The organism is Clostridium paridis (assembly GCF_016765615.1).
Taxonomy (GTDB): Bacteria; Bacillota; Clostridia; order Clostridiales; family Clostridiaceae; genus Clostridium_T; species Clostridium_T paridis.
Genome location: NZ_JAESWA010000023.1, coordinates 383,436 through 441,106 on the forward strand (window position 1 = coordinate 383,436; position 57,671 = coordinate 441,106).

Below are 57,671 nucleotides of genomic sequence, written 5' to 3' on the forward strand. Positions count from 1 at the left end.
AATTAGAAAAGGAAAATATAGAGGTAGAGATTGTACATGTAGGAAATAAAGTAATACGTGGATGTCTAGCTTGTGGTGGATGCGCAAGAAATATGAATGAGAAATGCGTAGTTCAAAATGATCAAGTTAATGAGTGGATTCAAAAAATGAAGGAAGCTGATGGAATAATTATAGGTTCTCCTACTCATTATTCGGCAATTGCAGGAACTATGAAATCCTTCTTAGATCGTGCATTTTATGTAACATCAGTTAATAATGGTATGCTTAGACATAAAGTAGGGGCAAGTGTTGTTGCAGTAAGAAGATCTGGAGGAGTTCCAGTATTTAATCAATTAAATAATTATCTTAACTACTCAGAAATGTTAATGCCTTCATCAAACTATTGGAATGTAGTACATGGTACAGCACCAGGAGAAGCTACTCAAGATGAAGAAGGAATGCAAATCATGAGAGTATTAGGTAAGAATATGGCAATGTTATTAAAGCTCTCTAAAGCAGGAAAAGATACGTTAGAAAAGAGTGAAAGAGAAAATAAAGTATTTACAAACTTTATAAGATAATTATAGATAATCAATACGTAAACTTGATGAATACTTGTTGATTCTTGAAAGGTTCAATCAAGAATCGGCTAGTATAAATCATAGTTGAAGTTGATTATCTAATAGGACGTTTTGTATGCACATATGTGGGCAAAACGTCCTTTTGCTTATTTATGGTATAATTTAGGTAAATATTATATGAAAGAGTGAAGAAATGAAGATAGATAGATTACTTGGAATTGTCATATATTTATTAAATCATAATACTGTAAGTGCAGCTTTACTAGCAAAGAAGTTTGAAGTTTCAACTAGAACAATACAACGAGATATTGAGAGTTTATGCTTAGGTGGAATACCTATTGTTTCATTACATGGAGTAAATGGCGGATATTCAATTGAGGATAACTTTAGATTAGAAAAACAGATAGCTAGTTCAGAGGACTATCAATATATTACTACAGCATTAGAAGGAATGAATTCTGCCTATAGAAACAATAAACTTGAAGACACCTTAGAAAAATTATTAAGTATATCTAAGAGAAATGTAGATATTAAGCCCCAAATAAAGCTAGACCTTAGCACTTCTCGAGAAGGTAACTACGTAGATGAATACGTGAAAATAATTGATAATGCAATAAAAGAAGAGCACATTATAGAATTTGAATATACAAACTCCTATGGGGATAAATCATTAAAGTTAGTGGAGCCTTTGGCAATAATATTTAAGTGGTATTCCTGGTATATGTTTGGATATGCTAGAGAGAAAAAAGATTATAGATTATATAAGTTAGTGAGAATGAGAAATCTTAAAGAATTAAAAGGTTTCTTTTCTATAAAGCATGAAGATATAAATGAATTATTAGAAAAACATGAAAAACAGGATAACAGAAATTATATGGATGTAAAAATACTCTGCAAAAAAGAAATACGAGTTTCTGTAGAGGAGTATTTCCCAAATGGAAGTATTGAAGAGCTTGAAAATAAGGATTTTATATTAGGCTTTAAAATTCCAAGTAATGAAATAGGGTGGAAGGGAATACTTCTAGGCTATGGTAATAAAATTAAGATACTTGAGCCACAAGAACTAAGAGATGAGTTTATAACAAAAGCAAAAGAAATTATTGGAGTTTATGAATAATATACGTCATATTGTTGTCGTATATCCCCTTTTATAATTTAAGCATAGTAAATAAAAAGGAGGAGTTTTATGAGTTATTCAATTTATGAAAAATGTCCAGTTTACGAAAGTGAAAAGTTTATCTATAGAATGGTGGAAGAGAAGGATGCAGAAGATTTATTAGAATGTTATTCAGATCCTAAAGCTTTTAAACTATTTAATAGTGATAATTGTACAAGTGATTTCTTTTATAAAACATTAGAAGAAATGGAAGAATGCATTAAGTTTTGGCTTGACCAATATAAAGATAAGTACTACGTACGCATTTCTATTGTAGATAAGCAAATCAATAAGGCTATAGGAACTATTGAGTTCTATGATAGGAAAGTAAATTATAAAGATATTTTTAAAGTTGGAGTATTAAGACTTGATCTTGCTTCAAAATATGAAAATGAAGAATTTATTTCAGAGATAATAGATATAGTTATTAATAATTTATGTGAGGCTTATGAAGTTGAACATATTATAACTAAAGCTATTCCAGATGCTAAAGAAAGGATTTTAGCATTAATTAATAAGAAGTTTGAAAGATTAGAAGATAAGGTTATTCTGCCATATAATGACTATTATATAAGGTAAAACAAGTAAGAGGGAATTTTTTAATTTCCCTCTTTTATTTTAGTGATGAAGAATTTCTATATTCTAATGGCGTCATACCTACAATAGCTTTAAAGGTCTTTGAAAAATTTCCTTGGTCGCAAAAGCAAAGTAGTGTGGAAATTTCTAATACGCTTTTATCAGTAGTCACTAATAAAACCTTGGCACGGTCTATTTTTACCTGTTTAAAGTATTTCATAATAGTTATTCCAATATTTTTTTTGAAGGTATTAGATATATATCCAACTGATAGTTTTAAATCAGTAGCTATATTTTCTAAGGTGACCTTGTCCTCTATGTGATAATAAAGGTATCCAATTATTTTATTTATAACTAGATTATCTTTAAGTTCTAAGTAATTAATTAATATATCAAAGTAAGAATTAATCATATCTAGTTCTATCTTTTGTAGGGATGGTAGCTTTGAGGTCTCTTGTATTTGTTTATAGAATTTATTATATAAAGTATGCAAGTATTGTTTTGAGGTACCATTGGTAATAACTTCTCTAGCTAAAAGTACATTCCAAACTAAAAGATCATTTCGTTTAGTGATTGGAGAGATATTTTCTAAAATCTCATTTTTATGCTTTTCAAAAGTTAAATTAATAAGCTTCTCTCTATCTTTATTTTCAATTAAAAATACTGCATCATTATTAAAAAAATACTCATCCGATTCGTATGCATCATACATAAAAAAATATTCCCCTCTAAATTGTTATCAATTTAATTATATAGTAAAAATAAATAACATACAAAAAAGACCAAAAATATTAATTATAAACAAATTAGGTAGATTCAAATAAGTATAATAAAATCATAAAGATTGCAATCGTTATCGTTAAGTTATAGTCATAAATTTGGAGGGATATAATGAATAAAAAAGTAAAGTTTATTGCAGGCATGTTAACAGTTGTTATGGGAACTAGTTTGTTTTATGGGTGCGGACAAGCATCTACTAAAACAAGCGATGAAAAAGAAATAGTTGTCTGGTCAAATTTAATGGATAATGAAGTGGCTAAAGTAGATGAAATTGCGCAAAAGTGGGCAAAGGAAAATAATAAAAAAGTTAAGGTAGTTAAAGATGATTCAGGATATCAAGAATTCTTGACAGCTGCAAACTCTTCAAAAGGTCCAGATATGCTATTTGGACTTGCACATAACAATTTAGGTACCTTTCAAAAAGCTGGTTTATTAGAAGAAGTTCCAAGTGACTTAGTTAATAGAGACGATTATGTAGGAAAGAACATATGGGATGCAGTTTCCTATGATGGAAAAGCATATGGAGTTCCTATATCCATGGAAACCTATGCACTATTTTATAACAAGGATAAGGTAAAAACAGTACCCAAAACAATGGAGGAACTAATTACAGAGGCAAAGGCATATGGGCAAAATGGTTTTCAGTTTCCTATAAATGATTTTTATTATACAGCTGCCTTTATGCAAACAGAAGGGGGCTATGTATTTGGTGGTGGAAATGGAAAACTTGATGTAACTAACTTAGGTTTTGACAATGAGGGAGCTATTAAGGCATATCAATTCCTTCAAGACTTAGTTCAAAAAGACAAATTTATGCCAGCAGATATTACTCAAGATATCGCAAATAATACCTTTAAGTCAGGAGACGCAATTTTTTATATTGGTGGACCATGGGATGTTGCAGGGTTTAAAGATGCAGGGGTTAATTTTGGAGTAACAGCAATTCCAACACTTGATGGAAAAAATATAAAGTCCTTTTTGGGAGTTCAAGCAGCCTTTGTTAGTAGTAAATCAAATAACAAAGATGATTCTTGGTCATTAATGAAATACTTAATTAAAAATAGTGGAGAAGATTTATATACAACAGGTAATAGAATACCAGTACTAAAATCAGAATTAAATAAAGACACAGTTAAGAATAATGAATATACCCAAGGATTTATAGCACAAACAGCATATGCAGTACCAATGCCAAATGTATCTGAAACACAAGCAATATGGGATCCAGTTAAGAATATACAAAGAATCTTAGGCGGAGAAGATCCAAAAGTTGTTGCAAAAGATATTCAAAAGGCAGTTAAAGATGCAGTAGAAGTAAGTAAGTAAGTAAGTAAGCATAAATAGATATTTCCCAAGGGTATGCTGGTTAATTAAATTAGTGTACCCTAAAAAATACTTATAAGGGGGTATATATGAAGAATTTAAAAGCAAAGAAAAATAGAAAAGCATATATATATCTAACACCAGCACTTATTAGCATTACAGTATTAAGTATACTTCCAATGTTATATACAATCTTCATAGCTTTTACAAATTATTCTCTCAAAAATCAAAATTATGGATATGGAACAGCGGCAGGTTGGAAGATAGTTGGACTTTATCAATTTCAGCAGATATTAACTGGAGCACTTAAATCGCAGTTCTTCCCACTGCTATTATGGACATTAATCTTTACAGCCCTATCCACTTTTGGAAGCTATTTTATTGGTCTAATTTTTGCAATGTGTTTAAGTGATAAAAATATGAAGGAATCCTTTATATATAAGGGATTATTAGTTATTCCTTGGGCACTACCAGGAGCAATCACAATAGTCTCATTTAGAGGATTATTTAATAGTCAATATGGATCAATTAATCTCATGCTACAGCAGCTGCATTTAATTAAAGAGCCAATAATGTGGTTAACAACGCCTTTTGCAGCAAGGCTTGCAGTTATACTTATTAGTCTTTGGATTGGTTTTCCCTACATGATGAATGTTTGTATGGGGGCTATTTCTGCAATACCTGATACCCATTACGAGGCAGCAGATTTAGATGGAGCAACTGGGTTTCAAAAATTCACAAAGATTACGTTACCTTCACTAGCTAAGACTTCTTATCCTTTATTAATTTCAAATTTTGCCTTTAACTTTAATAACTTTAATTCGGCATATTTGTTAACTGATGGAGGACCATCAAAGGCAGGATCATCCTTTGCTGGATGGACGGATATTCTTGGATCTGCAACATATAAGATGTCAACATTACAAGGAAATTTTGCATTAGGTGCAGCAATGTCTATATTACTATTTTTAATTATAGGAACACTTTCAATTATCAATATGAATATTTCAGGACAGTTTAAGGAGAGTGAGGGATAGTTATGGAAGTGAAAATAGAGCAGAATGTAAAGAAAGTAAGTTCAAAAAAGATCACATATAAACATAAAATGAATAAGGGTGAAAGAGCCGCATTATGGGGAAAGAGAATTTTTTTATGGATATCAATTTTAATTATAATATTTCCTGTTTTTGCAATAGTAACAGCTTCTCTATCTCCTGGTACAAGCTTTATGCAAAAATCCTTAATTCCTAAAGAAATAAGCCTAGTAAATTATAAGGTTGTATTGTCAGCAAAAGATGGATTTTTAAAATGGATGTTAAATACAACTTTTGTAGCATTAGCTGTATCAACAATTCAACTTATTATGACAATGCCAGCTGCCTATGCATTTTCAAAGATGAGATTTACGGGAAGAAAAAATGGACTTATGACTCTATTAATTCTTCAGATGTTTCCATCAAGTATGGCAGTTCCAGCAATACTTGCAATTGCCTACAAAGTACCATTTGGTATGGATAATCTATGGTTTTTAGTCTTGGTATTATGTGCAGGTAGTGCTTATAATATATGGCTTATGAAAGGGTTTATCGATGGACTTCCACAGGCTTTAGATGAAGCTGCTATGGTGGATGGAGCTACTACATGGCAAGTGTTTACAAAGATAATATTACCTTTAAGCAAGCCTATGGCCGTGGTTATATTTTTCTTTTCATTTATTTGTGTATTCGGAGAATTTGTTTTTTCAGCAGCTTTAATTAAGGAAAAATCATTAAAGTTATTGGTTCCTGGGTTAAAGAGTCTTATGGTGGATAAAGTAACTAACTGGCCACAATATGCAGCAGCTTCTATATTAATTTCAATTCCTTTAGCAATAGTTTTTGTGTGTATTCAAAAGTTTATTACTAGAGGACTTGTAGCAGGTTCAATAAAGGAATAGATGAAATAATTATCATAGAAAAGTAGGAGGAATATACATTGAATAAACATGCGATTTATCATATAACAGATACACCATATGCTTATGGAAAGAATTTAAACACCTTAAGAGTTGTTCTAAGAACTGCAAATGGTGATATAAAAGAATGCATTTTATGCTATAAGGATAGATATGATTGGAAAGATGAATTTTTAATAGAGAGAATGCAAATAGATAGAACCACAGAATTATTTGATTTTTATAAAGCTGATATATCTGTAGAAAGAAATAGATATAGATACTTTTTCAAGCTAGTTGATAAGGGAAATAATATTTATTATCTAGATGAAAGAGGCTTAAGAAATTATAAGATACCAAAGGATGAAGCGACAGCTTTTCAATATCCTTATATAGCAGAAGGGGATTTGTATAAAGAAGTAAGCTGGCTTCAGGAATCTGTAGTTTATCAAATCTTTGTAGATAGATTTTTTAATGGAAATAAAGACAATGATCCAAAGAATACATTAAGGTGGGGAACCTCTGTAACTCCTAAATCAATGTTTGGGGGGGATATAAAGGGTATTATAAGCAAATTGGATTACTTAAATGATTTAGGGGTGGATTTAATATATTTAACTCCAATATTTAAATCTTCCTCCAATCATAAATATGATGTAAATGATTATTATAATATTGATCCTCAATTTGGAACACTTGAAGAGGGAAAAGCATTGGTTAGAGAATGTCATAAAAGAGGAATAAGAATAGTTTTTGATTGTGTTTTTAATCATTCTGGAGACGACTTTTTTGCATTTAAGGATATACTTAAAAATGGTGAAAAATCAAAATATAAGGATTGGTATTTTATAGATAGCTATCCTGTAGATCAAAAGAAGGTTAATTATTATTCCTTTTCAAACCATATTAAGTCAATGCCTAAGCTAAATACCAGTAATAAAGAAGTAAAGGAGTACTTACTTAAGGTAGGGGAATTTTGGGTAAAAGAAGTAGGAATAGATGGTTGGAGACTCGATGTGTGTGATGAAGTAGATCATAATTTTTGGAGAAGCTTTAAGGAGAGAGTTAAGGAATGTAAGAATGACAGCATAATTATTGGAGAAATAATGCATGAGGCAACATCTTTCTTAAAGGGTGATCAAATGGATGGAATAATGAATTATCCTTTTAAAGGAGCTTTGATTGATTTCTTTGCAAGAAGATCTATAACAGTAGAACAGTTTAATGAGATTCTAGGACAAAATAGCACCATATATATGGAGGGAATTACAAGACAACTGTGGAATTTGATTGGAAGTCATGATACTCAAAGATTTTTAACTGAATGTGAAGATAATATTGAGAGGATGAAGCTAGCAATTGGATTCCAATTTAGCTATATAGGTGTTCCATATATTTATTATGGTGATGAAATAGGACTTACTGGGGGAGAAGATCCAGAATCAAGAAAATGTATGATATGGGAAAAGGATAAACAGAACCTTGAACTTTTTAATTGGTATAAAAGTTTAATTAAAATAAGAAAAGATAATTTATCCTTAGTGTATGGAGATTATAAGGTATTGTATTGCAAAGAAAATGTACTGATATTTGAAAGAAACTTTAATGGGGAAAAGGTAATAGTAGCTGTTAATAATAATTATAAGAAATATTATGTAAACCTTGGGTTAGATATAATGGCTAAGGATTTATTAAAAGATGGAGTAGTGGACTTAAGTAAAACTCTAATTTTAGATTCAATGGAATTTAAGGTTTGGAAAAAAGAAGGTATGTTTGCGAATTAAGCAAACATACCTTTTCTGTATATTAAGAGAATCTCTTAATAAAATTATTTGGATCTGTACAAGTCATAGATTCGCTCATAACACATACTCCAGTTGCCCCTGCATTTTTAACAGTTCCTAACTTATCGTCAGTTATTCCACCTATTGCAAATACTGGAATGTTCGCTTCATTACAAACTTCTTCTAAAAATGAAAGGCCTTTCTCAGGAACTCCCTTTTTACAATCTGTAAGGAATATATGACCTGCAATTAAGTAAGTGGCCCCTAATTCTTGAGCTTCTGTTACTTCCTCTACAGAATGTATAGAAGCTCCTATGTTAGTAAATTTAGAAAGCTTATCTTTATATAATCTTAAGTTACTCATAGATAGTTGAATATTAGGAATATTAAGCTTTAAGGCCACATCTATATTTTGATTTATAATAAGAGAAACTTTATTAATATCACAAATCTCTTTTACTTTTATAGCCAAAGCCTCATATTCAAATAGGGTTAAGTCTTTTTCTCTTAACATTATTCCATAGGGATTTCCTTTTGCTAAGAGATTTATTCTGTTTAAGAAGTCATCTTTACAAAGTTTTTTATTAGTTATACAAATTAGCATAATCGCTACCTAAACTCTTATATAATCTGTATAAACAGGTTGAAGGCCTTTAGTAAGAATCATTTCATGCACTTCATTTACACTTCTGGGATCAGAGATTTCAAACTGCTCATCACCTTTTTCTTCTTCACTATGACCACCAACACCAACCTTAACCCCAGCTGATATTTTTGTAGCTGCAAGTCCAATAACATTATCACGGAAACCAGCTCTTTCTCGTGTAGAAATTGTAATACCTGCAAAAGGCATAAATAATCTATAAGCAAGCATAACTTGTAGAAGTTGCTTTTCGTGAACGTCATTTGGGTTATTATCTGCATTATTTATATAAGGTCTTAATCTAGGAGTTGAGAAGGAAACTTCTGCATGAGGATATTTTTGCTGTATAAAATAAGCATGTAACCCTGCTGCAAAGGCATCTTTTCTAAAATCATCAAGTCCAAGCAATGCTCCGAAGGAAACACCACGCATACCCCCAAGTATTGCACGTTCTTGAGCATTAAAGCGATATGGGAAAATTCTTTTTGGCCCTCTTAAATGAACCTGCTCATATTTATCAGTATTATAGGTTTCTTGATAAACAGAAACAAAATCCGCCCCACATTCATGTAAAAAAGCATATTCATCAGAATTTAATGGATATATCTCAATACCAACTGTAGAGAAATATTTAGAAGCTAATTTTACTGCATCACCAATGTATTGAACTCCCGACATATGTCTAGATTCACCAGTTAAAAGGAGAATCTCTTGTAAACCAGTAAGAGCTATTTCCTTAAGTTCAGCCTCTATTTCTTCTAAGGAAAGCATTCCACGGTGAATTTTATTCATGCAGTTAAAACCACAGTAAACACAATGGTTCTCACAATAGTTTGCAATATATAATGGAGTAAAAAGACAAACAGAATTACCAAAATGCTTTTTAGTTTCCTCCATTGATTTTCTTGCCATAGTTTCAAGTAATGGCATAGCAGCAGGAGAGAGTATTGCAGCATAATCTTCAATTGAAAGAGTATCCTTTGCTAGAGCTTTTTTTACGTCAATTTCTGTATAGTTTTCATGATTATATTCATTTACCAGTTTTAATACCTTGTCCATAATATCAGAATTAGTGGCTTCCATATCATCTAAATACTTCATATGATCTACTTTTATAGCTTCCATAATTAATCCTCCAAAAATCCTGTTAGAGGACTTGATGCTTCGCCTTTAAAATCTAAAACTCTTCCAATGCCAGCTAAATAAGCTTCACGACCTGCCTCAACAGCTTGTTTAAAAGCTTTCGCCATAAGAGTAACATCTTTTGCAGATGAAATTGCAGTATTACACATAACAGCTGAAGCCCCCATTTCCATAGCTTCACATGCTTGTGATGGACGACCAATACCTGCATCTACAATTATAGGTAAGTCTATTTCATTAATTAATATCTGAATAAATTCTTTAGTACAAAGGCCTTTGTTACTTCCAATTGGTGAGCCTAAAGGCATTACTGCTGCTGCACCTGCATTAACAAGGGATCTTGCAACATTTAAGTCAGGATACATATATGGCATTACAACGAATCCTTCTTTTGCAAGCATTTCAGTAGCTTTTATTGTTTCGTAGTTATCTGGTAATAAATATTTTGAATCATGTATTACCTCAACTTTAACAAAATTACCACATCCAATTTCTCTAGCAAGACGTGCTATTCTAACAGCTTCCTCAGCATTTCTAGCGCCTGAAGTGTTAGGTAGTAGCGTAATACCTTTAGGAATGTAATCTAAAATATTTTCTTCTCCACCAACATTTGCACGACGAAGTGCTAAAGTTATCATTTCAGCGCCACCACTTTCTATAGCAGCTTTTATTAATTCAAGTGAAAATTTACCTGAACCTAATATAAATCTTGATTGAAATTCATGTCCCCCAATTATTAACTTATCACTCATTTTATCTGTCCTTCCTATATTTCTTCGATTCCAACTAATAATCTAAGTATCATATTTGCTTGATGGCCAGCACATATTTGTACTCTTGGTGCCATAAGTCCACTTCCTATTCCAGAACCATTTTCTAGATCCCCACAAACATATAAATTTTTCATAGGTCTTGTGGTTTTTATTAGATTAGAACTTTCATATCCAGCCATACCAGAAGCAGCAACTATTTTTGCCTTAGGTAATTCACTAAGCCCAACATTGACAAGAATTGCTTTGGCATCTGGTTTATCAAAAGCTTCACAGATAACATCGTATCCACTAAAAAGTTCAACAACATTATCTTCAGTTACTCTAGTAGTTATTGTTTCTACTTTGATAAATGGATTAATTTCTTCTATTTGCTTTTTTAGGGCAATAGTTTTAGGTAGTCCTAAATGGCTTATGTTATAGCATTGACGATTTAGATTGCTTGGTTCAACTATATCAAAATCCACTAATAGTAGATGACCAACACCTATTCTTGCAAGCATAATTGATATATTAGAACCTAGTCCCCCGAGTCCTGCTATTGCAACCTTACCTTGCTTTAATTTTTTATGAACATGAGGAGTATGTCTTGCCATCATCATGCTTTCAAGCTCTTCTTCCTTTGGCATAGTGCCTTTACGGATTATAGTTAAAATATCATCTTCAGATATCTTATTATCCTTGTCTATTTGAAAGCCATTTAATATTACAATGTCACTTTCATCTCCAAATTTATTTCTCACTTCAAAGGCTGTTTCTAAATTTACTTCAGTTTCTTTTCCGTTTAAGGTTATCTTCACTTATCAGCCACCTCCTACAAATCTTACAACTTCTACAGTATCTTCATCGTAAAGCATAGTGTCTTTGTATGCTGCTTTAGGAACAATATCACCATTGCGTTCAACAGCAATTTTAGTAACATCATAGTTTTGTTCACTTAAAAAATCTAATAAACTTTTACTGCTTTCTAAAGAAATTGAAGTCCCATTTACTTTCATTTTTTCACTTCCTTTCCAAATTTGCCCGAAAAAAAAGCACAAAAATGAGACTTACACCCTTTCGGTGGTGTACCCCATTTTGTGCTCTTTTTGTTGATAAAATTATATTATATTAGAATAATTTGGTCAAGTAGAAAAGTAAATTTCTTATTTGCTATCATATTTTGATTTTTATATTATAAAATATGGTAAAATTTATAAAAGCATATTTATAAAGTTCAATTCATATGTAAGGAGAATGCTATGTACACAATTGGACAAGTAGCAAATATTATGGGGATTTCAAAAGATAAGTTAAGGTACTATGAGGAAAAAGGAGTTTTGAAACCTTCACAAAATAATGAAAATAATTATAGACAGTATAGCTTAGAAGAGATGCTTTCTATATTATCTATTGAGTTTTATAGATCATTGGATTTGGATTTTAAGAGCATAAAAAGAATTCATAATCAAAGTGATATTAAAGACTTAGAAGAAATTTTAGAAGATAAAAGAAAAGAGATAGTTAAGGAAGTAGATAGGCTAAATGCTATAGTTAATAGAATAAATAAGGCTAAAAAAGCATGTAATGACATAGAAAGATATCTAAATAAATTTTCAATTAGAGCAATGAAGCCTATAAAAGTATTAGGCGAAATGTCAGACTTCACGGCCTTTAATGAATTTGAGGTTATTCATGAAAATAAGGATTAGCTAGAAGATGAGGCAATTATAAAAAGCATGAAAAGATATATAACTTTTAATGATGATGGAGTAGTGTCTAGTAAAATGTTCATTACTAAGGAAGTTGAAGAAGGAAAAGAGGAAAATGAAGGAAATATATTAGAATATGAGAAATGTTTATATACAATTGTTGAGGATGGATTAGATTATAAAAATGTTATGGAAGATACTTTTAAGAAGTTTAAGGAGTGGGTTTATTTAAATGATTATAAGGTAAAGGGAGAGGGAATTATAGGTATGTTATTAATAGAACATTTTCACGAAAAGGCAAGGTCATACTTAGAAGTTTATATTCCGATTGAATAGTAGTTTATATTTAATATTGACCTTGGGACAATCCCATAGTTTAGAATAAAGCTGAAATTGAATTATGGGAGGAATAGTTTATGAATAGACAAAAGCAGATAAGAAGCGTAGGTAAGATTTTAATACTTCACTTGTTTCCAGGAATGATGTTAAGTCTTATATATGTTTTGTTGTTAAGGTTTGAGGTGTTAATAGAATATCCTAAATTAATTATATTAGCTGTAGCAGGGAGTTTTACTATTATACCGATAGAGATGGGATGTTTATTTTATGTATCAAAGAAAGAATCTGGAAGTTTTAATATATTCAACATATTAGGCCTCAAAAGCAAGCTTAAGGTTAAAGAGTATGTAATTTATACTATATTTCTACTCGGACTAGCAGGAATAATTATGACAGCCTTAAAGCCATTTTCAAATTACTTATTGGATTCTGTTTTTAGTTGGATTCCAAAGTGGTATAACTACAATCAGGAAATGGAGTTATTTAGAAAGAGCTTTATAAAAATATCAATTGTAGTTAGTTTCTTATTTTTTACAGTAATAGGGCCAATTACTGAAGAACTCTACTTTAGGGGATATCTACTTGCGCGTATGAAATGGATGGGCAAATATAGCATTTTAATAAATACTATATTATTTGCAGTTTACCACTTTTGGTCACCGTGGCTTATAATTGCGAGAATTGCAGCCTTTTTACCATTATTTTATTTCGTATATAAAAAGGATTCTTTTAAATTAGGGATATTTGTACATTGTTTAGCAAACTTCACTGATGTGCTAGCTTTAATGGTATTATTATAATAGTTAGTAATATTTAGGGGGACTTATGAAATATAAGATTAGGTTAATATGTATACTTTTATTTACTTTGTCTATAGTAGGATATGGATGTAGTAGTGTAGAAGCTGAAAAGAAACTGCCCAAAACAGATGAAAGACTAATTTATATAAGTATTGATAAATATTCACAAGATGGAAACATGACAGTTGGGGTAAATGATACTAAAATATTCGAATCTAAAAAAGAGCAAGTAGCAGTAAGTGATATTATTAGCATATTTAATAGCAAAGAACCTGTAGATGAAAAGTTTGAAAATCCTAAATATAGAATTATATTCTTATATAATTTAGATCCTAAACAATCTGAAGTTAGAGATGAGTTTATGGAAAGTGTTAGATTTCAAGTTATAGATAAAGATGGACTACTAGTTCAAAACGAAGATACAAAACAAACCTTTAGAATTAGTGGAGAAGGATATGACAAGTTATCTAAATATTTAAATCTATTAAAGTGAAATTAGGGAGGGTTTAAAATGCAAGGAAATCATATCAGAAATGCTGTAAGAGCAATTATTATAGAAGATGGTAAGATTCTTTTATGTAAATATGAAGATAAAGAGGGTATTTTTTATGCTTGTGTAGGTGGTGGACAAAATACCTTTGAAGATATTCATTCAGCTTTGCGTAGAGAGTGTAAAGAAGAAATTAATAGTGAGATAATTATAGAAAAAATGGTATGTGTAAGAGAGGCCTTTTTTGATAATTATGATAAAAGTGGTGCTATTGAAAGAATACACCAGATAGAATATTTCTTTAAGTGTTCATTAAAGGATATGAAAAATATTTGTATAGGTGATAATCCAGATTTTAATTCACTTGGATTTGAATGGATACCATTAAAAAAATTAAAAGATCTTCGTGTTTTTCCTAGTTTATTTAAAGAATATATACATCTAGATGGTACGTTTGAGGACATAGTTTATTTAGGTTTGAGTAATTGATAAAGTAAAGCTTGGGAATTTAGTTAGTGAGTAGGGGTGTTATATATGTTACATGAGCTAACTTCAAAGTTAAAAAACCTTGGTGCAAGTTTTATTAAGACAGTAGATATATCTAAGCTTACACCAAAAGAGAATATGGGATATAATAATGCTATTTTGATAGGAATTGTATTAAGTCCAAGATATATTTATAAGTTATCCAAAGAAAACACACTAGATTATTCTGAGTTTTCGGAAAAGGAACATAGAGCAGATATCCTTGCAGATTGGACTGAAGAATTTATTGTTTCTAAAGGATATAAAGCCTCTTCTCAATCTGAAAGAAATTTACTCCAGCATGATCTTTTTGAGAGTGAAATAAAAACTACTCCACTTCCACATAAAAAGGTTGCAGTTTTAGCAGGTGTAGGGTGGATAGGAAAAAATAATTTGCTAGTTACTAATGAGTACGGAAGTGCATTATGCATGTGTAGTGTTTTGACAGATGCACCACTACCAATAGAAAAATCTGAAATGGTTATGCCAAAGTGCGGAGATTGCACTATTTGTAAGGACATATGTCCAGCAAAAGTTATACACGGCACAACATGGGAAGTTGGAATAGACAGAGATTTAATTGTTGATGTATACAACTGTGTAACATGCCTAAAATGTTTATCTCATTGTGCATGGACACAGAAATATATGAATGAGAATTTATATGGTAAAATTAATGAAAATAAATAAATCTGTTTTGTGTAAGGAGTGTGAACGAATGTACTATGTTTATTTAATGAGTAATATAGAGCCAATAAATGAAGATTTAATTAAGCGGCATGTTGATCATTTAAAAGAATTAAAGAGAATAGGAAAGTTAATTCTTTGTGGACCATTTACAGATTATCCTGGGGGAATGGTAGTAATTTCTGCAGAAAATATTTCAGAAGCAACAGAAATTGCGAAATCAGATCCATTCATTAAATCTGGATGTAAGTCTTTTGAAATTAGAACTATTGAATTGGCAAATGAAGAAAATAATTATTTGCTGTAGAAAAAGGAGAATAATATGTTAGATTTATTTAAAGCATTTACAACACAAGATGACTTTGTATATGAGGGAGCTTTTATAGCCAAGGTTAAATATAAGCAGTTTAGGGCAGAGTCAGATAAAGAAATTTACAAAAATGAAGTTGTTAAAGGTAATAGTAAACTTTGTATATTAAACTGCAATGGATACATAAATGATGAAATTGCAGAGACCTTAACAGTTTACTTAATGATGAATGTTAAGGTTAAGGAAGAAACTAAAAAAGAAACTATTCAAGATGTAGGAACCTTATGGAGAACTTTTTCAAAAGAAGAAATTGCAGAGTTTAGCCATAGAACAGGGGACACAAATTCTATTCATCTAACAGATAATCCAGTAGTACAAGGATTATTCCTACTTAAAGAGCTTTGCAGCACTACTAATGCAAATGAGATAGAAGTGAAATACGTAAGTCCTGTTTATGGTTGTAATCCGGTATATTTGAAGCATGAGGAAAATGTAATTAAAGGATTTAGTGATGGAAAATTATGCTTTGAAGCAACAATAGGTTAAAATCTTGGGGGGACAATTTATGAAGGTTATATTTCTTGATATAGATGGTGTTCTTAATTCTGAAGAATTTTTTGTGAATAACAAAGATCAAGTAATTGATAAAAATAGAGTGAGTATTTTAAAAAATATTATTGATATAACAGGAGCTACTATCGTTATGTCTTCTGGTTGGAAATTATGGTTTGATGATAATATGATGCCACAGGATGATTTTTCTAATAGCTTATATGAAGTTTTATGTGAATTTGACATAAAGTTATTTGGGAAAACACCTGATTTTAGCAACGAAGAAATAAGAACTAGAAAAACATTTAGTCATGTAAAAGCCAAAGAAATTATGGCATGGTTAAATGAGCATGAAGATGTAGACAAATACGTTGTGATAGATGATTTAGATATGAAAGATGAAGAAATAAATTCCCATTTAGTTAGGATAAATGGGAAAATAGGTATTACAGAAGAGGATGCTAAAACTGTTATAGAAATGATTAAATAAATATGAGTTAAGGGAGCTTTATTTAAAGCTCCCTTATTTGATAAAAAGGTGAAATAAAAAGTAGTCATTTAGGGAACTATATTTACAAAAGTAAAAGAAAGTAATAGTAAATGGAGGTATAAAAGATGGTTGTCTTAGATGAAGCTACAAGACTAAACTATAATATATCATCAGATTTTAATAGTTCAAATGGAAATACAGGAACCTTAACCTTTAATATAAGTCTTCCTTGTGAAAGAACAATTTTTTGCAATGAAATTATTATAGCAATACCTAAAGGTTCAATAAGTGAAAATGATAGTTTTAATCCTTCTGTAGATACAGATAAATGGGGATGTTCTGTCGGTGAATTAACTAAAGGTGAAGAACTTGGATTACATAATAGTTCACAATTTATACCAATTAAATTCAAATGCCAAAAAGACTGTGACCAAGAATTCAAAACACCTTTTACTTTTAAAATTGGAGTTAATAATATAGCAAAAAAGAGTGGTAGAATAGAAGAGTTTTATATAATTGAATGCTCAAAAGATTCTGTAGCTGGAATGTATAACAAAAGTGATAGGTGCATTAGCATAAATATATAGAATTAATATTTTGTAAACAGGGGACGTTTTATTTGTCACATGGCAGATAAACGTCCCTATTATAATTGACGAATTTACAATGAAATGTTATCATGTCTATGAAAAACATAGATGAGGTGTAAAATGAATGAGTTTGTGCGTAATGCATCTATAGATGATTTTAAAAGAGGATATGTTTGGAATAGTAAAAATGGAGAGTTTATTTGTCTTATATGCGGAGAAGGCATTGGTAATAGTGATGAAAGTAAAAATAGCCATATTATTGAGCATGGAAGTCAAATTGAAAGACTTTTATCACTGGAAAAGAAATATACTGGACTAACTGATATCCAAAAAGAACTCTTGCAGATGATTTCTAATAAGTATAGTGATAAAGAAATTTCAGTTAATCTAGCCTGCACAGAATCAACTGTGAGAAATATGAGATTTGCCTTAAGAGAACGAGCAAGACAGGCAAGAGCATTTCTAGCAATTATGGACTTAGCTGAGGGAGAAAGAGTAGTTACTTATCAGCCTAAGCTTCGCAACTTTCCAGTTAAAGAAGAGAAAAGAAAAGCTTTATTACCTAGATTTGCAGATCTATTTGAACCAAATAAAGAATATACAGAACTTGAAGTTAAGAAAATTATTAAACCAATTTATGAAGATGACGCAATTATAAGGCGCTATTTAGTTGATTATGGATACTTAATTAGAAATAAAGATGGAAGTAGATATTATAAAAAGAGTGAGGAAATTAATATGAAAGATGTAAGCAGAAAAGAGTTAATTAATAAATATAAAGAGCAGGAAGTAGAGCAAGGGATAATTCAAATTTATAACAAGGAAACTGGATATTCATTTGTAGATATATCAAAGAATCTTTATAAGCCTTTTGAAGCCTCGAAGTTTCAATTAAACCTTGGAATATTTAAATGTAAGGAGCTACAAGGTGATTGGAGAGTTTATGGAGAAAATGCTTTTGAATTTAAAGTTATAGAGAAGCTTAAACCTAGAGAAGGAGCAACAGATAAAGAAAATCTATCAGATCTAAAAGAATTATTAAAGATGTGGATTGAAAGCCAAGGTGAGACTTTGAAATTATATTCTAGGTAATAAGTATATCCAGAGGATAATATGATATGATGGTGGTAAATTTACACCACTTAAAGTATAATATAAAAAATGACAAAAGTAGGGCTAGAAATTAATCGCCTTATTATAAAAGGATGGGGAAAATGAATAAGGATTGCGAAAAGAATTTAATTAATTTAATATCAGAAATTGCAACGAGCTATAGACAAAACACTGTTTTTTCAGTTTATGAGTCAGCTAATCTCCCAAATAGAAGTGAGATAATTGAAATATTGCAGGAACTAAGACAGTTAATATTTCCTGGTTTCTTTCAAAGCAAAAGACTTACTGATAGTACTATAGAATACTATATTGGCGATCTTTTAATAAGTATTCAAGAAAAACTGCATAAACAAGTTAAATTAGCTTTACAGTATAAGCATAAAAGTGATTATGGAAATGATGAGGAATTAATAGAAGAAAAAACTAATAAAGTATGTATGACATTTATAAAATCAATACCTATGATTCAAGAATATATAGTAACAGATGTTCAAGCAGCTTATGAAGGAGATCCGGCAGCAGGAGATTTAGAGCAAGTTATATTCTCTTATCCAGGGGTATTTGCTATAAGTATTTATAGAATAGCTCATGAACTAGATAAATTGGCAGTACCATACATTCCAAGAATCATGACAGAGTATGCACATGGTAAAACAGGAATTGATATTAATGCAGGAGCTGAAATAGGAAAGTATTTCTTTATAGATCATGGTACAGGAGTAGTTATAGGTCAAACTTGTGTTATTGGAGAGTATGTAAAGATATATCAAGGTGTAACCTTAGGAGCTTTATCAACTAGAGGAGGTCAAGCGCTAGAAGGAGTAAGAAGACATCCTACCATTGAAGATAATGTAACTATTTACTCAGGAGCTACTATTTTAGGAGGAGAAACTATAATAGGCAAGAACTCAGTAATTGGGGGTAATGCCTTTATTACACAATCTGTTCCAGCAGACACTAGAGTAAGTGTAAAAAATCCTGAACTAAAATTCAGAAACAGTAAACCAGAAGAACTAAAACAAGAATTTATATTTGACTGGGTTATCTAGAACTTTACTGAAACTTAACTTAGGCATGTTAGAAAATAGCGGGTTCAAGCGATTTTCTGGCATGCCTAAGTTTTTAGTTTCAGTTAAGTTCTAGAAGAGTTTTTAAGGTAACCTAGTCCTTTGAAAGGAAGCGATTTAATAACGTGTCTAATTTTTTAGTTGAAGTTGAAGCCCTTGAAGGGCTTTTTTATAGATCTAATACCATAGTTTCAGGTAAATCATTCTCACGTTTTTCAGCACAAGCTTGTTTTCTTTGTTCATTAACAATTTCTATGGCGTTAGGAGCTTCATACATTTCAATTTTAAAGTCAACCACCTTAAGCATTTCAGTGAGAGAAGCTATTTGATTAACAATTTCTTTTCGATGTTCAACAAGTAAATTTTTTCGCGATTCTATATTATTGGCACTTTCCATACATAATTCAATGTATTTCTTAATTTCTTTAATGTGCATTCCTGAATTTTTTAAACAACAAATTACCTGAAATAAACCTAAGTCTGATTCAGTAAATTCTCTATGGCCTGATTTATTTTTTGAGACAAATGGTAGAAGTCCTTCCTTGTCATAAAAACGAATTGTATATATAGAAAGTCCCAATATTTCTGAAACATCTTTTATAGAATAAGTCATTTTATAATCTCCTTTAAAAATTATTAAAAAAACCTTGACCTAGATATAGCTCTAGGTATTAACATGAGTATAAATCATAAAAAATTAATATTCAAGTGATTAATAATTATCTAAAGGAGAGATTTTTAATGAACAAAAACAGTAAAATTGCATTAGTTACAGGTGGAAGCCGTGGAATTGGTAGAGATTCTGCAATATCCTTATCGAAAAAAGGAATAGATGTAATTATCACTTATAATACTCAAAAGGAAAAGGCAGATGAAGTTGTAAGAGAAATTGAAGCAAACGGAGGTAAAGCCGCAGCTATTCAGTTTGATGTTAGCGATGTATATTCATTTGATTCCTTTATAACTAATTTATCAAAGGTTTTAAAAGTAAAATGGAATCAGGAGCAATTTGATTTTTTAATTAATAATGCTGGCATTTCAAACCATACTCCTTTTTTAAAAGTTACAGAAGAAGAGTTTGACAAAATATTTAATACTCACTTTAAAGGAGTTTTCTTTTTGACACAGAAACTAATCCCGCTTATTGCAGACAAAGGAGTAATATTGAACACTTCAACAATGTTAACTCATGTTTCATCTCCAGGTTCAGGACTTTATGCTTCGGCAAAAGGTGCAGTAGAAGTTTTCACTAGATATCTAGCTAAAGAATTTGGACCAAGAGGTATAAGAGCGAATACTATAGCACCAGGAGCTGTTAATACAGAATTTAGTGGGGATACTTATGCTAAAAATCCAGGTTTGAAAGATATGATTGCGTCTCAGACTGCACTCGGAAGAATGGGAGAAGCTTCTGATATTGGAGGTGTTGTTGCGAGTCTATGTACAGATGAAATGGGGTGGGTTACGGGTCAACGTATTGAAGCATCTGGTACAGTAATATAAATAAAAAATTATACTTTACCATTTAAATACTTAATACCAGAAGTTAGTTCTTTTGAACACACTTCTGGTATTTTTATTAGGTAGTTTCCTAAAAGTGCGTACTTGTTATAAGATACCTTAATTTATATAATTAAAATGAATCTTAAAAATTATAGAAGAGGAGTGGTATTATGGCAGTTAAAATGCTACACACATGCATAAGAGTAAAGGATTTAGAAAAATCACTAAAATTTTATAGAGATGCACTTGGATTAGTTGAAACAGTAAGAAAAGACTTTCCTAATAATAAATTTACTTTAGTATATCTTTCAAATGAAGAAGGAGGATATGAAATAGAGTTAACTTATAACTATGATCAAGAGAAGCCTTATGAAATTGGTAATGGTTTTAGTCATACAGCAATTGGAGTAGATGACTTAGAAGGTGAAAGAGAAAAACACAAAGCATTAGGCTATGAAGTTACAGATTTAAAAGGACTTCCAGGAAACCGCCCAAATTATTATTTTGTAACGGATCCAGATGGATATAAGGTTGAAGTTATAAGAAATAAATAATATTTCTCATAGATGAGGTGAGTTTATGAATAAATTAGTACTTCATGGAGAAGAGGACGTTAATTGCTATTTTATAGAATATAACAATAAGTGTTATATAGTGGACCCAGGTTATGAAAAAGAAAGAATAATTAAATACGTAGAAGATAATAACTTAGAGGTACTTGGAATATTATTAACCCATGGGCATGCAGATCATATCAGTGCAATGGATTGTTTTAATGTCCCAGTATATGTTTATAAGGATGAATATCAGAACTTATTAAATAACTACAATAAGGTATTTGAAATCTATGGAAGGAAAATGAGTTATTCTTTAGAGAAAATTAATTTAATTCGAATTGATGAATCCAAGATTTTTAAAATTGATGATAAGGAAATTCATGTGATCCATACACCAGGACACACAGTTGGAGGTGTATGCTATAAATTTGGGGAAGATTTATATACTGGAGATACTCTTTTTAAAGGAAGAGTGGGTAAGTGGATATTTCCAACAGGTAATCTTGCTTCAATGAAAAAATCTATAATTAAATTAATAGAAACTCAAGATGAAAATGTTAGGGTACATCCTGGACATTTTGATAGTAGTACTATTGGAGAAGAAAAGAATTCTAATCCATTTTATTTAGAGTGGAAAAAGAATTAAGAAACATTTCCTTTTTAGGTGAGAAAGGGAAGGTTACAAAGGGGAAAATGGAGGAGTAATTATGAAGAAATTAGGTTTTGGAGGTATGAGATTACCTCGTTTAGTTGAAAATGATCCCAAGTCTATTGATCAAGCTCAAGTAAATGAAATGGCAGATCATTTTATTAATCAAGGGTTTACTTATTTTGACACAGCTTATCCATATCATCAGGGATTAAGTGAAGGAGCATTTAAAAAGGCTGTAGTAGATAGATATCCTAGAGAAGCTTTCTTACTAGCAGATAAAATGCCTACTTTCAGTGTATTTAAGACTGAAGATTATGAAAGATTTTTTAATGAGCAATTAGAAAGGTGTGGAGTAGAATATTTTGATTATTATTTGCTTCATAATCTTGGAGAAAAGAATTACGCAAGTTCAGTAAAGCTTGGTGGCTTTGAGTTTATGAAAAAGTTAAAGGAAGAAGGAAAAGCTAAACACATAGGTTTCTCTTTTCACGATAAAGCAGAGTTACTAGATGAAATCCTTACGAAACATCCTGAAATGGAGTTTGTCCAATTACAATTAAACTATATTGATTGGGAAAGTGAAAGTATTCAATCAAGAAAGTGCTATGAAGTTGCAAGAAAGCATAACAAGCCAGTTATAGTTATGGAGCCAATAAAAGGAGGAGGACTTGCAAATCCCCCAGAAAAAGCTCAAGAATTATTTAAAGCATATAATAAGGAAATGTCTTATGCATCTTGGGCAATTAGATATGTTGCTTCTTTAGAAGGAGTAATGATGGTATTAAGCGGAATGAATAGTTTTAATCAATTAAAAGACAATACTGCTTATATGTCAGACTTTAAGCCTCTTAATGAAGAAGAAAAAGAAATTATCTTAAAAGTTGTTGATATAATTAATGAATCAATAGCAATTCCATGTACTAACTGTCAATATTGCGTAGATGATTGTCCTAAGAAAATAAATATACCTGCATATTTTTCAGTATATAATTCCTATCACTTATATGGAGATAGAAATTTCCCAGCAATGCATTATGATCGTCAATCTCATGGAAGAGGAAAGGCTTCAGAATGTATTGAATGTAAGGCGTGTGAAAGACATTGTCCACAACATATCTTAATTACAGAAAAACTAAAATTAGTTGCTGGAGCATTTGAAAAATAACTATTTCGTAATAACCTCATGATATATTTTATCGTGAGGTTTTTTTATACTAAAAAATTGAATAGTTACACTTAAAAGTAATATAATGGAATAAAGATATGTAAATTAAATAAATATGTATTATGGAGGGATAGCTTGAAAAGAAAAGTAATTCCAATTATAAGCTTGGTGTTGATAGCAGCTATTGTTTTTACCATATACAATGGGAAAAATAAATTAAAGGTACCAACAATTGAAAATATAAGTAGTATGAAAATTATTGAATCGAGTGTAGGAGCGAGCCCAAAGAAAGAATTGGCCTTTGATTTTGGTAAAAAAGAACACGTAGATATGGCAAATAACATTTTGGATTGGATGAAATCTGGTAAAATAATAGACGATACTAATGATAAAGTTACTAATAAAGGCGGAAACCCAACATCTTTAATAATAGAATCAAAAGACGGAACAAAAATTCAGATTGAAGCAGCTACCTATGATATAGAAACTAAAGTAGAAAATGGAGTTCAAATTGAAAAACAGAATGCCAATGGACAAGTAAAATTATTTATAAGTAATACTAAAGAGCCTATGAGAGAGCTATCACCTAGTTTAAGCTCTTTTTTGAATAATGGATGGAAGAATTTTTTTAAATATAATTAAATTTTTATGGACTCTAAAGTTATAAGTACGTTTTGTTTGGAATTACAAATGAACGTACTATTTTTCTACAAGAAATTAGATATTAAAAGTTTTTGGTGTAAAAGTTAAAGTAAATAAAAAATAGAAAAAAATGGAACATTGTGATAATATATCATTGTATGTTTTAAAACATATCATAATAGTTGTTAGTCTTGGGGGTACATTTATGCATGCTAATAATTCCTTTAATAGTTTAAAAGAAGTTCCTTATATATTAGTAAAAAACCAAATAGTAACAAAGGTAAGTAATGAATTTACCAATATAACTGAATATACCTTTGAGGAGTTATTAAATAAAAACATATCAGATGTATTAATAACTCTTAAGGTTGGACCAGACATAAATATTAATAATATAAATGATAAGGTAGAGTATTTTTTGTTCTCAAAATCACTTGAAGTAAGATTTGTTAATATTAAAGTAATAGATGTAAAAGATGAGAGGATATATATCTTTTTAAAAAGAACTAATTTTGATGCAAAACGTAAATTCCCTTTCATTAATACGTTATGCTCAGATAATTTTTATGGGGTTGGAATATTCAGCGTGCCGGATGGAACACTTATAAAAGCTAATTCAAGGTATATTAGCATCTTTGACGCGCCATATAATATTAAAGAAAATTGTGTAGGAAAAAATGTATATGAATTTTTAACTGGATTTAAGGGAAGTTCTTTAGAAGAAGTATGGAGGAATGTACTTGAAACTGGAAAATCAAATAACTATGAAGAGATTATGTATGATGGCCTAAATAGGGGAACTACCTACTGGAAGCTATACTTAATACCAATTATTGAAAATAGTGAAATTAAATATTGTGTGGTAATGTCATTAGATATAACAGAACAGGTTCTTTCTAGAAAAAAAATTCAGGAGCAAGGGAAAATAATTAAAAAGCAAAAAGAGCAATTAGAAGAGATTATTCAGGGAATAGATGATGCTATTTTTATTTATGACTCTGATAAAATGCCTTACTTGGTTAATAATTCAGCTAAGAGTTACTTTCCAGGTTATGAGGTTAATGACTTTGGTATAGCATATATGAAATATAAGTATTACGACATAAATGGCAAGGAAATATCCATTAAAGAAAATATACTTTCTGAAATTTTAAATAAAAAAGTAATTCTTAATGAAATGATAACGATGAAGAATAATGAAATTACAAGACATCTTAGTATTAACGGAAGACCAATTTATAATATAAATGGAGACATAATATTAGTTATAATTTGTAGTAGAGATATCACTAAGGATGTAGAAGCAAAAAGAATAATAGAGCAGCAAAATAAAAGACTTGAGGCAATTATAGAAAGTGTAGGAGATATTTTAACTTTAATTGATGTAGATGGAAACTTAATAAAACAAAGTAAGCTTATTACAAATCGCTTTACGGATTTGAAGAAAGCCAGGGAAGCATATGAGCAAGCAGATTATTTTGATTTTGAAGGAAATAAATTAAGATCAGAAGATATATGCGTGAGCAGAGTGCTTAAAGGAGAGAAGGTTAAAAATCAAAAAGTTAAGGTAATAAAAGATAGTAGTGAGTTATACACAATTACAAATGGTATTCCAGTATTCAATTCAAAAGGACATGTAGAATTGGGTGTATTTACAACCATTGATATAACTGAACTTATGGAACAAGAAAAGAAGATTAAGTTGCAGAAGGAACTTCTTGAAGATGTTATGGAAAATATGCATGAAATGATGATAGTTTTCAATAAAGAAGGAAATGTGTTGTTTTCAGATAAAAAAACAAGAAGTGAAAAATTAAATATATTTGAAAAAATAAGGAACTTTTTTAATTTGACAACACTTTATAGCATGGATGGAAAGGTAATCACCTATGAGGAATCACCATTAGTTAGAGTAATGCGAGGTGAAAAAGTTAAAGATGAAATAGCGTATTTTAATTGCTGTGGAAAGACTTATTATACTACCTATTGTGCAAAAGGTGTTTATGATGAAAATGGAGATTTTCTTTATGGAATTTTTTATAGACGAGACATGACTGAGTTTGTTGAAAACCAAAATAAATTAAGAGTTATGCAGGAAAGATTACTTGTAGCAGAGATGGAGAAAAATGAAAGCTTAACAAAAGCATTAGAGATGAAGGATGAATTTCTATCCTTGGTATCTCATGAATTTAGAACTCCACTTAATGTTATCAGTACAGCTATACAAGCTATGAATTTAATTTGTGGAGAGGAACTATCACAAAAAAGCAAAGAATATTTAGGAATGATTAGACAAAATACATTTAGGCAGCTTAGACTTGTTAATAATCTTTTAGATATAACTAGAGTAAATGCAGGTCATATTAAAATTAATAAAAAGAATATAGATATAGTTTTTCTTACTAAAGCAATTACAGAATCAGTATGTGAATATGCTTTTCAAAAAGGAGTTAAAGTAACATTTATCACTTCATTTAATAAGAAAATTGTAGCAATTGATGATGAAAAATATGAAAGAATAGTTTTAAATCTATTATCTAATTCCATAAAATTTACATGTAAGGGTCAGTCAATTATTGTTAGTATAGGCTATCATAAAGGAAGTGTTTGTATAGAGGTTAAGGATAATGGCATAGGGATTCCAGAAGATAAGGTGGAAACTATATTTGAAAGGTTTGGACAAGTTGATAGCTCATTATCAAGACAAGCAGAGGGGACAGGTATAGGATTATCATTAGTTAAGAAGTTTGTAGAAGCCTTAGGAGGAAGTATATCAGTAAAAAGTAAAGTAGGTGAAGGAAGCACATTTACTGTATTAATACCTGATGAAATAGTTAGTGAAGAGGATAAAGAGAAACAATTAGAAGATCTACTAGATAATAGGCTCGTTCAATCAACTCATGTTGAATTTTCTGATATTTATATATAAGTAAGAGGAAAGTGAGATAATTTAATAGGATATTTTATAATGTTTCTTATTTATTGATAGCTAGATCAAATAAAAACTATGGCAATCAATGCGCTATATCACACAAAAAATTAGGTGCTAAAAGCTACTATATATGCTATAATTTTTACATGGTATAAAACTTTAAAAAAGGAAAATGCAAGTTCTTTTAATAGTAAATTGCTAGTTAATTTACTAAAGATGAAAAGGTTTTATGAAGGTTACTATTGGGAAAAGGGGAGAGTTACTATGAATGAAAAAATACTAGTTGTAGACGATTCACATTTTAATGTGAGGATTTTATCAGATATTTTAGAAGCTGAAAATTTCACAGTATTTTCTGCAAATAATGGTTTTCCCGTACTTGAAATGGCACATACACTTCAACCTGATGTTATCTTGCTTGATATAATGATGCCGGGTATAGATGGTTTTGAAGTTTGTAAAATATTAAAGAGTGAATATGAGGTTAGAGATATTCCTGTAATTATGGTTACAGCAAGAACAGATGGTAAGGATATTAAGATGGCGTTGGAGATTGGAGCTTTTGACTATATAAAGAAACCTTTTGATGAGATAGAAGTAATAGCTAGAATTCAATCTGCCCTTAGGTTAAAGGAATTACAAGATAGATTAAAATCACTTGCAATGAAGGATGGATTAACAGGACTATATAATCATGCTGTGCTAGTAGAATTACTTGAAAAGGAAGTATCAAAGCAGAGAAGGAGTAAAGGCAATCTATCATTTGTTATGTTAGATATAGATTATTTTAAAAAAATCAATGATACATATGGGCATATGGCAGGAGATAGAATTTTAAAAGATCTCTCCAATATATTAACGGCATCGGTACGTAAAGGTGACATAGTTGGTAGATATGGTGGGGAAGAATTTAGTATAGTGCTGCCAGGTGCAATCAGAGATGATGCGTATAATTTATGTGAGAGAATTAGAAGAAGTGTTGATGAACATGAGTTTAGTATTGGAGATCAAAATGTAAAGATAACCATTAGTATGGGGGTTTTCGCTCATGATTTTGATGATAATAGCTATGAAACTGAAATAATACAAAAAGCCGATGAACTACTTTATAGGGCTAAAAAGAATGGACGAAATAGAGTAGAAGTTATGTAAAGAACATATTTAAAAAAGTGTCAATCTAATAAGATTGACACTTTTTTATTAAGTATTTATGGAGAAATGCTGCCGCCAGTAGCTTTTATAGCTTCTATAAATACATTCATGGAAGGAGTTAACCATTTGTTTTTATGATATAAAATTTGTGTCATCATATTAAAATGACACCCAACTAAATCCAATTTTACTAATTTACCTTGCTTTAATTCATTTTCTACCGCCATTACAGGGAGTAAAGTAATTCCTAGATTGTTTGCAACAAAAGTTTTAATGGTTTCAATACTTCCAACTTCTAAGGATATATGAGGTTTCAAATTTTGGATATAAAACATTGATTCGAAAACACCTCTATAACTACACCCTTTTTCAGTTAGAATTAATGGCTCATTAGCAATATCTTTTAAAGTAAGTTTTTTTCTAGCAGCAAACTTATTCGCTGGAGAAGCCAAAATAGCCATAGGTTCATTATAAGACATACAAGTAATTAAATCAGAATCTATAATTGGCTCGCCTAATGTAAAGATGAAATCAACAACATTGTTTTTAAGCATATCATGCAGGTCTGAACAAGTACCAAGTTTTATTATTACCTCTACCTCAGGATATTTTATATTATAATCTTGAAGTAATTTTGGAAGTTTAACAGTGCAAAGAGATTCAACAACCCCGATTTTTAAAGTTCCCATAGGAACATTAACATCACTTATTGCTTCTTTAGCTTCATTTGCCAGCGTAATTATTTTTTCAGCATAATTTAGAAAAACTAATCCTCTAGAGGTTAATTTCATATTTCGTCCTATTCTTTCAAATAGCTTTATACCGAGTTCTTTCTCTAAAAGTTGTATTTGAGATGTTATAGTTGATTGAGCATATCCAAGATCTTCTGCAGCTTTTAAAAAGCTATCTGAATGTGCAATCTTCACAAATGTTTTTAATTGTCTAAGTTCCATACTATGATACCTCACATTTTAAAACTTCAATAAATTTGAAGTGTAAGTTCAAATAATTCAATTTTACTAAACTATACTCTTATGCTAATATAAGAACTACAAAAGTTCAAGAAGTTTTTTGTAAAATAGATTTAAGGAGGATTATATAATGGAAAAGATAAATGTCAACTATCCAAAGATGTATTATGGATTTCCTGTAATTCTTATAAGTTTTTATGATAAAAATGGAGGTCCAAACGTAACAACACTTTCATCATCATACACACTTAAAGACATGGTAGTCCTTGGATTTAGCAGCAAAGGATATGCAATAAATCAAATTAAAGAAGTTAAAGATTTTGTAATTAACATACCAGATGCATCGCTTGTTAAGGATGTTAATTTCTGTGGAAGAAATTCAGGTTTTGAAGTTAATAAATTTGAATCAAGTAATTTAACACCAGTAAAATCTAAGGTAGTAAATGCTCCAATCATTGATGAATGTCCTATTGCAATAGAATGCACTTTAACAGATGTAATAGAAAGAGATTACTATGATGGAGTGACTAATATATTAGCAAATATAAAGGGCAGAGCTATAGCAAAGGACTACTTGGATGAAGAAGGACAATTAAAGCTTATGAAAATCGATAATCTTATTTATATAGCAGATGGTGTAAACCGCGGATATAGATATATGAAAAGTGAATAATGAACATTTAAGTAAATAGATAGGGGGCTATCAATGTCGTACAATACAACTTGGTCTAATGATTCGAAGATAAATGAAGTAGAAGAAATAAAGCTTGAAAAGGATGGCTTAGATGTAATAGAAACAATTATTGAGAAGTATTCTAAAGAAGGGTATAATGCTATAACCCCTGAAGATATGAATAGATTTAAGTGGGCTGGAGTTTACGAACAGAAACCTAGAAATGGATACTTTATGATAAGAGTACGTATTAATTCTGGAATTATGACTGCAAATCAAGCAACTGTTTTAGCAGAAATTGCAAGAGATTATGGACGTGGAATCGCAAATGTAACAACAAGAGGGGCTATACAATTTCACTGGATTAAGGTAGAAGATTTGCCAGATATTTTTGCTAAGCTTAAGGCTTGTGGACTTAGTTCTTATGAAGCCTGTGGAGATTGTCCAAGGACTATAGTAGGAAATCCTCTAGCAGGTATAGATAAATATGAACTTATGGATACAACGGGAATAGTAGAAGAAGTTAATAACTTGTTTTTACTTAATAAAGATTTTTCCAATCTGCCTAGAAAATTTAAAGTATCTATCTCTTCAAGCACAAATAATGCTGCACATGCTCAAATAAATGATATTTCATTTACACCAGCAACAAAGAATATTGATGAAGCAGAAGTAGTAGGCTTTCATGTCTGGGTTGGAGGAGGGCTTTCAGCTATGCCTCATCTTGCACAGAAACTTAATATTTTTGTTAAGCCAGAGGAAGTCAAGAGAATTACTGAAGGAGTATGTACTATATTTAGAGATTATGGCTACAGAGAAAAACGTACACGAGCTCGTTTGAAATTCTTAGTGGCTGATTGGGGCATAGAAAAGTTCCAGGCAAAACTAGAAGAAATTGTTGGCAAGCTGGAATCAAAAGGAGAGGATAAGCTAGAAACTTGGAATTCTTCATATTATTTTGGAGTACATCCGCAAAAGCAGGAAGGAAAAAGTTATATAGGAATTAATTTGCCTCTAGGTGAAATTTACTTCCATGAACTTTTACAACTTGTAGAGATTTCAGAGAAAAATGGAGATCAAAAGCTTAGAACCACTTTGTCTCAAAATATTATCATTTCAGGTATTTGCAATGAAGATATTGAAGATGTACTTAAAAAAGATATATTTAAAAATCTATCTCCTGAACCAAATACATTTATCGGACATACTGTAGCATGTACAGGTAAAGAATACTGTAATTTAGCACTAGTTGAAACCAAAGAATTAGCGAAAAAAGTTACAACTTATCTTGATTTAAAGATAAAATTAGATAATCCAATCCGTATTCACTTTACTGGATGTCCCAACTCATGTGGACAAAAGCATATAGCAGATATCAGTCTACAAGGAGCAATAATAAAAACAGAGAAAGGTAATGAAGATGCTTTCACAGTTTGGTTAGGTGGAACACTTAATGGAGAAGGGAAATTTGCACAAAATCTTAATCGTCGTGTAAAAGCAACTGAAGTACATGAGGTTTTAGAAAAAATAATATTATTTTTTAAGGAAAATAAATTTAAGCATGAAAGCTTTAATGACTTTGTAGATAGAGTAGGAATAAGTGCATTTTAAGTTATAGTGAGCATTTGTTTGCAGTAGCGAACAAATGCTCTTTTTCATGATATAATCTACATAATAATATGTATAGTAAGGAGTGATTTTAATGGAACAAAAAGTAGTTTCAATTCCTGATATAACATCAAGACCATATAATCTTTCGGTAGAAAGGGAAATGCCTTTTGAAGCTAGTATGTTGTATAAAGCTTGGACCGAGGAATTTGACCTTTGGTTTGCAGCACCAGGGTCGGTTATTATGGAAGGAAAAGTAAATTCAGTATTTTTCTTTGAGACAGAATTTCAAGGAATTCGTCATCCTCATTATGGAAGGTTTATAGCACTTGAAATCAATAGATTAGTAGAACTTACATGGGTTACTGGGGATGGTGGAACTAGGGGAGCAGAAACTATAGTAACTGTAGAATTATGTGAAACTAATAAGGGAACTTTATTAAAATTAACTCACAAAGGATTCCCTGATGAGGAATCAAGGAATGGACATGAAGCAGCTTGGCCAATGATTCTAGAACAGTTAGAAAATAGATTAATTGAACGTGCAAATAAGAAATAACAGGTGTTATTTCAAATTACATTCAAATATACATTTTTGTCTTTCACCTTTTTGGTACATCTCATTATATGAAGGTAGGTCTACGATTTCTTTAAGACTAAGGCCTGCCTTTTCACAAGTTCTTCTAGAAGGATAATTATTTGGATTACAAGTTATTATTAATTTATTCATTCCATGTGAAGTAGCAACTTGCTTAATAATCGCGCATGCTTTTGAGGGATAACCATTACCTCTATAGTCTTCATATATTTCATACCCTATGTTTCCACCATAATATGAATTTTCATTATTACCAATACGAATGTCTATTTTCCCAATACAATCTTTTGAATTGTGGAGAGTAATTATATATTTATAAGTAGGAACATAACCTTTCTCATCATCAGCTGGGGCTCTATTTTCTATAATTAAATCAATCTCTTCATCAGTTAAGTAATCGAAATTTTTAAATTCAAACATGATATTCACTTCCATTTCAAGTATTTAACAATATTATAAAGGACTCACCTTCATAAAGTAAGTCCTTTGTAATATTATTTAAATTGAAAATATTCAAAATGAAAATCTTTTACTTTAAACATGCCTTTCTCTAAGTCCTTTGAAGCTTTTAACCTCATCCCCTTTGGACCGCAGAAAAACACATCGTATTCTTTATCTTTAGATAGAAATTCTTCAAAGTCTTTAGTCTCTAAAAAACCAGTTTTTGAACTATCAAATAAATGTATATGAAGATTATCTAAAGGTCTCATACTTTTAAGCTCATGTACATATGGAGCATCTTGTTCGTTATTATAGGCAAAGAAAAAATCAATTTCGTAATTTTCAGGTATATCAGATTGCCAGAAACTCCTAAAAGGAGTTACACCTATTCCACCTGCAATCCATATTTGATTTTTTAAGCCCAAAGTATAATTAAACAATCCATGTGGACCAGCTAATGCTATAATATCACCAGTCTTCAAGGTATTCTTCAGTCTATCAGTATGATCGCCTAAAACCTTAATAGCAAATTTAACTTCTCCAGCTTTTTCATAGGAGCTCATGGAAAATGGGTGAGATGGGAATCCTTTTCCATTTCCTTGCACTTTTAAGAAGGCAAACTGACCTGGTTTATAATGCATGTATTTTCCGCTTGAGGAGCCTGTAATCTCAATGGTGTTTTTTGCTATTTCTTTAATACTGATTACGTTATATTTATATTTGAAGGCAGTAAATTCATATAAAAATATACTGTAAAGGGCAGATAGAATTCCTATTACATTAATTAGATTCATCCATATACTGTAAGCACTTAGTGAGAAAGTTGGATATTCAGAATCCAAATAATAATGTATAGTTCCAAAAACATAAGGGATGAGCATTAATGCATGTAGAACTTTCCATTTTTGATATTCAAGCTTATAAGTTATTAGAAAAAATATAACAAAAGCTGTGAAAATATATAAACTTAAGCTGCCAAGTTCCTTTCCTGAAAGATGAAAACCTAAAAAACTAGATCCACCCTCCTTTGAAAACCCTTCTGGAGGTTTAATCCCCTTCATTCCTTTAAACTCAGAAGGACCTTCTCCACCAGGAAAATTACGAACCTTTAAGGTAAGGTCATGTGCCCATATTAAAATAATTGTTAAAATACTCAGATACTTATGATAAATATAGGATTTATCTAACCCATTAAAAAGCTTATCAATAAGGCTGTGTCTAGTGCTAATATAGTTAATCCAAGCCAAAGTTACCATGGCTATAGAAGCTAAAAGCTGAGAATATCCTCTAAAAGAAATGCTAGAATTACCTGACTCTTCAAGATACCAAAATATATAAGTTAAAATAAAAGTAATTAAAATAATTATTATTCCAAAATATTTTTTCATTATAAATCCCCTTTTCATTAGCAGTATTAATCTTAGTTATTATCAAAGGTATTATGTTTTATGTATTAATGAAGATAATGGCAATTTGTGATATAATAATATACTGTATGGAAACAGTAAAATAATAAAATATTGAAGACTAGAAATTCATATATTATAATAAGTTTGTTAAATGTATTTAATTATGGGAGGGTTAATTATGTTTTTTTCATCTTCAGCAAAGAGCAAACCAAAATTTGAAGTAAACAAAAATAGTGATGGTCAATATTACTTTCAGTTAATAGCGGCTAATGGAAAAATTATTGCGACTAGTGAAAAGTTTGCTACGAAGGAAAATTGTATGCAGGGTATTGAATTAGTAAAAAGTAGCGCAACTACTGCAGATATTGTGGATTGGACATAATATTGAGAATGTAAATATATATGCATAATGGAATAATTATTTATTATTAAACATAAGGGCTTTGCAGCATATGCAAAGTCTTTATGTTTAAGGGTGCATTAGACTCAAATATTGAAGAAATAATATATAGTAGTATATAATAAAAAGATATAGAGAATTATTTATTAAATAAAATAGGGGATGAGAATTAATGATAGAAGAAAGAAAAGATGAGCTAGGCGGTTCATTTTTATTAAAGAATGAAATATCTTTAGATGGGTTAAACAAGCTAGAAATACAAGAAATTATATTTCTAGTTCATTCAGCAAAACATCTAAAAGCAAATAAGGTTTATGAAGATATAAATTTTGATGAGAAAATTAAAGTATTCTTAGATGTATTAGAGGAAAAAATAAAATCAGCTGAGGAATTTTATGTAGCTTATGATAAAAGTACTAACTATCCATACATAGATAATGAAGAAAGAGTGTGGATGTTTTCAAAAGAGGAGTATGCTAAGAATGCTCAAGATTACTTCATGCAGCAATTATTAATGTTAGATATTAGAAAGCTAACTGGAGAAGATGTATTATTAGCATTTGCAAGACTACATACTCTAGGGATTGACAGGATTTTAATTGATAATGGAGAATATAATATTGAAATTAATAGAGATGGAATAGTGCCACCACCAGATTGGACAGATGTTCCAGAAATAAATATTCCTGTGACAAATCCTATGTTACAACGTTCAATGGTTAAATTCTTTCAATTATTATACTCAAAACAGAATTTTGAAGGCAGAAATCAAGTTGTTAGTGCCTTAGAAAGTGAAATGATAAACCAAGTGGTTAATGCAAAATATCTACTTCCAATAAAGGTAATTGAAAATACACCATCAATTGCAGAGTCTAATAATGTTAAGGTCTTAAAGGAAGGCACTACTATTCAAATTGCAAATATAGTGGATGAAAATAATATTGCATGGTTACCTGTCTTTACAGATTGGATAGAATTTAATAAAGTATATGATGAAAATGAATGGCAAAGCAATATTACAACCTATGATGATTTGCTTGCATTGTCTGAGAAGATGCAAGGAATAGTTATAAATTGCAAAGGAGTTAGTTTAAGTATTAATGATATAAATAAAAAGAAGATAGAAGAAGTTAGAAAAGTGAAAAGATAAATTATTTAAGAAAGTCAGGTTTGACTTTCTTTTTCGTTTTAAAACAGAACATATTATAGATTTCCATAATATTATAAAGTGAGCATAATTATAATTAATTAACTCAAGGTATCAGTATGTATAAGGGGGAGAATACAATGGCAGATGAGCATAAATATTTGTATATTACAGTAGTAGCAGAAACGCCTAGATTAGGTAGAGTAGCACGTGTTGATGAGCTAATAAGATATATAATTACACTAACTAATATGTCAAGTGCTAGGGTAAGAAATGTAAATCTAATTTGCACCTTTGATAGAATGGTAGTTTGGAATCAAGAAAATTCAACACCAGGTTGGGAACCACAAGTCGGTTTATTAGGAGCACCTTATGATATACTAGGAATGTATTATCCAGCAGGAGATATCTTCCCATGGTCATCACAAACATTTATAATAGCAGCTCAACCAGTTGATGTTGGTAGACTTTCAAATACAGTAGCAGCTAGAGGAGAAGTAGAGGTAGCTGAAAGTCCAGATCCAATAGAGGTAACTAGCGTGCCAGAAATAGCAGATGTTGATTTAGTAGAAGCTTCAACTCCAGATGCTGTAATGAGAGTCTACGATGAAAACCCAGGAACTATATCGGTAAATTATCGCCTTTGGAAAAGTAAGCTTATTAAGCAAAGGGGTTAGCCGTTAATTTATAGTGAAATTAGAAAACTAAAATGAATCTTTATGAAATAATTAAGAGGACATTTTATTTACCGTAAAGGCAAATGAAACGTCCCCTTTTTCTTATAGATTTTCTTCCATAGTATATAAATAGTGTTCAATTGAGTATCTCTTCCAGTCCCAAGAATGAGTACTTATGCTTGTTATAATTTCTTGGCAACCAGGGCAGTTTTGATGATGCTTATAAGTATATCTAAGCCAATAAAGTGATTTAGTTACAGATGGCTTAATATGCTTAATAAACTCATCGTAATTAGGAAATCTACCTCTATAGCCTAAAAAACTATTTATGTGCCAAGAATAAAATATAAAGCCTGCGCTTGGTATCCTACTTCCACCTCTTGATATAGTAGAAGCTTTTCGAATTCCAACATAATCGCCAAAAGCATCAAATCCTAATTGTGCATAATCATATAATAATGAATTGTTAGCTTCAGTAATTACATATCCATCAAGCATTTTATTAAATATGATATTGGGATTAATTGCAGATCTTATTATTACAGAGGTAAAGCCTATTGCTTCTTTTAATTTATTTATTTGAGCTATGGGAGTTTTTAATTTGTGGGAATTATGCATATCATTTTTAATATCTAGGATTAAGATATCGTTTGGTTTTATAACTTTTTTTATATCCAAGAGAATGTTTTGTAGATCATTTGAATTAAATATGCGAAAGCAAATCGTCTTAAAGCTTTTTCTAAGCTCCGTGCTATCATTAATAAAGGTATGCTCTACATAAGTGACTTTGGGATCATAAGAAAGAGTAGGAATAATATTATTATTTATAGCAAGAGTTTTATAATAATGAATTTTTAATGATGGATTTAGCTTGAATTTACTTAAAAACAACTTTACATTTTCTCTTGTTCCTTTGTTTACATTCATATAAATAGGTATATCAACAAGTATAGGATGGTTAAGTCTTGAAAGGTCATTTAAATAAGTATCTTGAAAGGTTCCAGTTCTTTTTTGCGCAGCTCTCTCATTTACCAGCTCTAAAAGAGGTAGTGTCTTATTTGAAAGCTTTACATTCATGAGTGCCTTTCTTTCTTCTCTTATGTATCGCAATACGGGTACATACTTCAATCTCATATTCATTCCCAAGTATATTATTATATTAAAATGAATATGAGATTGAAGTTCAATTTATAATACATTTCTCTGTACATATTATTTGAAATTTGAATAAAGAAATATATAAACAAAAATAAAAAGTAATAAATTGATTCATAATAATATAAAGTTTCAGTAAAAACCTTTTATAAAAAGGAGTATTATTTATGACTAAATTTCATTTTACTTCAAGAGCTATTTGCAGTGAATTTAATATCTCAAAAATAAGCAATTATTATAATATAATCAAAAAAATTAAATGGGAAGAACCTTTGGTTTTGAAAGAGCAACATTTATCTAGTTTTAATAATTCAGAAAATAAAATGGTTTATATTTATTATTTTGGATCTATTGTATTTGTGAATTTTACAGAAAGAGAAATAGATGAATTTATAGAAAATATAAGAAACATACCACAAAGTATAAAGAGCATGAATAAGGACATGAAATACGACTGTATAGAAGAATATGATATTGTTTCAGATAAGAGTGAAGAAGCTGAAATGGGTTTTGAGGTTTATAATACTAAAGATATAGAAAATTATCATTTGGATATGACGGCGCTTGTTTTAGCCAAATCAGTTGCTCTAGAAACAATAGAAAACAGAGTATCTGTGGTCTTAGATGAGGTTGAAAAAATAATCCTGTCTCTTAAAAAAGGTAAAGTAAATATAACAGGAAAAAAATCAGCATCTATAATAGGGAGGGTTTTATCCTTTAAGCATACAACTATATCTTACATAATGTTACTTGATAAACCTGATATTACATGGAAAAATCAAAATGCTGAGATTTTCTTTAATGATATTGCAGATCTTTTTGAATTAGATGAGAGATATAAGGTTTTAAATGCAAAGATACAATCTCTGTTAGATACAACAGAAATCTTTGCAGATTTAAGCCATACAAGGACTTCTACAATCTTAGAAATAATAGTAATACTATTAATTTTAATTGAGGTAATATTTGCATTTGAAGGTCCCATTAAGGAATTATTTTCAAAATGATTAAATAATAGCTATTGTTAAAAATTAGGAAATGGGTGTATATTATATATAATGCATTAATATAGGATTATAAGGTTTTATGAAGATAATTATTTATAGATACCATGAATCAGGGGGGAATATATGCCTACATTGAAAGATATAGCTAAAGAAGCAAATGTTAGTGTCACTACTGTGTCCAATGTTATACATGGGAATTATAAGCGTGTTGCACAAGAAACTGTTGATAAGATAAAAATGATTATTGAAAAAAATAATTATGTACCTAACATGACAGCCAGATCTTTAGTAAATAAATTATCAAAAATCATTGGAGTAATTAATCATGTAGTGCCAGGAAAAGGCGGAAACTTTATTTCAGATCCATTTCATAGTGTTGTAATCGATGGAATTGAAGAAAAGCTTAGAGAAAAAGGTTATTATTTAATGGTACGCATAGTATACAGCCATGAAGACTTATTTTCCTTGCTTCGCAACTGGAATATAGATGGTCTAATCTTGATTGGTTTGTTCCAAGACGAATTTTTTGAAAAGCTAGAGAATGCAAATGTACCTTTTGTTCTTATAGATAGTTATGTAGATAATCCTAAGGTGCTAAATATTGGAATAGATGACTGCAAAGGTGGATACTTAGCTACAAAATATTTAATAGATAAGGGGCATAGTTCTATAGTTTTTGCATCGCCTATAATTAAGCGAAATGGAGTTGTAGAGGAACGTTTTTTGGGATATAAGATGGCGCTTAAAGAAGGTGGTATTCCTTTTAACTCTAAAAATATTTACCAACAGGAGATTGTTGCTTCAGAAGGTATAGAACTAGGACATAAATTAAGTAAACGTAATGATGTAACTGCAATTTTTGCTACAGCGGATATACTAGCAGCAGGAATTATATCTGGACTCAATGAACAAGGGAAACGTGTACCAGATGACTTTTCTGTAATTGGCTTTGATGATTTATATATTAGTTCAATTACAGCACCTAGACTTACGACAATTCATCAAGATCCACAAGAAAAAGGAAAGGTTGCTGCAGAATCTCTTATAAAAGTTATTGAAGGAGATGAAATTGAAAATAATAATTTGATTTTACCTGTGTCTTTAGTAGAAAGATATAGCGTAAAGGCCATAAATAATACAAAATGAGCATAATTTATAAAGAAATCGACAAATAAAGCTAAGTACAGATTTTAAGTACTTAGCTTTATTTGTAGCATTTTACATTAAATGGTCTTAGAGTAATATATTGACAATGGGTATGTAAACCTTTATACTGAGATTAAGTTGAACGTTAAACCTAATTAATTATAAATTATCAAGGGGGAGAATAAATGAGAAAGAACCTTCAAAAAATTATTGCTATTGGACTTATGTTATCAGTAGTTGGAATTACCGGATGTGCTAAGAGCAAGCCAACATCTACAGATTCTAAAGGCCAAGTTACAGTTAAGCTTGGTATATGGCCACAGGATGGATTAACTGATCAAATTGAACAGCATAAAAAATGGGCAGCACAAATCTTAGAAAGTGATAATGTAAAAATTGAACCAGCATATTATAAATATGCGGTAGATAGCTTTGTCTCCATGGCAACAGCAGGGAATGCTCCAACTATATTTGATACATGGTATACTGAGCCACAAAAACTTATTGACAATGGATTTGTTAGAGACATAACCCCACAACTAAAGGAACTTGGCTGGGATACAAAAATGAACCCAGATGTAAAGAAATTGCTTTCTAAAGACGGTAAGATATATGGCTTACCACGTGATGGTTATGCTGAAGGATTAATGATTAATGCAAAGCTATTTAAAGATGCGGGCTTAGTAGATGCAAATGGAAAACCTATATATCCAAAAACTTGGGATGAACTTGCACAGGATGCAAAAATCATAAAAGAAAAGACTGGACATGCAGGTATAGATATTTTAGCTAAAGATGCTGCTGGCGGCTGGCTTTTCACAAATATAGCTTGGGATTTTGGAGCTCAATTTGAAGTTCAAAAAGATGGTAAATGGACTGCACAGCTTAATTCAAAAGAAGCTATAGCAGCTATGCAATATGTAAAAGACTTAAAGTGGAAATATAATGTTTTAACTGCAGATCCAACTAATGAAGATTGGGCATCAGGTTATAAAGCTATCGCTACTGAAGATGCTGCAATGTATATAGCATCACCTGACTCTGCAGATCAATTAGCACTAAATAAAATGGACATTAAAAACCTTTCAATGGCACCATTACCAGCAGGACCAGATGGAAAACAATATGCATTAAGTGGAGGAACTCCATATATGTTTGCTGCAAATGCTACTGATGACCAAGTAAAAGCAGCACTTAAGTATCTTGTACTTATGGGAAAAGCACCTGTAACTACAGATGATTCTATAAAAGGTTTAGAAGCAGATGCACAGGCTAGAGTTGCAAAAGGAGTGCCTATACTACCATCATTCCCAGCATGGACTGATCCTGATTATCTAAAAGCTCAAGCAGATGCTCAAAAGAAATACTTAAATGTTGATATGTCTTTATACAATGATTATTATGATTGGATAAAGAAACCAGGTGTATTACACCTTGAAGAACCTATAGCTACTCAAGATCTATACAAAGAATTAACCAACGTACTTCAAGCTGTTCTTACTGATAAAAATGCTGATGTTTCTCAATTATTAAATAAAGCAAATACCAACTTCCAAACTGTTTTAGATAACACTAAATAGAGAATAACAATGATTATTTAAATGAGATTATAGCATGTTCTTTGCAATTGCAGAATCCTTTGTTTAGTTGCAGGGGACATGCATAATTTTATGAAAAAATAAAGTGCAGAAGGGGGACTCCGATGCTTCAAGTAAAAGGAAAGCCAAAAGTAAATAAAATAAATAAAAAAAATAAAACTAATATTTTTATAAAAAAGAATATATCTGGATGGCTAATAATGATTCCTGCAATTATTTTATTTATATTCTTTGTGTGGGAGCCTTTAATAGAGAACATAAGACTTTCGTTCTATAGTGCTAGAGGAATTACTACTGTAGATTTCGTTGGTTTGCAAAATTATAGGGATGTTTTCAAAGATCCAGCATTTATTCCGGCTATAAAGAACACGATTGCCTATACCATTTGGTCATTAGTTTTAGGATTTTTAGTACCAATCGTTATGGCTATTTTAATAAATGAGATGGTTTATGCTAAGGGGCTTTTTAGAATAGGAACATATTTCCCAAATGTAGTTCCAGGCCTTGCAACAGTTATGATGTGGGGGTTTATTTTTAGACCAGGTGAAACTGGAATTCTAAATATAATGTTGCATCAGTTTGGAGTGGAACCTCAAGTTTGGTTAAATGATCCGAAGCTCACTATTCCACTAATAGTAATAACTATGACTTGGAGGAGTGCTGGGGCCACAGCCTTAATATACTTAGCATGCCTTCAAGGTATTAATCATGAATTATATGAGGCTGCAATTATTGATGGTGCAAGCATATGGAATAGAATAGTTCACGTAACTATTCCAAATATGAAAAATTTAGGACGAACACTTTTAATACTTCAGGTTGTAGCAGTTTTCCAAGTTCTATACGAACCAATGGTAATGAAGAATGGTGGACCTAATAATGCATCTATATCAATTATGGAATTAGTTTATAACTTAGCATTTGGTAAATTTGATTTTCCAAAGGCAGCAGCTATTAGTGTAATGATGAGTATATTCTTGATAACAGTAACTGTAATTTATAATAAATTTGTTAAAGCAGAGGATATGTAGAAAGGAGTGAGCTATTTTGTCTAAAATTTCACTTAAAGAAAATGGCATTATTACTAAATCAGATTTGAAAAGGCCAAAAGTAAAAGTTCTTTATTTTATAATGTTTATTATTTGTTTAATTATCGTTATATTATCTGCAGCTCCTCCAATTTGGCTTTTCCTTCAAAGTTTTAAAGATATTCAGGAATTTACTTTAACCACATCTATATTGCCTAAATCCTTTGATTTTAGCAAGTTTACACAGACATGGAAAGAACTTAAGTTCTATAAGTATTATATTAATTCTTTTATTTCAATCGGAGGTTCTATCATATGTGCAATAGTATTCAATGGACTCTTGGCATATGCAATTTCAATTCTTAAACCTAAAGGAAGTAAGATCATTTATACACTTGTAGTATCAAGCTTGATGATTCCTGCAACCACAAGTATAGTTCCGCTATTTGTAAATATTACAAAAATACATCTTAATGGATCTTTCATTCCACTTTGGCTTTCTGCTGGAGCAAGTGCTTTTTATGTGGTTTTATTCAAGGAGTTTTTTGACGCACTTCCTAAATCTGTTATTGAAGCTGCAAGGATAGATGGCTGCAGCGACCTAGGTATTTTCTTTAGAATAATAATGCCATTAAGTAAGCCAATTACAACAGTAATAGCTATGTATGCACTTAATGCTGCTTGGTCAGACTTTTTGCTACCAAGTCTTCTACTAAATAATACTGGACTTGAAACTGTTATGGTTAGATTATTCCAATTTAAAGATGCCACAGGATCACAAGTTGATGTTCTTAGAGCTATTGTGTTTGCAATAATTCCTCCAGTTATATTGTTTACTATTTTCCAAAAACGAATTATAGAAGCAAGTAATTTTTCTGGAACTAAGGGATAGTATAGGTTTTTATAGAAAACTTAATTTATTCTTGTTTGATATCTGGCATGAATAAGTTATTAGTTGAACTTAAAACCTATAAAAAATTTAAATTAAGTGGGGGTATGTAGCAATGGCTAAATTTGCAGATATATATTATAAAATTGATCCTTGGAAGATTATTGAGGAAGGCTTTGACGAAGAACGAAATATGGTATCAGAATCAATTTTTTCCATAGGAAATGAATACATGGGAGTTAGAGGATATTTTGAAGAAGGCTCTACCTGTGAGAAGCTTCTTGGCAGTTATTTTAATGGAGTATATGAATATTCTACAGATGTAAATAGGTCAGGATACAAGGGGATTATTGATCACACACATTTTATGGTGAACTCGGTAGATTGGCTTTATACTAGGATATTAATAGATGGAGAAAGATTAGATTTAAAAGTATCACAGTATGAAAAATTTTCAAGAATATTAGATCTTAAAGCTGGAACCTTAAGCAGAGAATTTATATGGGATACTAAAAGCGGTAAAAGAGTAAAGGTTAAGTTTTTAAGATTCTTAAATATGAATAAATCACAGGAAGGGTTTCAAAGGATTACTTTTGAACCAATAAATTTCTCAGGAAATATTGAAGTAATAATGGCATTAGATTTTAGCATTATTCATGAAAGCAAGGGCAAGTGTTTCTGGAATGTTATTAAAAAAGAGGCTTCAGATAAAAGGGCAGCAATTATTGGACAAACACTTACTTCAAATCAAAAGGTATTTTCAGGTTTTACCTTTAAATCAGACAGTATAATAGGTAAGAGTGTTTATGAAGATGAAAAGACTATCGGATATAATCTTAATATTAGTCTAAAGCAGGGTGAAATAAGTAGTGTAGATAAATTGGTATCTAATATTGTGCTTAAAGATTCATCCATGGATAATGAAGAACTTTGGAATACAGGAATTAATTCAGTTAGGGAGCAAGAGGGTAAAAATATAGATTATGCCCTTGAAGAAAGTAAAGCTTATTGGAATAACATATGGAATAGATTTGATATTCAAATAGAAGGTGATGAGAAGAATCAACAAGGTATACGTTTTTGTATTTTCCAAATGACTCAAACCTATAGTGGCCAAAATCCTACAAATAATATAGGCGCTAAAGGCTTAACTGGTGAGGCATATAACGGACATGCTTTCTGGGATACAGAAACTTGCTGCTTCCCTTTTTATCTTTTTAATAATTTAAAGGCAGCTAAAAATTTATTAGAGTTTAGATACTCTAAACTAGGAGAAGCAAAAAAACGTGCTAAGATGTTAGACTGTGCGGGAGCTTGTTATCCTATTGCAACCTTAAATGGAGAAGAAGCATGTGATTTATGGCAGCATGCAAGCTTGCAATTCCAACCAAGCACAGGAGTTGCATATGCAATTTGGCATTACGTACATTTAAGTGATGATAAAGAATTTTTATTTAATCACGGGGCTGAAATGCTAGTTGAAATAAGCAGATTTTTAAAGACTAGAGGAGCCTGGGGAGGATTAAATAATAAATTTGGAATATATGCAGTTATGGGACCAGATGAATTTCATATGATGGTTAATAATAATAGTTATACAAATTATATGGCTAAAAAAACTTTTGATTATACCTTAGAAGTTTTAGCTGAAATGGAAGAAAAAAGCTTAGATCTATATAATAAATTAAGAAAGAAAATAGGTTTCACTGAGGAAGAGCTTAAGGATATTAAGAACTGCTCAGATAATATGAATATACTTTATAATGAAAAAACTAAAATATTTGAGCAGCATGAAGGATATTTTGAATTACCTCATATTGATGTAAATTCTATACCTGTTGAGGAGTTTCCGCTTTATAATAATTGGTCTTATGACAGAATATATCGCAGCGATATGATAAAGCAGGCAGATGTTTTAATGTTCTTATTCTTATATAATCAAGAATTTAGTTTGGAAAGTAAAAGAGCTAATTACGAATATTATGAACCTAGAACAATACATGAGTCTTCACTTTCTCCATCCATTCACTCGATATTAGCATCTGAACTTCAAAAACATGAAGAGGCATTTAAATTCTTTGGGTTTGCAACAAGAATGGATCTTGATAACTATAATAGAAATACTAAGGAAGGTATACACACAACTAGTCTTGCAGGGGCTTGGCTCAACATTGTTTACGGCTTTGGTGGTATGAGAAGCGATGGAAAAGTTCTTAAATTCAATCCATCTATTCCAAAGGCATGGAACAGCTATTCATTTAGAGTAGTCTATAAGTCAGCTGTGCTTTCTGTTAAAGCATGTAAGGAAGAGTTAACTATTAAAGTTTTAAATGATAAGTCTGTAGAAATAGAAGTATATGATGAAAAATATTCTATTGATTCAGAAGGTATTACACTAAGAATTCCAGAAGGTTGGAGGGCGTAATATGGCTTGGAGAGTAAAAGAAGAGAGGTTTAATAAAGAGAATATAGTTAATAACGGAAATAAATTTATTACTGGAAATGGGTATATGGGATTCCGTGGAACCTTGGAGGAGTATACAAAAAATGAACTTGTTGCCTGTAATATCTCAGGTTTATATGATAGGCAAGGGGATAAGTGGCGTGAACCTATTAATGCTCCAATTGGTACATTTACTACACTAATTGTAGATGGAGAGGAATATTCAGTACTTAGTAAGGAACCCACTCAGCATACACAAGTTCTTGATATTAAAGAAGGAATCCATAGAAGAAATACAGAGTGGGACAGGGAAAAAGGAAAAGTTATTATAAAGGCTGAGCGTTTCTTAAGTCTTTCTAATGTTCATTTAATATGCCTTAAATACACTGTTTTATCAGAAGAGACTTGTGAAATAGAGATTAATACAGGTATTGATGGAGATGTATGGGATATAAATGGTCCTCATTTAGAAAATTATAAACTAGAAAATGATGATGAATATATAAAAGTATCTACCTTAACTCAAGAATTAAAAGTCCCTGTTGTAGTAGCAGAAATCTGTAAAAGAGATTTTGAAGCAGAGGAAACAATATTAAAAACAGAAAAAAGTGTTCTTAGAAATATAAAGTTTAAAGCAGATGCAGGAGTAGAATATACAATTTATAAATATGTATCTGTTTATACTGGAAATGATGAAACAAAAAATATAGAAGCTGAATGTTTAGATGTAGCAGTTAAGGCAGCTGAGAATGGATATGATAAAAATTATAGTGAGCATGTAACAAAGTGGAATGAAAGATGGGAAGTATCTGATGTAATAATTGAAGGTAATGATGATGATCAATTAGCACTTCGTTATAGCATATATCAACTTCATATTATAGCGCCTGTACATTCAAATAAATTATCAATCCCAGCAAGAGGGCTTTCAGGACAAACCTATAAAGGAGCTATCTTCTGGGATACAGAAATGTTCATGCTTCCATTTTTTCTTCACACATCACCAGAAGTGGCTATTAATTTAGTGAATTATAGAATTAGAACCCTACAAGGAGCTAGAGAAAAAGCTAATTATTACGGGTTTAAAGGTGCTTTTTATGCATGGGAAAGCCAAGAAGATGGACAAGATGCATGTAGTGATTTTAATGTAACAGATGTATTTACTGGACGTCCAGTTAAGACATATTTTAAGGACAAACAGGTTCATATAAGTGCTGCAGTGTCCCATGCAATATGGGAAACTTACAAGTTTACTGGAGATGACGACTTACTTTTAAATGGAGGAGCAGAAGTAATTCTTGAATGTGCAAGATTTTATTATTCCTATGCGTACTTTAAAGAAGATAAGGATAGGTATGAAATCTTAGATGTTATTGGTCCAGATGAATACCATGAAAGAGTAAATAATAATGCATACACAAGTAAGATGGTTTATAATACTTTAGATATTGCACTTAAAACCTTAGAAATATTACAGGATAAATATCCTGAGGAATGTTTAAAACTCCTATCTAAAATTAAATTTAGTAAAGAAGAAATTTTAAGTCTTATAAAGTTTAAAGAAAAGCTTTATGTGCCTATGCCAGATAAAAAAACTCTAGTGATAGAACAGTTTAGTGGTTATAATCAACTAGAAGATTGCACTCTAGAGGAAGTAAAAAGTAGACTTCTAGATCCAAAAGAATACTGGGGTGGAGGTCATGGAGTAGCATCTACTACTAAGATTATTAAACAAGCAGATGTTGTACTTATGCTAAATCTATTCAAGAATGAATATTCCAAAGAAGTTAAAAGGGCAAATTGGGAGTACTATGAGCCAAGGACAGAACATGGCTCCAGCTTAAGTCCTTGTATATATGCATTACTTTCTTGTGATATAGGAAATGCAGAATGGGCATATCCATTTTTCGTAAAAACTTCAAATGTAGACTTAACAGGAGAGTCTAAGCAGTTTGCAGGTTCAATATATATAGGGGGTACTCATCCTGCTGCAAATGGAGGAGCTTGGATGTCAGCAATTCTAGGTTTTGGAGGGCTTAAGATTCAAGAGGGTAAAATAACCATTGATTCAAAGCTACCTAACAGCTGGAATAGACTTGCATTTAAAGTAATCCTAAGAGGAGAGAAGTATTTTATAGATATAAATAGGGATAGTAATACTGGCGATTCAAAAGTAAGCATACTAAAAACCTCTTAATATAAGAAAAGTGTTTCATTAAAATATGGAACACTTTTTTTCTTTTAACATAAACTTCTTTTTTACATAACATATGGTTAACGGACTAGAACTAAAATTAGAATATGAAGGGTATTGCTAATATAAAGTCTTATTCACCTCTACCATAAAAAAACTCTGCAACACTTAATGTGTTGTGGAGTTTTTTTAGTTTCAGTTATTAGTAATACAAAAGCAGTGAAAATAATGTTAAAAACATAACAAAGTGTTTTTAATGACCATAATATGTTTTAAAAGTTTAAAATATTTTAAGTTATATCCCTTGATGTTAATATCTACTTATAGCAAACGGTTACAAAGAAAATATTAAGATTGAGGGGAAGGTATTATAGATGAATTATTTTGAAGAAAGTTTAAAATTACATGAAGAGAATATAGGAAAAATAGAAGTAGTATCAAAAATGAAAGTTGAAACAAGAGAAGACTTATGTTTAGCATATACTCCTGGTGTAGCTGAACCTTGTAGAAAAATTCATGAGAATGAAGAAAACGTGTACAAGTATACAGCTAAGGGAAATTTAGTTGCAGTAGTAACAGATGGAACAGCAGTATTAGGTTTAGGAGATATAGGGCCTAAAGCAGGACTACCTGTTATGGAAGGAAAGGCAATTTTATTTAAAGAATTTGCAGGGGTTGATGCATTTCCAATATGTTTAGATACAAAGAATGTTGATGAAATAGTGAAAACTGTAAAGCTAATAGCACCAGGCTTTGGAGGAATTAATCTTGAGGATATTGGAGCTCCAAGATGTTTTGAAGTTGAAGAAAGATTAAAGAAAGAACTTGATATACCAGTATTTCACGATGATCAACATGGAACTGCAATAGTTGTTCTAGCTGGTATAATAAATGCCTTAAAAGTAGTTGATAAAAAGATTGAGGATGTAAAAGTAGTTGTAAATGGTGCAGGTGCAGCAGGAACTTCAATAGCTAAACTATTACTTTCTACAGGGGTAAAGAACTTAATTGCATGCGATAAGGTTGGTATTCTTTATAGAGGAATAGAGAATGTTGATGATGCAAAAAAGGAACTAGCAAATATAACAAATCCAGATAATATTCAAGGAAGCTTAAAAGATGCTTTAGTAGGTGCAGATGTATTTATAGGAGTTTCTGCTCCAGGAATTGTAACTGAAGAAATGGTACAAGCGATGAATAAGGATGCTATTTTATTTGCAATGGCTAACCCAACACCAGAGATAATGCCAGATTTAGCAAAAGCAGCTGGAGCAAAAGTTATTGGAACTGGAAGATCAGATTTCCCAAACCAAGTTAATAACGTTCTTGCTTTCCCAGGAATATTTAGAGGGGCATTAGATGTTAGGGCAAAGGAAATAAACGAAGAAATGAAAATAGCTGCTGCATATGCAATAGCTAACTATATAAAAGATGAAGACTTAAATGAAAACAACGTAATTCCAAGTGCTTTAGATAAAAATGTAGCTATAAAAGTTGCGGAAGCAATTGCGAAAGCTGCAAAAGAAAGCGGAGTAGCAAGAATTTAGTGTATTCAAAAAAGATGAAATTTTAGGAGGTAATGTTATGCAAATTCCAATTAAGAAAACCCTTGATAAAATTCCTGGCGGTATGATGGTTGTTCCACTTTTCCTAGGAGTATTAGTTAATACATTTTTCCCACAGTTTTTAAAGATAGGTGGTTTTACAACTGCATTATTTAGTTCAAGCGCATCTTCACCAATATTGGCATGCTTTATGTTTTTAATTGGTTCACAAATTCACTTTAAATTAGCACCAAAGGCATTAAAAAAAGGTGCACTTTTAATAACTGGAAAGTTTATAGTAGGTGCAGGTATTGGTATATTTGTAGGTAAAGTATTTGGTCCTGCTGGAGTATTAGGCTTATCACCACTTGCTATCCTTGCAGCATTAACAAATTGTAATGGAGGACTATATGCATCTCTTGCTTCACAATATGGTGATGAAACAGATGTAGGAGCTTACGCTTTATTATCATTAAAAGATGGCCCATTCTTTACATTAGTTGCACTAGGAGCATCAGGACTTGCTCAAATTCCATTCCAAGCACTTATAGCTGTATTAATTCCAATAGTAATTGGTATGATTTTAGGAAATATTGATGGTGATATGAGAGCTTTCCTTGGAAGTAGTAAATTATTATTAATTCCATTTTTCTCTTTCCCATTAGGGGCAGGAATGAATCTTGAAACAATTGTAAAAGCAGGAGGCCCTGGAATAATACTTGGAGTTATAGCTGCATTTACTGGAATAGGAGCTTATGTTTTACTTAAATTATTTAAAGAAGAACCGATAATAGGATTAGCAACTGGATCAACTGCAGGAAATGCAGTAGCTACACCAGCAGCAGTTGCAGCAGCAGATCCAACTTTAGCAGCTATAGCAACAATAGCTACAGCACAAGTTGCTGCAGCCTGTGTAGTATCAGCTATCGTATGTCCATTCATTGTTTCATTTGTCTTTAAACGTTTAAGAGATAGTAAAGCAAAAAAGTTGCAAAATGAAGTTGTAGCATAAATAAGTTAATAGTTAAAGGATAATATGTAGATATTAATTATACACGGAAAAGTGGAAGACAATAATGAAAGAAGTACATTATAATAGGTGGAGAAAACAATCCATTGTAATACTTCTGTCAAAATTCATGAACTTCTATTCTTCCGTGTATTTTGGCTGTGAATTTGATGTCTCAACATTAAGGTTAAGGTGATGAATATGAAAAAAACGATGAAGCTGCAAACTAAGCTTACATTATTAATTATTTCAGTGGTTTTTATTCCTATAGCTATAATAATTTTCTTTGTAGCTTCATGGATGACTGGAAATATTGAAAGCAAGGCTAGAACTAATATTATGAATGTAGCTAAGATGGTAGCAAATTCAAATGAAATAATAGATGAAGTTAAAGTTAAGGATCCAAATAGAAAAATTGGACCCTATATAGATATGCAGCTTAAGAATTTAGATCAGATTGAATATATAATAGTAGCTGATAAAGACGAGATTAGATATTCTCACCCAAACCCTGATATGATAGGTAAAAAGTTTGTGGGAGGAGATGAATATGGAGTAGTTTATAAGGGTGAAACATATATTTCTGAGGCTACCGGAACCTTGGGAAAAGCTTTGAGAGCTTTTACTCCTATATACGATTCTGAAAGTAAAAAAGAAATAGGTTTTGTTTCAGTAGGTACTCTTACTCAAAGTATTGAAACTGCAAAACGTAAAGCAATTATATATATAATATTAATTGGTTTCGGTGCACTTGCTGTAGGAATAATAGGCGCATTCTTATTAGCCAATAATATTAAGAATATTTTAATGGGGTTAGAGCCAGAGGAAATTACAAGGCTTTATAATGAGAAGATGGGAATTTTATATGCTATTCACGAAGGGTTAATAGCTGTTGATAACTTAGGTAGAATTACACTTATAAATGATTCAGCCTTAAAGATATTAAACTTTGAGGGCAAGATTAATAAGAACGAGATTATAGGTATGAATGTAGAAGATGCTATTCCAAATACCCGTATGATTAATGTATTAGAAACCGGTGAATCAGAATTTGAGAAAGAGCAGACGATAAATAATACAATAATAATGACCAATAGAATTCCTATAATGAAAAAAGGAAAGATAATAGGAGCAATTGCAAGCTTTAGGGATAAAACAGAAGTAACAAGAATAGCAGAAGAACTTACAGGTGTAAAAAAATTGGCTTGGTCATTAAGAGCTCAAAATCATGAATTCATGAATAAGCTTCATACCATTTCAGGACTAGTTCAGCTTGAAGAGTATGAGGAAGTATTAGAGTTTATATCGGATATATCAAAGGTAAGAACCAACATAAGTAACATTTTAACTGAGAATATTAAGGAACCAGCGTTGTCAGCTCTACTTTTAGCCAAGTATAATAAAGCTGAAGAGAGTAGAGTTAAATTAAAGATAGACGAAAATTCAAAACTAACTAAGCTACCAGAGAAAATGACTTCTGAGGAGATAGTATCTCTTTTAGGAAACTTAATAGAAAATTCCTTAGATGAAGTAAAGAATGATGGGACTGGATTAATATATATCAAAGTAGTTGAAGATGAACACTTTTTAAATATAAATGTAAAAGATAATGGCGGTGGAATTCCATTAGAGGTTAGAGGAAAAATATACGAGCAAGGGTATTCTACAAAAGAAGGACAGCGTGGAAATGGAATGTATATAGTAAAGGAAATAATTTATAGGTATGACGGCACCATAAGCCTAGAAGGTGATGAAGGTGTAAGCTGGGAGATTAAAATACCTATGCAAAAGGAGGGGAAAGCTTGATTCAAGTAATGATAGTTGAAGATGATCCTATGGTTAGAGAAATAAATTCTAAATTTTTAAAAAGAGTAGAGGGATTTATCTTATATAAAGCTGTTTCTAATCTAGAAGATGCTAAAAAATTTATATCCGTTAAAAAACCTGATTTAATATTACTTGACGTATATCTTCCTAAAGAAAATGGCATAGATTTCTTGAAGTGGATAAGAGCACAAGAGCTTGAGATAGATATAATCTTGATAACTGCAGATAAAACCATTGAAAGAGTGCAGGAAGCGTTTAGATACGGAGTTGTAGACTATCTTATAAAGCCTTTTAGCTTTGAAAGATTTAAAGAATCACTTACTCAATTTAAGGGAAGATACTATGAATTTAAGAAAAATGATGAAATCGAACAGGAAGAATTAGATAAACTAATCGCTAGTTCTAATACATCTCATAATGAAGATGATTATGCAAAAGGACTTAATAAATACACCTATAGAAGCATTTGGGAAGAAATTGAGAAAAGTAGTTATGAGGATTTTACAGCAGAGGGCTTGGCAGAAAAGTTAGGAATAGCAAGAGTTACTGTAAGAAGATATCTAGATTATATGGAAAAAGAAAATAAAGTAGAGAAGCTTGTGGAATACGGAAAGGTTGGTAGACCTCAACATAAATATCATAGAATTTAATTAAAACTTATAGTATAAGCAACATAGAATTAACACATTGAATGTAAAATGAGAGTATTCGATTGTATTCAATATGCGCTGCTTATACATTATAAAAGCCTCGAAGATACGTAAATGTATTTTCGAGGTTTTTATGTTTATTATACAGCTCTATTTTTTAGAATTATATAGACAATATAAATTTTGAAAAATATGTTATAATTAGAAGAAGTAAGAAATTTATTAACATTAGCCCAAAATTAATTTATGTAGGTGAATATATAAATGGAGTATGATTGTGGATTTACTAAAGAAAATGGATGGTTCAGGTATAGGGCTGCAGCAATAATAATTGAAAATGAATGTGTATTATTTGCTAAAAACGATAGGGATGATTATTACTACTCAATTGGCGGTGGAGTACACATTGGTGAAAAAGCAGAAGATGCAGTTTTGAGAGAAGTATATGAAGAAACAGGAATACATTATGAAATTGATAGACTAGCATTTATTCATGAGAATTTTTTCGTTGGTAGTGGTAGCCTAGAAGGGTATAATTGTCATGAAATTACCTTTTATTTTTTGATGAAGTCAAGAGGAACACAAAAACTAAACAGCAATAGTTTTTCAGATGGATTTAAAGAATATATGTATTGGTTGCCAAAGAATGAATTATCAAAGTTTAAAGCATTTCCAACTTTTTTTATTGATAAGATAAATAATATGCAGAATTATGTTGAACATATTATTACTAATAAGAGATAAATAAATCATAACTTGAAAGGATGGTTCATATGGGAGAATTATCAAAGCTACCTAACATTGGAGTTGTGATTGTGATATTAATTTTACTTCTGGTATTAATGGCTATTTATCATCATGTTATGATAGCAATTGAAGCAAAGAAATTAAATAATATAGGTACATTAGTAAAAGTTAATGATAAAAATATGAATGTATATATAGAAGGAAATAAACAAACAAATACTGTAGTTTTGCTTTCGGGATCTGGCGTACAAGCTCCCATATATGATTATAAAGTTCTATACTCAAAGTTATCTGATATTTGTAGAGTAGCTGTAGTTGAAAAGTTTGGATACGGTTATTCTGATATAGCAAAAGCAAAAAGAGATGTAAAAACCATGGTAGAAGAGAATAGGATTGCCCTTAGAAAAGTAGGGATAAATGGACCATATATTTTAATGCCTCACTCTATGTCAGCATTAGAAGCTATATATTGGGCAATGACCTATCCTGAAGAAGTTAAAGGAATTATTGGATTAGATATGGCTGTACCACTAACATATGATGAAAATGATAATAATCTACTAAGTTTAAAATTTAATAAAATAATGACCTTTTTTGGGTTCCATAGAATTTCTAAGTTTTGTCCTGTAAGTGAAAGAGAGCTTACAGATAAAGAGATAAAGCAGAATAAATATTTAGTATATAGAAATTCATTAAACAAGAATGTTTTTGAAGAATGCAAATTAGTTTATTCTAATGCAAAAGTTGTAGAGAAGATAGGAATCCCTAGCATTCCTATTTTAATGTTTGCTAGTAAACTAACGGGCTCTGAAACTAGTAAGAGATGGAGAATTGCTCAAGAAAAATTTGCATCAGAGTCAAATAAGTGTGAGTTAATTATATTAGAGTGTGGACATAATCTTCATTATTATGAATCGGACTATATGACTGTAAAAATAAGAGAATTTATAGTTACATTTAATTAAATTTCATAGGTAAAATTTAAAATGATAAGTGATTATGAATAAAGCTGTGGAATGATATTAATTTATATGTTTGTTATAGGAGGTAATATGGTATTAGAAACTCAAAGATTAATTTTAAGAGAAATGATACAAGCAGATTTCCCGGTTCTTTGTAAAATCTTACAGGATGATGATGTAATGTATGCTTATGAAGGAGTATTTACTAACGACGAGGTTCAAGGATGGCTTGACAGACAATTTGAACGTTATAAAGAACATGGCTTTGGATTATGGGCTGTTGTTTTGAAAGAAACTGGTATAATGATAGGACAATGCGGGTTGACAATGCAAGATTATAAAAGCAAAAAAGTTATGGAAGTTGGATATCTTTTCCAAAAAGAATACTGGCATCGTGGATATGCAAGTGAGGCAGCAATTGCCTGTAAAGAATATGCCTTTGATAAGCTTAATGTTAAAGAGGTATATTCTATTATTCGAGATACAAATATACCATCACAAAAAGTAGCAATACGAAATGGGATGACTTGTATTGATAAGTTTATCAAGCATTACAGAGGTGTCGATATGCCTCATTTTTTATTCTCAGTAAATAAGATATTGTGAATATAATATGGAGTGTGACAAATTCCAATCTATATATTAGATAAAATATTTATGTTATAAAATATTAAGCAAAAAAAGTGCTAATCTTATCAGGATGAAGCGCTTTTTTCTTTGCTTTTAACATCAATATAAAAACCATAAATAATACCATGATTACAAAATATGGTACAATGAATTTGGGAACAAACCTGAGTAATAGACAAGTAGTAATATAATGTACATGTTATTTAATGATCTTTCAGACAAGACAAAACATAGCATTAAAAGTCGGGAACGATCGCCTGAAAAGAGATAAGATAAATGTACAGACAGGGGTGATGATTATGGAGTGGATAGAAGGAATTGGTGAAGCTATAAACTATATTGAGGAGAATATTATTGAAGAAATCACAATAAAAGATATTGCAGAAAGAATATTTATGTCTCCTTTCTACTTCCAAAAAGGATTTACAATGCTTTGTGGTTTTACGGTGGGAGAGTACATCAGACAACGCAAGCTTACACTTGCCGGCAGTGAGCTTGTTTCTACTGATAAAAAAATCATTGATATTGCGCTTAAATATGGCTACTCTTCGCCAGATAGCTTTACAAAAGCTTTTACTAGATTTCATGGTGTAACACCTACTGCTGTTCGAAAAGATGGAGCTATGATTAAATCATTTGCTCCTCTGAAAATCAAATTTTTATTGGAAGGCGGTTATATTATGGATTACAAAATTGTTAAGAAAGATTCGTTTACTATCATAGGATTGTCTAAAAAATTTAAATATGATAATGCAATTAAAGAAATACCTCAGTTTTGGGCAGAGAATTTTCAAAAAGGAGAAGGGAATTTTCTATGCGGAATGTATGGAGTAAACATTGATGAAAGTATGGGTTCAGATGAATTCGAATATTTGATTGCAGACAATTATAATCCGTCTGTAGAAATACCTAAAGATTTTGTTACAAAGGTTATACCTAAATACACATGGGCTGTTTTTGCATGCAAGGGTCCAATCCAGAAATCTATGCAAGATGTGAACAGGAGAATATTCACAGAATGGTTGCCTAACTGCAAGGATTATGAAATTGCAGCAGGTTATAATATTGAAATGTATACCGATTCGGATGATTATCCACAAGGTATTCAAGACGAAAACTACTATAGTGAAATTTGGATTCCTGTTAAGGAAAAATAGTTATAAAGAATTATATTATTGAGATTAAAACTTTAAATAGAGATTTAATTAAGAGAGAAGCACTATTCTTCATGGGATGGGTGCTTTTTTCTTTGCTTTTAACATCTATATCAAACTATGAAATTAATAGTATATGAAGTTGAAAGTGAATATATTTGAAGATATTATAGGTGCATAATTAATGCAGAAATATATAAGAACTAACTATATTATTTCTAATTATGATACTATTTCTTATAATTGAAACTTTATTAGGAGGATTTAAAATGAGTAAAATAAATGTATTAGATATATCTTTTGATTTTTCAGGACAAAGTAGCACTATATATCCAGTTATATTAGAAGATGAGAATGAAATGATATTAATTGATTGCGGATACCCTAACTTTTTAAGCTTAATAGAAGAAACTGCATTAGCGAAAAATATTAATATAAAAAAATTATCTAAAATAATTATTACACATCACGATTATGACCACATGGGGGCTTTAGCAGAATTCAAAAGAAAATATCCTAAACTAAAAGTATTAGCATCTGAAGAAGATGCTCAATATATTGATGGAAGTAAAAAATCATTAAGATTACAACAAGCGGAAAACATATATGATTTCTTATCAGATCATGAGAAGGTAGAAGCTGATTATTTTCATAAAATGCTTCAATCGATAGAAAGCTGTAATGTGGATATAAAGTTGAAAGATAAATATTATTTCGATTGGTGTGCAGGAATTGAAATAATAGCTACACCAGGCCATATGCCTGGACATATATCTATTTATCATAAAGAAAGTAAATCTTTAATAACTGGAGATGCTTTAGTTATAGAAACTGGAGAGCTTGCAATTGCATTGCCTCAATATACCTTAGATCTAAAAGAAGCTAAAAAATCTGTTGAGAAATTTTTGAACTACGATATTGAACGAATTATATGTTATCATGGCGGAATATATGAAAATGGAATCAATGATGCTCTTAGAAAAGTTTTAGAGTTAGAAAATAAAGAAGCATTTTAATTATTATAATAAAAAAGTTAGCATTACACTTTATATTTATACAGTGTACCGAACTATAAGCAATATTGTATTTACAAAATATGTTATAATTAGAAGATATGTATTTAGTGAGGTGTGAATATGGAACTTTGGGATGTATACGATATTAATCGAAATAAAACCGATAAAACTATGGTCCGTGGAGAACCTTTTGAAAAAGATGATTATCATTTAGTAGTTCATATATGTATTTTTAATTCTAAGGGTGAAATGCTAATTCAACAAAGACAACCCTTCAAAGAAGGTTGGTCAAATATGTGGGACATAACAGTAGGTGGAAGTGCTGTAAAAGGCGACACAAGTCAATCTGCAGCTGAAAGAGAATTGTTTGAGGAAATTGGACTTAAAGTAGATTTGAAAAATATTAGACCACATATTACCATTAACTTTGAAGATGGATTTGATGACTTTTATCTAATAGAACAAGAGGTTGATTTAAGGAAACTATCATTGCAGTATGAAGAAGTTCAGAAGGTTAAGTGGGCTTCTAAAGAAGAGATATTTTCAATGATAGAAAGTGGTGAATTTATACCATATTATCAAAGTGTGATACAGCTGCTTTTTGATATTAGAAAACAATATGGTAGCCACCAAACAAGGTGAGTGTTTAATGCAGTTTAACTAATAAAGGAGAATATAAAAATGAAAATTGAAACTGTGGATTTAATCATACGCAATTTTGAGCTAAGTGACGAAACTGATTTATGTGAATATATGCTACAACGGGTTAAGGCTGAATTTGAGGGATATCCAGATTTCACGTCTGAGAAAGCAAGAAAAGAAA

Annotated in this window: 61 protein-coding genes (2 of these 61 cut by a window edge); 50 read left to right on the forward strand and 11 right to left on the reverse strand. The window is 30.7% G+C overall.

Features of this window, described 5'->3' with window-relative positions; translation table 11 throughout:
* The 3 genes from JK634_RS14965 to JK634_RS14975 form a co-directional block, all read left to right on the forward strand.
* On the forward strand, nucleotides 1–560 hold the 3' portion of the coding sequence (locus tag JK634_RS14965) for a flavodoxin family protein (RefSeq protein WP_202768474.1). The gene continues 76 nt to the left of window position 1, outside the view; only the last 560 of its 636 coding nucleotides appear in the window; its start codon lies beyond the left edge, outside the window; its stop codon occupies nucleotides 558–560.
* 193 nt (nucleotides 561–753) lie between these two features.
* Nucleotides 754–1,677, forward strand: coding sequence for a helix-turn-helix transcriptional regulator (locus JK634_RS14970; protein WP_202768475.1), 924 nt, complete (start codon nucleotides 754–756; stop codon nucleotides 1,675–1,677).
* A 69-nt stretch (nucleotides 1,678–1,746) separates the two neighbouring features.
* Complete coding sequence (locus JK634_RS14975) at nucleotides 1,747–2,295, forward strand: GNAT family N-acetyltransferase (protein WP_202768476.1); 549 nt, start codon at nucleotides 1,747–1,749, stop codon at nucleotides 2,293–2,295.
* Nucleotides 2,296–2,329: 34 nt separating this feature from the next.
* Here JK634_RS14975 and JK634_RS14980 read toward each other — a convergent pair whose 3' ends face one another.
* Nucleotides 2,330–3,004 (reverse strand): helix-turn-helix domain-containing protein, encoded by a 675-nt coding sequence (locus tag JK634_RS14980; protein WP_202768477.1) that lies wholly within the window; start codon nucleotides 3,002–3,004, stop codon nucleotides 2,330–2,332.
* A 179-nt stretch (nucleotides 3,005–3,183) separates the two neighbouring features.
* Here JK634_RS14980 and JK634_RS14985 point away from each other — a divergent pair, with 179 nt between their 5' ends.
* From JK634_RS14985 to JK634_RS15000, 4 genes are all read left to right on the forward strand, one after another.
* On the forward strand, nucleotides 3,184–4,398 hold the full coding sequence (locus tag JK634_RS14985) for a sugar ABC transporter substrate-binding protein (RefSeq protein ID WP_202768478.1): 1,215 nt from the start codon (nucleotides 3,184–3,186) through the stop codon (nucleotides 4,396–4,398).
* 86 nt (nucleotides 4,399–4,484) lie between these two features.
* The gene (locus JK634_RS14990) at nucleotides 4,485–5,432 is read left to right on the forward strand and encodes a carbohydrate ABC transporter permease (RefSeq protein WP_202768479.1); all 948 of its coding nucleotides are present in this window, start codon (nucleotides 4,485–4,487) and stop codon (nucleotides 5,430–5,432) included.
* Nucleotides 5,433–5,434: 2 nt separating this feature from the next.
* Nucleotides 5,435–6,331 (forward strand): sugar ABC transporter permease, encoded by an 897-nt coding sequence (locus JK634_RS14995; RefSeq protein WP_202768480.1) that lies wholly within the window; start codon nucleotides 5,435–5,437, stop codon nucleotides 6,329–6,331.
* A gap of 38 nt (nucleotides 6,332–6,369) precedes the next feature.
* The gene (locus JK634_RS15000; protein WP_202768481.1) at nucleotides 6,370–8,112 is read left to right on the forward strand and encodes a glycoside hydrolase family 13 protein; all 1,743 of its coding nucleotides are present in this window, start codon (nucleotides 6,370–6,372) and stop codon (nucleotides 8,110–8,112) included.
* A gap of 22 nt (nucleotides 8,113–8,134) precedes the next feature.
* Here the strand turns inward: JK634_RS15000 and JK634_RS15005 are convergent, their stop codons facing one another.
* From JK634_RS15005 to thiS, 5 genes are read right to left on the reverse strand one after another with little or no spacing between them, the layout of a single operon-like run.
* Entirely contained in the window at nucleotides 8,135–8,716 is a 582-nt protein-coding gene (locus JK634_RS15005; RefSeq protein ID WP_202768482.1) for a thiamine phosphate synthase, read from the reverse strand.
* Nucleotides 8,717–8,725: 9 nt separating this feature from the next.
* Entirely contained in the window at nucleotides 8,726–9,880 is a 1,155-nt protein-coding gene (thiH, locus tag JK634_RS15010; protein ID WP_202768483.1) for a 2-iminoacetate synthase ThiH, read from the reverse strand.
* A gap of 2 nt (nucleotides 9,881–9,882) precedes the next feature.
* Nucleotides 9,883–10,650 (reverse strand): thiazole synthase, encoded by a 768-nt coding sequence (locus JK634_RS15015; RefSeq protein ID WP_202768484.1) that lies wholly within the window; start codon nucleotides 10,648–10,650, stop codon nucleotides 9,883–9,885.
* Between the two features lie 14 nt (nucleotides 10,651–10,664).
* On the reverse strand, nucleotides 10,665–11,468 hold the full coding sequence (gene thiF, locus JK634_RS15020; protein WP_202768485.1) for a sulfur carrier protein ThiS adenylyltransferase ThiF: 804 nt from the start codon (nucleotides 11,466–11,468) through the stop codon (nucleotides 10,665–10,667).
* 3 nt (nucleotides 11,469–11,471) lie between these two features.
* Nucleotides 11,472–11,666 carry a sulfur carrier protein ThiS gene (thiS, locus tag JK634_RS15025; protein ID WP_202768486.1) on the reverse strand — a complete coding sequence of 65 codons (195 nt, stop codon included), beginning with the start codon at nucleotides 11,664–11,666 and terminating at the stop codon, nucleotides 11,472–11,474.
* A gap of 243 nt (nucleotides 11,667–11,909) precedes the next feature.
* On the opposite strand from thiS, the gene JK634_RS15030 reads away from it, so the two are divergent.
* The 12 genes from JK634_RS15030 to JK634_RS15085 all read left to right on the forward strand — a co-directional run bounded on the left by JK634_RS15030 (nucleotide 11,910) and on the right by JK634_RS15085 (nucleotide 19,304).
* Nucleotides 11,910–12,359: a MerR family transcriptional regulator gene (locus JK634_RS15030; RefSeq protein ID WP_202768487.1), complete on the forward strand. Its 450-nt coding sequence runs from the start codon at nucleotides 11,910–11,912 to the stop codon at nucleotides 12,357–12,359.
* A gap of 27 nt (nucleotides 12,360–12,386) precedes the next feature.
* Complete coding sequence (locus JK634_RS15035) at nucleotides 12,387–12,695, forward strand: hypothetical protein (protein WP_202768488.1); 309 nt, start codon at nucleotides 12,387–12,389, stop codon at nucleotides 12,693–12,695.
* 80 nt (nucleotides 12,696–12,775) lie between these two features.
* The gene (locus JK634_RS15040; protein WP_202768489.1) at nucleotides 12,776–13,498 is read left to right on the forward strand and encodes a CPBP family intramembrane glutamic endopeptidase; all 723 of its coding nucleotides are present in this window, start codon (nucleotides 12,776–12,778) and stop codon (nucleotides 13,496–13,498) included.
* A gap of 25 nt (nucleotides 13,499–13,523) precedes the next feature.
* Complete coding sequence (locus tag JK634_RS15045) at nucleotides 13,524–13,991, forward strand: hypothetical protein (RefSeq protein ID WP_202768490.1); 468 nt, start codon at nucleotides 13,524–13,526, stop codon at nucleotides 13,989–13,991.
* A gap of 18 nt (nucleotides 13,992–14,009) precedes the next feature.
* The gene (locus tag JK634_RS15050; RefSeq protein ID WP_202768491.1) at nucleotides 14,010–14,477 is read left to right on the forward strand and encodes an NUDIX domain-containing protein; all 468 of its coding nucleotides are present in this window, start codon (nucleotides 14,010–14,012) and stop codon (nucleotides 14,475–14,477) included.
* A gap of 45 nt (nucleotides 14,478–14,522) precedes the next feature.
* The gene (locus JK634_RS15055; RefSeq protein WP_202768492.1) at nucleotides 14,523–15,203 is read left to right on the forward strand and encodes an epoxyqueuosine reductase; all 681 of its coding nucleotides are present in this window, start codon (nucleotides 14,523–14,525) and stop codon (nucleotides 15,201–15,203) included.
* Nucleotides 15,204–15,231: 28 nt separating this feature from the next.
* Complete coding sequence (locus tag JK634_RS15060) at nucleotides 15,232–15,507, forward strand: YciI family protein (protein WP_202768493.1); 276 nt, start codon at nucleotides 15,232–15,234, stop codon at nucleotides 15,505–15,507.
* Between the two features lie 15 nt (nucleotides 15,508–15,522).
* A complete protein-coding gene (locus tag JK634_RS15065; protein ID WP_202768494.1) occupies nucleotides 15,523–16,056 on the forward strand; it encodes a MaoC family dehydratase in 534 nt (177 codons plus the stop codon).
* Between the two features lie 19 nt (nucleotides 16,057–16,075).
* Entirely contained in the window at nucleotides 16,076–16,552 is a 477-nt protein-coding gene (locus tag JK634_RS15070; RefSeq protein ID WP_202768495.1) for an HAD domain-containing protein, read from the forward strand.
* 125 nt (nucleotides 16,553–16,677) lie between these two features.
* Nucleotides 16,678–17,139: a hypothetical protein gene (locus JK634_RS15075; protein WP_202768496.1), complete on the forward strand. Its 462-nt coding sequence runs from the start codon at nucleotides 16,678–16,680 to the stop codon at nucleotides 17,137–17,139.
* Nucleotides 17,140–17,262: 123 nt separating this feature from the next.
* Nucleotides 17,263–18,234: a DUF2087 domain-containing protein gene (locus JK634_RS15080; RefSeq protein ID WP_202768497.1), complete on the forward strand. Its 972-nt coding sequence runs from the start codon at nucleotides 17,263–17,265 to the stop codon at nucleotides 18,232–18,234.
* Nucleotides 18,235–18,356: 122 nt separating this feature from the next.
* Complete coding sequence (locus tag JK634_RS15085) at nucleotides 18,357–19,304, forward strand: serine O-acetyltransferase (RefSeq protein ID WP_202768498.1); 948 nt, start codon at nucleotides 18,357–18,359, stop codon at nucleotides 19,302–19,304.
* A 187-nt stretch (nucleotides 19,305–19,491) separates the two neighbouring features.
* On the opposite strand, the gene JK634_RS15090 is transcribed toward JK634_RS15085, so the two are convergent.
* The gene (locus tag JK634_RS15090) at nucleotides 19,492–19,935 is read right to left on the reverse strand and encodes a MerR family transcriptional regulator (RefSeq protein WP_202768499.1); all 444 of its coding nucleotides are present in this window, start codon (nucleotides 19,933–19,935) and stop codon (nucleotides 19,492–19,494) included.
* A 128-nt stretch (nucleotides 19,936–20,063) separates the two neighbouring features.
* Here JK634_RS15090 and JK634_RS15095 point away from each other — a divergent pair, with 128 nt between their 5' ends.
* The 7 genes from JK634_RS15095 (at nucleotide 20,064) to JK634_RS15125 (ending at nucleotide 27,925) form a co-directional block, all read left to right on the forward strand.
* Nucleotides 20,064–20,825: an SDR family NAD(P)-dependent oxidoreductase gene (locus tag JK634_RS15095; protein ID WP_202768500.1), complete on the forward strand. Its 762-nt coding sequence runs from the start codon at nucleotides 20,064–20,066 to the stop codon at nucleotides 20,823–20,825.
* Between the two features lie 170 nt (nucleotides 20,826–20,995).
* A complete protein-coding gene (gene gloA / locus JK634_RS15100) occupies nucleotides 20,996–21,379 on the forward strand; it encodes a lactoylglutathione lyase (RefSeq protein WP_202768501.1) in 384 nt (127 codons plus the stop codon).
* A 25-nt stretch (nucleotides 21,380–21,404) separates the two neighbouring features.
* The gene (locus JK634_RS15105) at nucleotides 21,405–22,028 is read left to right on the forward strand and encodes an MBL fold metallo-hydrolase (RefSeq protein WP_202768502.1); all 624 of its coding nucleotides are present in this window, start codon (nucleotides 21,405–21,407) and stop codon (nucleotides 22,026–22,028) included.
* Between the two features lie 61 nt (nucleotides 22,029–22,089).
* Nucleotides 22,090–23,199 carry an aldo/keto reductase gene (locus JK634_RS15110; RefSeq protein ID WP_202768503.1) on the forward strand — a complete coding sequence of 370 codons (1,110 nt, stop codon included), beginning with the start codon at nucleotides 22,090–22,092 and terminating at the stop codon, nucleotides 23,197–23,199.
* 135 nt (nucleotides 23,200–23,334) lie between these two features.
* Nucleotides 23,335–23,841, forward strand: a complete 507-nt coding sequence (locus JK634_RS15115; protein ID WP_202768504.1) for a hypothetical protein — start codon at nucleotides 23,335–23,337, stop codon at nucleotides 23,839–23,841.
* Between the two features lie 205 nt (nucleotides 23,842–24,046).
* A complete protein-coding gene (locus JK634_RS15120) occupies nucleotides 24,047–26,770 on the forward strand; it encodes a PAS domain-containing sensor histidine kinase (protein WP_202768505.1) in 2,724 nt (907 codons plus the stop codon).
* Nucleotides 26,771–27,037: 267 nt separating this feature from the next.
* Nucleotides 27,038–27,925 (forward strand): diguanylate cyclase, encoded by an 888-nt coding sequence (locus tag JK634_RS15125; protein ID WP_202768506.1) that lies wholly within the window; start codon nucleotides 27,038–27,040, stop codon nucleotides 27,923–27,925.
* A gap of 56 nt (nucleotides 27,926–27,981) precedes the next feature.
* Here the strand turns inward: JK634_RS15125 and JK634_RS15130 are convergent, their stop codons facing one another.
* Nucleotides 27,982–28,878 carry a LysR family transcriptional regulator gene (locus tag JK634_RS15130; RefSeq protein ID WP_202768507.1) on the reverse strand — a complete coding sequence of 299 codons (897 nt, stop codon included), beginning with the start codon at nucleotides 28,876–28,878 and terminating at the stop codon, nucleotides 27,982–27,984.
* A 148-nt stretch (nucleotides 28,879–29,026) separates the two neighbouring features.
* Between JK634_RS15130 and JK634_RS15135 the strand changes: the two genes are divergently transcribed.
* The 3 genes from JK634_RS15135 (at nucleotide 29,027) to JK634_RS15145 (ending at nucleotide 31,736) form a co-directional block, all read left to right on the forward strand.
* Nucleotides 29,027–29,569 (forward strand): flavin reductase family protein, encoded by a 543-nt coding sequence (locus JK634_RS15135; RefSeq protein ID WP_202768508.1) that lies wholly within the window; start codon nucleotides 29,027–29,029, stop codon nucleotides 29,567–29,569.
* 33 nt (nucleotides 29,570–29,602) lie between these two features.
* A complete protein-coding gene (locus JK634_RS15140) occupies nucleotides 29,603–31,180 on the forward strand; it encodes a nitrite/sulfite reductase (protein WP_202768509.1) in 1,578 nt (525 codons plus the stop codon).
* Between the two features lie 91 nt (nucleotides 31,181–31,271).
* On the forward strand, nucleotides 31,272–31,736 hold the full coding sequence (locus tag JK634_RS15145) for an SRPBCC family protein (RefSeq protein WP_202768510.1): 465 nt from the start codon (nucleotides 31,272–31,274) through the stop codon (nucleotides 31,734–31,736).
* A 6-nt stretch (nucleotides 31,737–31,742) separates the two neighbouring features.
* Here JK634_RS15145 and JK634_RS15150 read toward each other — a convergent pair whose 3' ends face one another.
* Complete coding sequence (locus JK634_RS15150) at nucleotides 31,743–32,195, reverse strand: GNAT family N-acetyltransferase (protein ID WP_202768511.1); 453 nt, start codon at nucleotides 32,193–32,195, stop codon at nucleotides 31,743–31,745.
* A 74-nt stretch (nucleotides 32,196–32,269) separates the two neighbouring features.
* Nucleotides 32,270–33,604 (reverse strand): ferredoxin reductase family protein, encoded by a 1,335-nt coding sequence (locus JK634_RS15155; protein WP_202768512.1) that lies wholly within the window; start codon nucleotides 33,602–33,604, stop codon nucleotides 32,270–32,272.
* Nucleotides 33,605–33,803: 199 nt separating this feature from the next.
* Between JK634_RS15155 and JK634_RS15160 the strand changes: the two genes are divergently transcribed.
* The 3 genes from JK634_RS15160 to JK634_RS15170 all read left to right on the forward strand — a co-directional run bounded on the left by JK634_RS15160 (nucleotide 33,804) and on the right by JK634_RS15170 (nucleotide 35,849).
* Nucleotides 33,804–34,007, forward strand: coding sequence for a YegP family protein (locus JK634_RS15160; protein WP_202768513.1), 204 nt, complete (start codon nucleotides 33,804–33,806; stop codon nucleotides 34,005–34,007).
* 190 nt (nucleotides 34,008–34,197) lie between these two features.
* Complete coding sequence (locus tag JK634_RS15165) at nucleotides 34,198–35,175, forward strand: SseB family protein (protein WP_202768514.1); 978 nt, start codon at nucleotides 34,198–34,200, stop codon at nucleotides 35,173–35,175.
* Nucleotides 35,176–35,312: 137 nt separating this feature from the next.
* On the forward strand, nucleotides 35,313–35,849 hold the full coding sequence (locus JK634_RS15170; protein ID WP_202768515.1) for a hypothetical protein: 537 nt from the start codon (nucleotides 35,313–35,315) through the stop codon (nucleotides 35,847–35,849).
* A gap of 102 nt (nucleotides 35,850–35,951) precedes the next feature.
* Here JK634_RS15170 and JK634_RS15175 read toward each other — a convergent pair whose 3' ends face one another.
* Nucleotides 35,952–36,983 carry a beta family protein gene (locus JK634_RS15175; protein WP_202768516.1) on the reverse strand — a complete coding sequence of 344 codons (1,032 nt, stop codon included), beginning with the start codon at nucleotides 36,981–36,983 and terminating at the stop codon, nucleotides 35,952–35,954.
* A gap of 188 nt (nucleotides 36,984–37,171) precedes the next feature.
* On the opposite strand from JK634_RS15175, the gene JK634_RS15180 reads away from it, so the two are divergent.
* The 18 genes from JK634_RS15180 to JK634_RS15265 all read left to right on the forward strand — a co-directional run.
* Entirely contained in the window at nucleotides 37,172–38,011 is an 840-nt protein-coding gene (locus JK634_RS15180; protein WP_202768517.1) for an RMD1 family protein, read from the forward strand.
* Nucleotides 38,012–38,134: 123 nt separating this feature from the next.
* A complete protein-coding gene (locus tag JK634_RS15185) occupies nucleotides 38,135–39,157 on the forward strand; it encodes a LacI family DNA-binding transcriptional regulator (protein WP_202768518.1) in 1,023 nt (340 codons plus the stop codon).
* A gap of 185 nt (nucleotides 39,158–39,342) precedes the next feature.
* Nucleotides 39,343–40,737 carry an ABC transporter substrate-binding protein gene (locus tag JK634_RS15190; protein WP_202768519.1) on the forward strand — a complete coding sequence of 465 codons (1,395 nt, stop codon included), beginning with the start codon at nucleotides 39,343–39,345 and terminating at the stop codon, nucleotides 40,735–40,737.
* Between the two features lie 122 nt (nucleotides 40,738–40,859).
* Entirely contained in the window at nucleotides 40,860–41,786 is a 927-nt protein-coding gene (locus JK634_RS15195) for a carbohydrate ABC transporter permease (RefSeq protein ID WP_202768520.1), read from the forward strand.
* A 16-nt stretch (nucleotides 41,787–41,802) separates the two neighbouring features.
* A complete protein-coding gene (locus JK634_RS15200) occupies nucleotides 41,803–42,675 on the forward strand; it encodes a carbohydrate ABC transporter permease (RefSeq protein ID WP_238885524.1) in 873 nt (290 codons plus the stop codon).
* Nucleotides 42,676–42,787: 112 nt separating this feature from the next.
* Nucleotides 42,788–45,097 carry a glycoside hydrolase family 65 protein gene (locus JK634_RS15205; protein WP_202768521.1) on the forward strand — a complete coding sequence of 770 codons (2,310 nt, stop codon included), beginning with the start codon at nucleotides 42,788–42,790 and terminating at the stop codon, nucleotides 45,095–45,097.
* Between the two features lies 1 nt (nucleotide 45,098).
* Nucleotides 45,099–47,312 (forward strand): glycoside hydrolase family 65 protein, encoded by a 2,214-nt coding sequence (locus JK634_RS15210; RefSeq protein WP_202768522.1) that lies wholly within the window; start codon nucleotides 45,099–45,101, stop codon nucleotides 47,310–47,312.
* 371 nt (nucleotides 47,313–47,683) lie between these two features.
* Nucleotides 47,684–48,856, forward strand: coding sequence for an NAD(P)-dependent malic enzyme (locus JK634_RS15215; protein ID WP_202768523.1), 1,173 nt, complete (start codon nucleotides 47,684–47,686; stop codon nucleotides 48,854–48,856).
* 37 nt (nucleotides 48,857–48,893) lie between these two features.
* Nucleotides 48,894–49,865 (forward strand): 2-keto-3-deoxygluconate permease, encoded by a 972-nt coding sequence (locus tag JK634_RS15220; RefSeq protein ID WP_207753652.1) that lies wholly within the window; start codon nucleotides 48,894–48,896, stop codon nucleotides 49,863–49,865.
* A 198-nt stretch (nucleotides 49,866–50,063) separates the two neighbouring features.
* Entirely contained in the window at nucleotides 50,064–51,668 is a 1,605-nt protein-coding gene (locus tag JK634_RS15225; RefSeq protein ID WP_243425622.1) for an ATP-binding protein, read from the forward strand.
* Entirely contained in the window at nucleotides 51,665–52,339 is a 675-nt protein-coding gene (locus tag JK634_RS15230; RefSeq protein WP_202768524.1) for a response regulator, read from the forward strand. Before JK634_RS15225 ends, JK634_RS15230 begins: the two co-directional genes overlap by 4 nt.
* Nucleotides 52,340–52,603: 264 nt before the next feature.
* Nucleotides 52,604–53,083 (forward strand): NUDIX hydrolase, encoded by a 480-nt coding sequence (locus tag JK634_RS15235; RefSeq protein WP_202768525.1) that lies wholly within the window; start codon nucleotides 52,604–52,606, stop codon nucleotides 53,081–53,083.
* A gap of 29 nt (nucleotides 53,084–53,112) precedes the next feature.
* The gene (locus JK634_RS15240) at nucleotides 53,113–54,051 is read left to right on the forward strand and encodes an alpha/beta hydrolase (protein ID WP_202768526.1); all 939 of its coding nucleotides are present in this window, start codon (nucleotides 53,113–53,115) and stop codon (nucleotides 54,049–54,051) included.
* An 87-nt stretch (nucleotides 54,052–54,138) separates the two neighbouring features.
* Entirely contained in the window at nucleotides 54,139–54,654 is a 516-nt protein-coding gene (locus JK634_RS15245) for a GNAT family N-acetyltransferase (RefSeq protein ID WP_202768527.1), read from the forward strand.
* A 323-nt stretch (nucleotides 54,655–54,977) separates the two neighbouring features.
* Nucleotides 54,978–55,835: an AraC family transcriptional regulator gene (locus tag JK634_RS15250; RefSeq protein ID WP_202768528.1), complete on the forward strand. Its 858-nt coding sequence runs from the start codon at nucleotides 54,978–54,980 to the stop codon at nucleotides 55,833–55,835.
* A gap of 266 nt (nucleotides 55,836–56,101) precedes the next feature.
* Nucleotides 56,102–56,848: an MBL fold metallo-hydrolase gene (locus tag JK634_RS15255; protein WP_202768529.1), complete on the forward strand. Its 747-nt coding sequence runs from the start codon at nucleotides 56,102–56,104 to the stop codon at nucleotides 56,846–56,848.
* Nucleotides 56,849–56,968: 120 nt separating this feature from the next.
* Complete coding sequence (locus JK634_RS15260) at nucleotides 56,969–57,490, forward strand: NUDIX hydrolase (RefSeq protein ID WP_202768530.1); 522 nt, start codon at nucleotides 56,969–56,971, stop codon at nucleotides 57,488–57,490.
* 39 nt (nucleotides 57,491–57,529) lie between these two features.
* Nucleotides 57,530–57,671, forward strand: partial view of a GNAT family N-acetyltransferase gene (locus JK634_RS15265; RefSeq protein ID WP_202768531.1) — the beginning only. It continues 383 nt past the right edge of the window; only the first 142 of its 525 coding nucleotides appear in the window; the start codon lies at nucleotides 57,530–57,532; its stop codon lies beyond the right edge, outside the window.

Excerpts from the sequence above, each read along its gene's own strand:
- JK634_RS15255 (WP_202768529.1), top strand. The coding sequence starts at position 56,102 with ATGAGTAAAATAAATGTATTAGATATATCTTTTGATTTTTCAGGACAA.
- JK634_RS15040 (WP_202768489.1), top strand. The coding sequence starts at position 12,776 with ATGAATAGACAAAAGCAGATAAGAAGCGTAGGTAAGATTTTAATACTT.
- JK634_RS15250 (WP_202768528.1), top strand. The coding sequence starts at position 54,978 with ATGGAGTGGATAGAAGGAATTGGTGAAGCTATAAACTATATTGAGGAG.
- JK634_RS15170 (WP_202768515.1), top strand. The coding sequence starts at position 35,313 with ATGGCAGATGAGCATAAATATTTGTATATTACAGTAGTAGCAGAAACG.
- JK634_RS15160 (WP_202768513.1), top strand. The coding sequence starts at position 33,804 with ATGTTTTTTTCATCTTCAGCAAAGAGCAAACCAAAATTTGAAGTAAAC.
- JK634_RS15090 (WP_202768499.1), bottom strand. The coding sequence starts at position 19,935 with ATGACTTATTCTATAAAAGATGTTTCAGAAATATTGGGACTTTCTATA.
- JK634_RS15225 (WP_243425622.1), top strand. The coding sequence starts at position 50,064 with ATGAAAAAAACGATGAAGCTGCAAACTAAGCTTACATTATTAATTATT.
- JK634_RS15055 (WP_202768492.1), top strand. The coding sequence starts at position 14,523 with ATGTTACATGAGCTAACTTCAAAGTTAAAAAACCTTGGTGCAAGTTTT.
- JK634_RS15260 (WP_202768530.1), top strand. The coding sequence starts at position 56,969 with ATGGAACTTTGGGATGTATACGATATTAATCGAAATAAAACCGATAAA.
- JK634_RS15220 (WP_207753652.1), top strand. The coding sequence starts at position 48,894 with ATGCAAATTCCAATTAAGAAAACCCTTGATAAAATTCCTGGCGGTATG.
- JK634_RS15195 (WP_202768520.1), top strand. The coding sequence starts at position 40,860 with ATGCTTCAAGTAAAAGGAAAGCCAAAAGTAAATAAAATAAATAAAAAA.
- JK634_RS15145 (WP_202768510.1), top strand. The coding sequence starts at position 31,272 with ATGGAACAAAAAGTAGTTTCAATTCCTGATATAACATCAAGACCATAT.
- JK634_RS14985 (WP_202768478.1), top strand. The coding sequence starts at position 3,184 with ATGAATAAAAAAGTAAAGTTTATTGCAGGCATGTTAACAGTTGTTATG.
- JK634_RS15245 (WP_202768527.1), top strand. The coding sequence starts at position 54,139 with ATGGTATTAGAAACTCAAAGATTAATTTTAAGAGAAATGATACAAGCA.
- gloA (WP_202768501.1), top strand. The coding sequence starts at position 20,996 with ATGGCAGTTAAAATGCTACACACATGCATAAGAGTAAAGGATTTAGAA.
- JK634_RS15085 (WP_202768498.1), top strand. The coding sequence starts at position 18,357 with ATGAATAAGGATTGCGAAAAGAATTTAATTAATTTAATATCAGAAATT.
- JK634_RS15210 (WP_202768522.1), top strand. The coding sequence starts at position 45,099 with ATGGCTTGGAGAGTAAAAGAAGAGAGGTTTAATAAAGAGAATATAGTT.
- JK634_RS14995 (WP_202768480.1), top strand. The coding sequence starts at position 5,435 with ATGGAAGTGAAAATAGAGCAGAATGTAAAGAAAGTAAGTTCAAAAAAG.
- JK634_RS15075 (WP_202768496.1), top strand. The coding sequence starts at position 16,678 with ATGGTTGTCTTAGATGAAGCTACAAGACTAAACTATAATATATCATCA.
- JK634_RS15080 (WP_202768497.1), top strand. The coding sequence starts at position 17,263 with ATGAATGAGTTTGTGCGTAATGCATCTATAGATGATTTTAAAAGAGGA.
- JK634_RS15185 (WP_202768518.1), top strand. The coding sequence starts at position 38,135 with ATGCCTACATTGAAAGATATAGCTAAAGAAGCAAATGTTAGTGTCACT.
- JK634_RS15030 (WP_202768487.1), top strand. The coding sequence starts at position 11,910 with ATGTACACAATTGGACAAGTAGCAAATATTATGGGGATTTCAAAAGAT.
- JK634_RS15190 (WP_202768519.1), top strand. The coding sequence starts at position 39,343 with ATGAGAAAGAACCTTCAAAAAATTATTGCTATTGGACTTATGTTATCA.
- thiH (WP_202768483.1), bottom strand. The coding sequence starts at position 9,880 with ATGGAAGCTATAAAAGTAGATCATATGAAGTATTTAGATGATATGGAA.
- JK634_RS15215 (WP_202768523.1), top strand. The coding sequence starts at position 47,684 with ATGAATTATTTTGAAGAAAGTTTAAAATTACATGAAGAGAATATAGGA.
- JK634_RS14990 (WP_202768479.1), top strand. The coding sequence starts at position 4,485 with ATGAAGAATTTAAAAGCAAAGAAAAATAGAAAAGCATATATATATCTA.
- JK634_RS15060 (WP_202768493.1), top strand. The coding sequence starts at position 15,232 with ATGTACTATGTTTATTTAATGAGTAATATAGAGCCAATAAATGAAGAT.
- JK634_RS15240 (WP_202768526.1), top strand. The coding sequence starts at position 53,113 with ATGGGAGAATTATCAAAGCTACCTAACATTGGAGTTGTGATTGTGATA.
- JK634_RS15050 (WP_202768491.1), top strand. The coding sequence starts at position 14,010 with ATGCAAGGAAATCATATCAGAAATGCTGTAAGAGCAATTATTATAGAA.
- JK634_RS15070 (WP_202768495.1), top strand. The coding sequence starts at position 16,076 with ATGAAGGTTATATTTCTTGATATAGATGGTGTTCTTAATTCTGAAGAA.
- JK634_RS15105 (WP_202768502.1), top strand. The coding sequence starts at position 21,405 with ATGAATAAATTAGTACTTCATGGAGAAGAGGACGTTAATTGCTATTTT.
- JK634_RS15165 (WP_202768514.1), top strand. The coding sequence starts at position 34,198 with ATGATAGAAGAAAGAAAAGATGAGCTAGGCGGTTCATTTTTATTAAAG.
- JK634_RS14970 (WP_202768475.1), top strand. The coding sequence starts at position 754 with ATGAAGATAGATAGATTACTTGGAATTGTCATATATTTATTAAATCAT.
- JK634_RS15005 (WP_202768482.1), bottom strand. The coding sequence starts at position 8,716 with ATGCTAATTTGTATAACTAATAAAAAACTTTGTAAAGATGACTTCTTA.
- JK634_RS15175 (WP_202768516.1), bottom strand. The coding sequence starts at position 36,983 with ATGAGATTGAAGTATGTACCCGTATTGCGATACATAAGAGAAGAAAGA.
- JK634_RS15150 (WP_202768511.1), bottom strand. The coding sequence starts at position 32,195 with ATGTTTGAATTTAAAAATTTCGATTACTTAACTGATGAAGAGATTGAT.
- JK634_RS15180 (WP_202768517.1), top strand. The coding sequence starts at position 37,172 with ATGACTAAATTTCATTTTACTTCAAGAGCTATTTGCAGTGAATTTAAT.
- JK634_RS15095 (WP_202768500.1), top strand. The coding sequence starts at position 20,064 with ATGAACAAAAACAGTAAAATTGCATTAGTTACAGGTGGAAGCCGTGGA.
- JK634_RS15155 (WP_202768512.1), bottom strand. The coding sequence starts at position 33,604 with ATGAAAAAATATTTTGGAATAATAATTATTTTAATTACTTTTATTTTA.
- JK634_RS15120 (WP_202768505.1), top strand. The coding sequence starts at position 24,047 with ATGCATGCTAATAATTCCTTTAATAGTTTAAAAGAAGTTCCTTATATA.
- thiS (WP_202768486.1), bottom strand. The coding sequence starts at position 11,666 with ATGAAAGTAAATGGGACTTCAATTTCTTTAGAAAGCAGTAAAAGTTTA.
- JK634_RS15130 (WP_202768507.1), bottom strand. The coding sequence starts at position 28,878 with ATGGAACTTAGACAATTAAAAACATTTGTGAAGATTGCACATTCAGAT.
- JK634_RS15135 (WP_202768508.1), top strand. The coding sequence starts at position 29,027 with ATGGAAAAGATAAATGTCAACTATCCAAAGATGTATTATGGATTTCCT.
- JK634_RS15045 (WP_202768490.1), top strand. The coding sequence starts at position 13,524 with ATGAAATATAAGATTAGGTTAATATGTATACTTTTATTTACTTTGTCT.
- JK634_RS15035 (WP_202768488.1), top strand. The coding sequence starts at position 12,387 with ATGAAAAGATATATAACTTTTAATGATGATGGAGTAGTGTCTAGTAAA.
- JK634_RS15140 (WP_202768509.1), top strand. The coding sequence starts at position 29,603 with ATGTCGTACAATACAACTTGGTCTAATGATTCGAAGATAAATGAAGTA.
- JK634_RS15110 (WP_202768503.1), top strand. The coding sequence starts at position 22,090 with ATGAAGAAATTAGGTTTTGGAGGTATGAGATTACCTCGTTTAGTTGAA.
- JK634_RS15015 (WP_202768484.1), bottom strand. The coding sequence starts at position 10,650 with ATGAGTGATAAGTTAATAATTGGGGGACATGAATTTCAATCAAGATTT.
- JK634_RS14975 (WP_202768476.1), top strand. The coding sequence starts at position 1,747 with ATGAGTTATTCAATTTATGAAAAATGTCCAGTTTACGAAAGTGAAAAG.
- JK634_RS15205 (WP_202768521.1), top strand. The coding sequence starts at position 42,788 with ATGGCTAAATTTGCAGATATATATTATAAAATTGATCCTTGGAAGATT.
- JK634_RS15125 (WP_202768506.1), top strand. The coding sequence starts at position 27,038 with ATGAATGAAAAAATACTAGTTGTAGACGATTCACATTTTAATGTGAGG.
- JK634_RS15235 (WP_202768525.1), top strand. The coding sequence starts at position 52,604 with ATGGAGTATGATTGTGGATTTACTAAAGAAAATGGATGGTTCAGGTAT.
- JK634_RS15065 (WP_202768494.1), top strand. The coding sequence starts at position 15,523 with ATGTTAGATTTATTTAAAGCATTTACAACACAAGATGACTTTGTATAT.
- JK634_RS14980 (WP_202768477.1), bottom strand. The coding sequence starts at position 3,004 with ATGTATGATGCATACGAATCGGATGAGTATTTTTTTAATAATGATGCA.